The organism is Pseudorhodobacter turbinis (assembly GCF_005234135.1).
Classification (GTDB): Bacteria; Pseudomonadota; Alphaproteobacteria; order Rhodobacterales; family Rhodobacteraceae; genus Pseudorhodobacter; species Pseudorhodobacter turbinis.
The window spans coordinates 403,486-461,156 of record NZ_CP039964.1 but is presented as its reverse complement, the minus strand read 5'-3'; the positions used below and the strand labels follow the sequence as shown (position 1 = coordinate 461,156).

Sequence of the window (57,671 nt, the reverse complement as noted above, 5' to 3'; positions counted from 1 at the left end):
GCGTTTGATGAAGGTTTTGGCGCAGATCAAGGATCTGCCCGGCGCTGAGTTGCTAGGTTTGATCGACAGCGACGATCAGCCGCGCTGTATCAGTTCGGCCCGTTTGAATGCCTATCTTGCAGAGGCTGGCAAGATGGACGGGCTAACCGTCAAGACATTCCGCACTTGGGCCGGAACAGTTGCGGCGTTTGGCGTCGCGGTGGATGCTGACGCCCCGACCATCAAAGCCATGGCAGAGGCCGCAGCAGAGCGGTTGCACATTACCGCCACCGTTGCGCGCAACAGCTATATCCACCCAGATGTGCTTGCCCTTTCAACAAGTCCGACCGACCTGTGCACTCCGTGCAACCATCCCCGACTTAACGGTGTTGGAACAGCGCCTGGTTGCCTTGTTGCGGCGCTGATCCAAAGCAGATGTAATGACAGCAAAAGACCGGCGCCCCGCTGAAAGAGCGCCCGCTTTGGTCGGATCACGCCGCAAAACGCGTTACTTCGTCTTGTTGACTGACGCCACCGCAAGCGTGGTCAGCTTGGCATTTGCGGCCTTTTCCATATCAAGAATCTGGGTCAGCAGATCATGCCCCTCATCATGGCCCAGCAGCTTTGCCCCTTCGCGCAGGGTGCCATAGCGGGCAATTCAAATCGTCGGTCCGTCTATCACGTAATGTAATCATGCCTATATATAGCCAAAGTGGCACTCAAAATGAATCGACTTTATACCGCCCCGTCAACTTTCGGGCATAGCTCTTCCATGGCACGTTTGGTCGTATCATTGGATTTCTGAGTTTTGATGGAAGACTGGGATTGTGTACTATTTTTTGGCGTCTCTAACATTGAAGTCATCTCCAAAAGCGCTGTCCGCGCGGTGAGGGGTCCAAGCATGACCTACCCTGAAAGACAGGCGGTCGCGAGTTGGTCAACTTACATCCAGATTGAATTGGCAGGCTTTATGGGCATAGCCCGACTACAGTCCTACACGTACCTTTGACCACTTGGAGGGAACCTCTAACTCACTTGATGAGTTCCACATACGCGCGGCAATATCAGCCTGCTTATCTCTGGGAAAACTTATGGAACATGTTTCTATCGACCTCTGGGCTGCAAATCTTGAACCGGTTGTGCCTGATCTTGCGACGTGGCTCGCTGGTCTGGAGGCAAAAGCCGCGCAGGCTGCCCTTCGAGGCGCGCACATGCTGGTGCTCCCAGAATTTGCCTGCGCGCAGTGGCTAGGCTTTGCCCCAATCGATCTTCCCATTGAAAATACCTTGGGCTGGCTATTTGAATGCGGTGAAATTGCTTTGGATGCAATCGCTGCAATCTCAGCCCGGCACGGAGTGTCTATCATTGCTGGAACAATCCCCTTTGCCGCGGGTTTTGTTGACGGCCTTCCAACATACTTCAATCGCGCATGGCTGCTGACCCCAGACGGTATGCGGCATCACCAGGATAAATTGAGCTTAACCCCACTGGAAATGCATGGTGCAGGCGGCATCACAGTTCATGGCCAAACGATAAACGTTTTTGAATGGAACGGTCTGCGCACCGCGATGATCATTTGCTTGGATAGCGAATTTACCGACCTTTGGTCAAAACTGGGCACGCTTAATCTTGATTTAATCATTATTCCTGCCAAGACGGACATGATCACCGGCTATAACAGGGTGTTTAGCTGCGCGCGGGCGCGCGCCATAGAGCTGCAAACTGTCGTCTGCGTGTTGGGTGCGGTCGGCGTGCCGTTCGGCCAGCCGTTGACGGACACAGGCGTCGGCGGTGCCAGTGTGTTCACTCCTTGCGATATCGGTGTGTCACACGACGGGATATACGCAGCGCTTGCACCTCAATCCGCCGCAATGATGACTGACCACGTTTTAATGGCTTTGGACATTCCAGTTGGAGCCTGTCGTCGTCTACGTAATGGGCATGCAGAAGCAGAGGTGTGCCCGGCACTCTGGGATGCAAGTCATTTGGTCGTTAATGACCCTTTGCACCCACAATAGATTGGATAATTGCTGCCAAATCCCTATTTGGATGATGGCATGGAGCGCCGCTTCTTTGTGGTGCGATGGCGGAGAAAAAAACGGATCATCTCTTGAGATGCATTTGGCCCGGTCTGATCGGTATAGGTCCCTGTAGGATTTCCACCCGACCAAGCGTGACCGGCGTCATGGACTAGCCAATGTTCGATATAAGGCCGACCCTCACCGACGCGGTGCCTAGTGCGGGTATAGTCTTGACCGGCTCTAACTCGCCCCTTGGTCTCGCTTTTGACCAGATTGTCATACGGCTCTAACGCGCGCATTGCGACAAAGCGGCCATTACGCGCGTTTACGACCTTATCGGCGGCGCCGTGAAAAATAATTGTCGGCAATTGATCATGATGGCACTGGCCTGGATTGCCCGCTTGCATAGCTGCCATCACAGACACCGCGTCATGGGCGGCACCCACCGCCAAGCCGGAATGCACGCCCACGGCCGCGAAAACATCGGGATAGGCTGTGCCAAGGATCAAGGCCATAGACGCGCCAGCGGATAGCCCGGCAACATACACCTTTGCCTCGTCAGCATTTTGCTCAGCAACAATCTGTAGTGTCAGGCTCGCAATCAAAGCCGGCTCACCGGTATCACGACACTGATGTTCGGGCTTGAACCAATTCCAACATCCGCCAATGTTCGCCCTGCGTGATTGATCGGGGTAAAGCACTAGAAACCCAAGCTGTTCTGCGAGCGCATTCATGCCGGTCCCACGCGCAAAATCGTCGGCGGTTTGCCCACACCCATGCAACATGACCACTAAAGGCAGCTCAATCACATCCCGCTGCGCGACGGAGGGCACATAGAGTTTGTATTGGAGATATCCATGGACAGATTTGTGCGTGCCCGTTTTGAAAGAGGCGCCGCGCGCAGGTGCCGTTTTGGCGGGTGTTTGGCTATTCGCCTTAGTCGCAGTGGTTTTTCCGATGGTTTTGGCAGAGCGCGTGGAAGTCCTCACCCGCTTGGCGGGGGGCTTAGTTGTCGTTGCTGGTTGTTGTTTGGGCGGTTTTACCGGTTCCAGCAATGCCTTCCATGCACGGCTGACCGCGGAGGCTGTTGCACGACGGACCTTCGCATTGGCGCGGGTACGCATTTTTTTAAACGTATCCATCATCGGAATTCGCTCACTGAAGCCGTGTTGACCAATGGACCATGGATAACATATGGCCTGGCGAAGCTCCCCAGCTGTGAGCAGGGAATTTTACTTTGCCCAAAGTGAATATCCAAAATCATCACTCCCTCTGACGAGAAATCTTATGAAGGATCTTTATGAGGTGGCTGGTGGCCTAGGGCTTCGGCAGGCACAATACACCTGAGAGAAAAACGATATCGTCGAGGCCTGACGTGACGACAGTGCGGAACCCCGCATCTTCGATCATAAAAACGGCGTCCATGCGGATTAACGTTTCATCTTCGACCACAAGAACGGTTGGCAGTGTTTTTACTTTCATGACGTTAACTACCCCCTTGGGCTGAATTAAGTTTGATCGATGTTATTGCGATTTGCGCCAAGCGACTCTGGTGGTTACTCTTGGGGCGTCACATCCGCGCCACCTAGAACTTTAGTTTTATTAGGTTGTGTCGCTATATCGTGTTGGGAATGTTCGCGCTTCCTATTCAGGCTGCTGCGAGGATGCTCCGAAATGCGGCTTCGGGCTTGATCTTGGCGCGAAGAAGGAACCAGCGCAGATAGCGATGGAGATATTTCGTCGCTGGTCCGCAGAACGGCCGGATAAAAGCATCATATCGCGCGTGCAACGCATTGACGTTCTGGATGTGAAACGCACCGGCGACGACACGTTTCCCAGGTTTGTTCGAGACCTCGTAGTGTGTGAGGCTGTGCTTTTTGCAGAAAGCGCGATATGCCCTCATACCATCGCTACATAACACCGCATCATCTGGAACAATCGGCGCCAGAGCGATTTCGATTGTCCGGTTTCGACGGTTTGCGATCGGTGCGAAGAGACGCCTGCCGCCCCGATCCATCACCGTCAGCAAAGGAATCTGCCACTGCGAGAGGCCACGTGCCATCTTGATCCGTCCGCTGCGATAAACATACCACTGCGGCCGAGGCGGCGCGGGATGCTGGTTAGAGTTAGCCGCGTGATTTGCCCATTCACGAGAGCCCTTCCGGCTTTCTCGCTGATAGGTCTCATCGACCTCCACAACGCCAGAGAAATCCTTGTCACAAGCCTCTGCAAGTGACTCCAGAATGATCATCCGCCACCGCCATATCGTATCTTTCGTAAGCCCAAGACGCGCGGCGAGCTTGCGACACGAGAGGGGCGTGTCCGATAGCATATTCCGAATAACCTCCAAGAAAAGATCGTGCCGGTGCAGTCCGCAGATCTGGGTTCCGGTCAGCCCAGAGTAAGTTCGCAAACAGCAGTCGCAACGATATCGCTGCACACCGGTTCGTGTCTGCCCCCATTTCTGGCGACCATCTTCGCTGCAATACGGACACTTGCGTTCTTGTTCTGTTCGTGTCTCTATTTCAGCCAGTGCCGCCCGTCTCTGACGGACATCGTGCGTCCGTGAAAGGAGATCCTCGATCTGTCGTGGGGTAAGGTGGATGATCCGATTGAGGAACTCACGGAATGCGTGCTGACTGATGTTTCTGGTTTGCTTCAATGACACGGAGGCCTCCGGTTTATTGCGACCAGAGTGGGATATTGGCCATTTCTGGCAAAACGAAGGCCGACCAACACGATATCAAGACACAGCCTTTTATTATGATCATTAAATCCTCAAAGTTGCTGACAGGGTTTTAACAATCCATCGCATGGAAAAGTTCCAGCTAGCCTTCTTATACAGACAAAATTTTTGCAGGCCAGTCAGGAAACGAGCATCTACGGACAGCGTTGTGGCTGCATGGTTTAGGAGACGTTCCAATCTCTGATTGTCAGTGTTTCGGTAATTTTATGCCGTCCGAAACTGCATTGTTCACAATGTGACCCCAGCCCTATCGAGTAATCTCCTTGGAGATAAATTATGGCGGCCTCGTCGTAAGCGATGGGGTGGACGCCCCCCGGCGGCATTTAATGTGCCAAGGTAGTGGGTGTTGAAACACCGCTACGAAGGAGAGCGTCCATGAACGAGGTTAGCATCATCGGCCTGGACTTGGCCAAAAACGTATTTCAGGCGCACGGTGCCGGAGCTGATGGCTCGGTTATTTTCCGTCGAAAGCTATCACGCATGCAGCTGTTGAAGTTTCTAACGCAGCAGCCGTCTTGTGTGGTCGCGATGGAGGCCTGCGCGAGCGCCCATCACTGGGGCCGGGTAATCGGCGATCTTGGCCATGAAGTCCGGCTGATCCCACCGGCCTACGTGAAGCCGTTTGTGAAGCGCCAGAAGAACGACATGGCCGATGCGGAGGCGATTGCCGAGGCCGCGTCTCGGCCAACTATGCGGTTCGTTGCAGTGAAAAGCGAAGAACAGCAGGGGGCGGCTATGGTTTATCGCACCCGCGACCTACTGGTTCGACAACGCACCCAGACGATCAACGCGCTGCGGGCTCATCTGGCTGAACAAGGCATCGTCGCGCCGACCGGTCCCGCCCATGTCGGACGTCTCGCCGCGGTCATCGACGGCGACGACGGCGCGCTGCCTGCGGCGGTGCGGGATCTGGCGCGACTGCTCTTGGACCAGATCGCAGGTTTGGGCGAGAAGGTCGCGGATTTGGATGCTGAACTGCGCCGACGTGCGAGCGTCGACGACACCGCGCGCCGGCTGGCCACGATCCCGGGAGTGGGCCCAATCACCGCGGCGGCGATCACCACATTTGCGCCCCCTATGGAGACCTTCTCGAAGGGGCGCGATTTTGCGGCATGGGTCGGCCTCACGCCGAGGCAGCATTCAAGCGGCGGCAAAGAGCGGCTCGGGCGGACGTCGAAGATGGGCCAGCGCGATATCCGAAGACTACTGATCATCGGGGCCGTTGCGGTGGTTCGGTGGGCTGCCCGGAAAGGTGCGGCCGAGGGGTCGTGGCTCGCACGGATGCTGGAGCGCAAGCCGAAGATGCTGGTCGCGGTGGCGCTGGCCAACCGCATGGCCCGAACTGTTTGGGCGCTGATGCGCAAAGGTGAAGATTACAGAGATCCGGCGATGGCGACCGCATAGGTCAAAATCGCCGGTGTGTTGCCGCGGATGTGAGCAGGACGGAGGAACGTAAGGGCAAACGATCAAGAGACCGGATCGGGAGAACCATTATTCCGGACGACGCGCCATCGAGCGCGGGTAAGCGAACTGGATCCGATCTGCATATCTCCATACAGGCCCGCGGCGCTTGAAAGGCCGCAACTTCGAGGCCGGACACACGACCGCACCTGATCACATGCCCGATCGTGCCAAAAAAGTGCTTGCATTCATGGGGGCGTCCACACACGTCCGGTCTGCCTGCCCCTACCCATGTGGCCACAAACCTGCCCCTACCCATGTGGCCACAAAGACGATCCGCGACACGGTCAGCCCCTACGAGATGCTGGCCAAGTTGCAGGACCAGACGGTGAAGCGAAGTCTGGAGTGACCGGACGCCGGGGTGTCCCGGCCCAAGCTGGAGATCGCTGACATCTTTCGACGATACGGTCCTGCGTGGCGGCAGGCCAATGCGGGGCACGTCAGCCTCTCCCAGCTCAAGGTGATGTCAGCGATTGAAGCCTGCCGAACCGAGGAACTCGGCGGGCATATAGCCGGTTGCACCAAGTGCGGGCACCATCACATCGCCTACAATTCCTGCAAGATACCATTGCCCGGCAGGCGATTGCGAAGCAATCTGCCGAGAGGGGGCACTGCCCCAAATGCCAGGGGCCAGCGGCGCGCGACTGGATGGAGGCCCGCGCCGAGGACCTGTTGCCGGTGGAATACTTCCACGTAGTCTTCACGTTACCGGCTGAGATCGCGCAGATCGCTTATTGGAACAAGAAAGCGGTCTATGGCCTGCTGTTCAAAGCCTCGGCAGAAACGGTGATGACCATCGCCGCCGATCCCAAACGTATGGGCGCGCGGGTGGGCATGACCAGCGTGTTGCACACTTGGGGCTCGGCACTGACCCATCATCCGCACATCCATATGATCGTCCCCGGTGGCGGCCTGTCGCCCGATGGCACAAAGTGGGTCGCCTGCCGCCCCGGGTTCTTTTTGCATGTGCGGGTTCTGTCGCGGCTGTTCCGACGCCTGTTTCTGGACGGGCTGATGGATTTGCACCGGGCCGGGCAACTGGTCTTCTTCGGTGATCTGGCCGGATTGTCGGCGGCAAAGGCTTTCACCACCTGGCTCGCCCCATTTCGCAAATCCGAATGGGTGATCTATGCCAAACCGCCCTTCGGCGGGCCGGAGGCGGTTCTGGCCTACCTGAGCCGCTATACGCACAGGGTAGCGATCTCGAACGCCCGACGGGTCAGCGCGGAGGCCGATACCGTGGCTTTCCGCTGGAAGGACTATCGCGTCAAATCCGGCGATCGCCAAAAGGTCATGCGGCTGACCACGCCCGAGTTCATCCGCCGCTTCCTGATCCATGTCCTGCCCCCTCTCGGGTCATTGCCACGCAATGCCCTGCCGGGCAACGGACGGCTTCCACCGCATCCGGCATTACGGTCTGCTGGCCAGTTCGACCCGCAAGGCCAACATCACAAAAGTCCGTGCCTTGCTCTGCGTTCAGCGCCCAGAACGGGCCACTGCGTCAGGGCCCGACGCAGAGATCATACCACTCACCCTGCGCGAACCGTGCCCCTGCTGCGGCGGACCCATGCGCATCATCGAGGTCTTCCGTCGCGGGCAAAAACCAATGTCGCGCGCGCCACCACGGGAGTGGGCGGCATGACACACCGTCTATCAAATGCCAGACAACACCGGCTGCACCCCGCAGACCCGGCTCAGCCCGTATGCGCTTATCGCTCCTCAGCGCGAAAACTGACCGCAGGCACGGCAATATGCACAGCAATACCAGCATATTCGACTAATTTAGTGACAGTCTCAGCCGTCATGCGCACCTTCAGCCGAACCCCTGACAAAGCCGTCGCCCCGACCGTCGGCATACTTTCCCCATAGGTCTATCCAAGACCCCCGCGGCTTCCTCCTTGGGAGGTTTTCCAACGCGGGTCGTGGTCGCGCCTGTCCCCAACGTTCCGCCGCGACCCGCATCAGAAAACCTTCACCTGAGCGGGCACTGGCCCTACTTATGTGATGCTGCGGTTGCAGCCCGCATAGCGGACCAAGTTACTGCTGGCATAAATTGAATGAATGGCAGCTTAGTGCTGATCTGACGACCCTGATCTTTCTCTATCGCCGACACTCGTAGGCATTGTGCTTGGCCGCAATCTCTTGCGCCGTCTTGTCTCCGCGAAGCGCCTCAAGCGCAACGGTGGCCTTGAACTTGTCCGAAAACCTGCGTCTTGTCGTCATTTCTGTATCCTATCGTCAATGCGGGATACATCTTAGCACGCTGTCTGAATTTGCCGGACCACTTAGCGTAATCGCGGAGGGCACCTCTTTTCGACCAAGGGCCCTTGCTTCAAACTGATCAAATGGAAACCGATTGGCCAAGGCTCAGATGAAAAGGAGAACTGTCATGCCATGCTTTGCCGCCCTGGATGTCTCACAGGAGACGACTGCCATCTGTGTTGTCGATGATAATGGCACCATAATTGCGGAGACGACGGTCGCGACCTGCCCGGACGTGATCACAAGTTATCTGAGAGACAGAGCACCCAATCTATCGCGTGTTGGGCTTGAGACAGGTCCGCTTGCTGTTTGGCTCTGGAATGAGTTGGCTGCACGTCAACTACCAGTTCTGTGTATCGACGCCCGTCACGCCAATGCAGCCTTGAAGATGCGGCCAGTTAAAACGGATCGAAATGACGCCGCCGGTTTGGCTCAAATCATGCGTGTCGGTTGGTTCAAGCAGGTGCGGATCAAGAGCCATGACCGCTATCAGGTTCGTTCGTTGCTGACAGCGCGTGAAACGTTGGTGCGCATTCGGGTCAAGATAGAAAACGAGCTCCGTGGGCTTCTGCGGACTTTTGGAGTTCTGTTTGGCAAGCGCGTGGGTGGCTTCACAGGGCGCGCTCATGAGATCATTTGTGGTGAATTGGAAGCATCGCCAGAAATGCGTATTATTGCGGAAACTTTGATCAAAGCACGAGCGTCCGTCTGCGATCAGATCAAGGTTCTGGACACACGGCTTGCAGCGATCGCCAGAGCAAACCCGACCGTCAAGCTGTTTATGACCGCGCCTGGCGTGGGAATCATCACCGCACTGTCAGTTGTGTCAGCATTCGATGACGCATCACGCTTCAAAAGGTCATCAAGTGCGGGCGCATATCTGGGGCTGGCGCCAAGACGATACGAGTCCGGCGAAACCAGTAGAAATGGACGCATCTCGAAGCAGGGCGACAAGATGGTGCGAAAGCACCTCTATGAGGCGGCAACGACCTTGCTGACGCGCAACTTGCGATCTTCGTCCCTAAAGACCTGGGGCATGAAATTGGCGAAAGTGTCTGGCTTAAAAAAGGCGCGTATTGCGGTCGCCCGGAAACTTGCCGTGGCTCTGCACGCCATGTGGAAAACCAACACGCCATTCCGTTGGACCCAGTCGGCAGCATAAGTAGGGATAAGTTGCGCGACTAAGCCAGCGGACGCGTCCCCGCCGGGACGTATGGCGCGGATCAGGCCGTCCCTCTGAATGCACTGCACACCGAAGCAAGTGCGAGGACCACTTAGGCCGATCCGACCATCCGACGCCAACATGCGGCGATCCGTCGAGATCGACCGCGGAGAGAACTATGAACCCGGCGCGTGCTAAGGCATCAATCAAAGAACTTGACCAATGCGATTAGAGAACTTCAGAACAATGAGTTAGCAATACCCGCGAGATGATGGTGTATAAGTCTGCCGCCAAAACCAAGACACTCCGCCGAATGTCCCGGGCGTAAAAGCACCGCGCTGAGATCGCAATTCCAACGCATTGCATCAATATAAGTCATAGCCCCCACCAACGTAGCGTCTGCGATAGATGGACATCGATTGCAGCAACCGCAGCCGCCTCATTGCCTGCTTCAATCGCTTCGATTATCTTGAGGTGCTCTTCCATAGCGGGCACAATCCTGTCCTGAAGAAACGGGCGTGAGTTCTGTATCACGGCAATTCTATTACGATTCTCTTCGTAGCATTGTTCCAGCAACGGGTTTTTGAGTTCTCCTGCCAATGCGTCGTGCAAGCTGAGATCCACAGCAATTGCCTCGTCAGGCAACAGCGGTGTCAAATTTTGCTTTGCTCGCCTTAGCATTTTGAAATGCTCATCAAGAAGCGCACCAAACTTAGGACGTCCTTCTCGGGACAGCATTCTCCGGGCACCTTCTTTGTCGAGAGCCGCACGCATATCCATGCACTGATGTGTGATCTCTGGTCCGGCATCCATTACAGCAACTCCCCGCTTCGGGAGGATCTCGAGCAGGGATTGTGCCTCAGCCCTTTTGGTTGCCTCACGTATCGCGGCAATCGGAAAGCCGAGTATTGCTACAAGATCTGGCATCGACATATATGTGCCAGCACGCAACTTTCCGTCCTTAAGGGCAAGTAGCAAGGCTTCGAATGCCATGCTGCCAAGTGGTTTCGATCTGTCATTCATGTTCGCGCACCTTTACTTAACATCGCCGCTTTCAAAATTCCCCTAAAAGTCCTTCCCGATTTCCATTATTGTCACACGGTAAGAATACCACGTAAAATTTTACGTGCAATTCTTGAGTTGCCAATACCATTCCACGGGAGGAGTCGAGATGAATATGCAAGAGACCGAACGAGACCAAGAGGTGGATGAAGTAGGGACCAGAATGCCTCATATTTATGTTATTCTGTTCATATTTACCGCCATAGCAGCGCTGGCGACACACTTCATTCCTGCGGGGCTTTATGATCGTGTTACGCTAGCGAATGGTCGTAGCGCCATCGATCCTGACAGTTACAGGCAAGTGGCCGCTAGCCCTGTCGGACTTGAAGACTTCATGATGGCGGTGCCGCGAGGCCTTGCCGATGCTTCGGTTGTTGTGTTCTTTACATTCATCATCGGCGGTATGTTCATGGTGATCCGCCGAACAGGAATTATTGACGTCGCTGTTGACAAGCTCACGCGGCGATTTGCTACACGTTCGATCCTGATTTTGCCAGTTCTAATGGTGACATTTGCGGTGGTGGCAACGCTTATCGGCACACAAGAACTGGCGCTTGTCTATGTTCCGGTTATTTTGCCGCTTATGATCGCCTTGCGCTTTGACAGCATTACTGCGGCGGGTGTGGCCCTTCTGGCAACGACCGCAGGCTTCACGTCAGGCGTGCTAAATCCTATCAATACCGGGCTCGGCCAGACGATAGCCGAACTGCCCCTCTACTCTGGTGCTGGCTTGCGCTCGCTTCTTTTCATCGCGTTGCTGGCAGCGGCAATTCTTTACATCACGCGCTATGCTATTCGCGTTCGTAACAACCCTGAACTTAGTCTGATGGTGGGCGATTCGAAAGAAATCGAAAAACGTGCGGTCTACCAGCACGACTTAAGCAGTGCAGCAATGCGGTTCAATCAACGTCAAATCTTGGCCGGCCTTACCGCCCTTGGTTTCTTCGCGGTGATGGTCTGGGGTGTCCTGACCCGCGGCTGGTTTATGATGGAAATGGCGGGACTGTTCGTTCTCATGGGGATTTCAGTCGGAATTATTTCAGGTCTCTCGACAGCCAAAATTTGCGACGCCTTCAACGAAGGGTTTCGCGACGTTCTCGTGGGCGCAATGATTGTCGGTTTGGCGAGAGCCGTGGCCGTCATGCTTGAACAGGGCCAGATCATGGACACGTTGGTCAACGGGCTCGGAGGTTTGGTTGGCTCGTTCCCCGATACACTCTCGGCCGTTGGCATGTTCATCACGCAACTGGGGTTCAATTTTGTAATCCCGTCGGGCAGCGGACAGGCACTGGTAACGATGCCTATCATGGCACCGCTTTCGGACATTATCGGTGTGACCCGGCAGAATGCGGTTCTTGCCTATCAATTGGGCGACGGGCTTTCTAACATTCTTTACCCAACGTCCGGTTACTTTATGGCGACCCTCGCGCTTGCAGGCGTCGGATGGGATCGCTGGATACGCTTCTTTTTGCCGCTGTTCGGTATCTGGGTTGGAATTGCGATAGCATTTCTTGTCTTCGCCCAAGTCACGAACTGGATTGGCTGAGAATTAGACATTAATAAGAATGGACCAGAGCTTTGTGGCTCTGGTCCTGATTGAACTTTTCATCGAGCCAGTCCGCAAAGATTGTTTCCAAACTGTACCCAAAACAACCAACCATCATGCCTGATTTGTCCAATTCGTAAGACAATTCATGACTTCAGCCGCGCCGCATACAGCATCGGAAGCGAACGTCCGGGTGGGCGGCTGGTGATGCTGCATTCGCGGCGAATGCCCGCAATCCGCCCGACTAACAGTTCTAGCCGAACCGGCGATGAAGGTCCGGCTTCACCCTCAAGCGAGTCCTTTTCGCTCCCGCAGCGAATGTCTGCAATCCTGAAGGTTTTTCGATGCGGGCCGCAGCATGACGTTGGCTGCCATGAGGTGGCGGCCCGCGTTGACAAACCTCGGAAGGAGGAAGCCGCGGGGGTCTGGGATCAGCCTATGGGGAAAGACCTCTGACGGTCGGGGCTGTGTCCGCAGCTGGCGTGAGGCTGGAAGGAGCCTGGACCCATTTTGCAACTGGGTCCAGGCGCATGGCCTGCGGATTTATCGACACTTGAAGGTTCGCAGGGCGTATCGGTCTACAGACCGGCGCGCTTTGCAAATGGCTTCCTGGCCGGAACTGCGGGGAGATCCGAGGTTTCATCAATGCGGTGATCGGGCGTTTCGTCATGCTGCCTGCTCCCTCGGTGGCGCGCGGGAACAGGGTTTCTGGCCGCGCCGGAAGATCTCAATGATGCGCATGGGGCCGCCGCAGCATGGGCAGGGTTCGCGCAGGGTGAGTGGCACGGTCTCGGTCTCCTGCTGCACGGCCTCGTGTTCAGGGCGCGGTGCCCCGAGCAGGGTGCGGATCTTCGCAATATTGGCCTTGCGGGTCGCGTTGGCCAGAAACCCATAGTGCCGGATGCGGTGGAAGCCATCGGGCAGGACATGGATCAGGAAGCGGCGTATGAACTCGGGGGTGGTCAACCGCATTACCTTTTGTCTGTCACCAGACTTGATGCGGTAATCGTTCCATCGGAAGGCGACCGTCTCTGCATCGGCGCTGACCAGACGGGTGTTGGAGATCGCCACCCTGTGGGTGTATCGGCTCAAATAGGCCAGCACCGCGTCAGGCCCGCCGAAGGGCGGTTTGGCATAGACGACCCATTCGGATTTGCGGAACGGCGCGAGCCAACGGGCAAAAGCATCGGCACCCGCCAGCCCGGTGAGATCGCCGAAGAAGGCCAACTCACCTGCGTGATGCAGAGCCATCAGTCCCTCCAGAAACAGGCGCCGGAACAGCCGGGAGAGCACCCGCACATGGAGAAAGAACCCCGGCCTGCAGGAGACCCACCGGGTACCGTCCGGCGACAGGCCACCGCCGGGAACGATCATGTGGACATGAGGGTGATGGGTCAGTGCTGAACCCCAAGTATGCAGCACACTGGTCATGCCAACCCGCGCGCCCAAGCGCTTCGGATCTGCGGCGATGGTTATCACCGTTTCGGCCGACGCCCTCAACAGCAAGCCATAGACCGCCTTCTTGTTCCAGTAGGCGATCTGCGCGATCTCGGTTGGCAGAGTGAAGACGACGTGGAAGTATTCGACCGGCAGCAGATCCTCGGCCCGTGCGGCCATCCAGTCCCGCGCCGCCGGACCCTGGCATTTGGGGCAGTGTCGGTTCTTGCAGGAATTGTAGGCGATATGGTGGTGGCCGCATTTGGCGCAGCCAGCCACATGCCCGCCGAGCGCCTCGGTCCGGCAGGCTTCAATCGCCGACATCACCTTGAGCTGGCTGAGGCTGATATGCCCGGCATTGGCCTGTCGCCACGCAGGGCCATGGGCACGGAAGATGTCAGCGATTTCCAGCTTTGGCCGGTTCACCGGCCACGATCACTACTCCAACCCTCGTCGAAGGGTTTCATCCTGCAATAGTTTCATATGCTCAAAGGGGCTCACGGTGCTTTGGATCGTCTTTGTCGCCACATGGGTGTAGCGCGCCGTGGTGGTCAGCTTGGCATGCCCGAGCAACACCTGGATCACCCGCACGTCCGTGTTCGCCTCCAGCAGATGCGTGGCGAAGCTGTGTCGCAATGTGTGCAGGGTCGCCAGTTTATTAATCCCTGCCATGTGTTTGGCTGAGGTGAAGGCCCGATTCAACTGGCGTGGCGAGAGCGGACTGATCTTCGGTTTGCCCGGAAATAGCCACCCCTCAGGGCGGGACTCGCGCCAATACTCCCGCAGCAGGTCCAGCAGGCTGGGCGACAGCATGGCCTTGCGATCGCGCCCGCCCTTGCCGTCATCGACATGGATCAGCATCCGATCGCTATCGATATCCTTGACCTTGAGGTTGCAGACCTCGGCGGCCCGTAATCCTGCACCATAGCTGATCCCAAGCGCTGCGCGATACTTGAGCCCCGGGCCAGGCACAGCGGCCATCAGGTCAGCCACCTCCTCGACGCTCAGGACAATTGGCAGTTTCCGGGGTTTGCGGTGGAACTGCATGAACCGCTTCATCTCTTCGCGACCGCAGGTGAAGCCGAAGAAGAACCGGAGCGAGATGATCCTGACGTTGTAGGTGCTTGCAGATACTCCGTCGTTGGTCATCTGTAACTGATACGCGCGCAGGTCTTTAGGGGTGGCTGTGTCAGGTGGCCGTCCGAGAAAGGCGGCAAAGTGCTTCACGTTCCGGATGTGGGCCTTCTGGGCCTTCTCGCCGAGGCCACGAATTTGCATGTCCTCAATCATGCGCTGACGCAGCGCGGTGGTCTTTTCCTCCTTCATGGGAACCTCCTGTCTGACGGTGGGAAAGACCCAGATCGTCAGCCCAGAAAGGCCAATCACAAAGTAAAATGCTGAAATGATCCTGAACGCCGCGACTGGGCGCCAATGCCGCGGAGCGGCTTAGTCCATCCGCCCTTCGTGTCAAGCCACCGGCAAATCAACGCGCAGGTAGATGAACTCCTTTCCATCTGCGCTGCTGAATACAGGCACGACACCCCTTGCATCGAGTTCACGCTTAACCACCACAGCGTTCGCCCCACTCTTGCTCAGATATCGCCGGGATACATACTGTGCATGGAACAAAGAAACCTCTTCGTCAGGAATCCGGATGCCGGGTTGGTGGGTGCGGCCATCCGTCACCTCAACCGGGTGAAAGTGGCCAGCTTGCGCAAGCTGAAGCAAAAAGCTCCTGCCGATGCGCAAATCAGACGAGACTGTCGAAATAGGCTTCGATGTTTGCTTATCAGGCATCCCGCGCAAGCAGCTTTGGGCACAGTCCTTTCGAATGAGAAGCGCCGCTAACCCGACTTTGCCTTTAACCCGCTCTATTTCTGTCAGATGGCCATCCAGAATCAGGCGAAGAATGTCTTCCGTCGATACGCCGAGGCTGCTGACCGTATCGGCAACCGAGGAAAGGCCGTTATGATAGGCCGATGCTTCGGGGTATTTATTAATTAAATCAGTCCACTGCCGGATTGTCGCCTCGGTGAAACGAGGTCGGGCCTTGTCGCCTCCCTCCCCCGGTTTCAAAAGCCCGGCACCAATCAGTTTCTCCATTTGCGTACGGGTCATGCCCAAGCGTCGTTGGGCGGAGGCAAAATTCACGGCCCCCGAGGCTTCCTCAAGAACCTTTTGCGCCTTCAAGGCGTCAAAAGTTACGTCAAAGTCGGGGCGATCCGTTTCAGGGATTATTCCCGCATCGACCAGAAGCCGACGCAGCCGTTTGGCGTGCAAATCATGCGCAATAGAGGCGGTTCGAATGGAATGCAGGCGCCGCTCTGGCAGGCGATAGTTCAGAACGGAATCACCCTCGGCCAAGGGCCAAGTGGCAAAAACGTGCTGTCTGAACACGTCCCGCAACGGCGCGAACGCCGCATCTTTTCCAACCCCGCTGGTAAACCAGCGATAGAGCGGCCCGTATCGGGCCTGAAGTTTGTCCTGCGGCGCAGCAGGCATATTACGTATGGCTTCAAAGAGCAAAAGCAGCGCAGGCGGGCCCGCATTCAGACTTGCAAAGCCGGTACTGCTGGCCGTGGCAAGATCGATTTCGGTGAGATCCGCCAGCACAACATCCTTGCCGAACAGTTCTAGGGCCCCCAGCACCTCACATGCCGACCCCAAGATATCGACAGGAAAGCGCGTGGCCCAAGCCAGCGTTTCTCATCGTCGGTCAAGAGAGCGTAAATTCCACTGCTTTCCATGAGAGTCATCACATCGACAGGCCATTCGTCAATTTCGATGCGTTCCAGCGCGCGTGACACATCAATGCCGTGAAGGGCTGGTCGAAACTTTTTGCGAGCAGCCGCTTCGCCGTTGCGGGCACATTCGACCGCAAAGGGTTCAAGCGCGCGGATTGCCCTGCGAACAGCCTCACAGCTTGGAATATTCAAGGCGTCCAGGCCACGTTTCGCCCGATCTTCATTGCGCTCCTCAAAGGCCAAGTAGATTTTTTCATAGACCATTTTGATCGTCGGCCGATCTTTTGAAAGATAGCCGCGCACCCCTGCCATCAGGAGACCCAATGCTTCAGGTGACATCCGCATGTTGCGGTTGCCACGCTTGGTCATATTGTCCACAAGCCCAAGCAAACCAAAGTCATTGCGTTCTTTCAGCCAACGGCGAAGGCTGCGCGGGCTGGGAGGGGCACTGAAATTCTCGGAGCTAGGAACACTTTTATCGCCCCCGGGATTAAGGTTTCCTGCAAACTGAATCGCGCGCCCCATGATCCGGTCCATGTTGTCGCAGAGCGACGCATCCGTGAGCTTGAGTTTGTTTTCCCGATGCAATTCGGAGACCGCTTCACAATAAGCTTCCTTCCTGGAAACGCGGTGCTTTTCCTTGCCCATAAGCGCACTCAGCGAAACATGAGGTTTCATCTGCCGCTTTCTTGCGGCGCTGGGGTCATAGTAGTCGCGTTCTGAGCGGATGCGCCCGAGAGCGCCGAGGCGGCCCAATTCGACATGGGGAAATTGCTTTGCGCAACCCGACGCGTCGTCTTGCGTCAAGATATAACCGACCTCGGTGCGCATGTGGACTTGATAAGAAATACCTTCAATCGAGACACGATCAAATTTTCCGAAGGCATAGTGGGCGTTTACGGACGAGAACGAGAGATCCATCTGGAATCCTTTCTGAGAGACTGATGCGGCACCAACCGCGATATCGTGAAAAAACGCGGTTAAACGCGTTTGCGTTACTGGGTGTCGTGGATGGGCACTGCTGCTTCGCAGACGAAAGAGCCGACCATAGAAAAGGCGAAGAGTGGTTCGGTGCTGTATGAGCCCAAAATCGGGCCTGCCGGGTTACACTTCCCCATGATTAAAACGCCTTCGCTTTGAAAACTTGCGATTGGTGGTCGATGCGTTCGTGGCGGACCATTTCGAGCTGGCCGGTGCGGATCAGACGCACGACAGCCCTGAACCCCATCCCAGCGAGGCGCGTGGCATCGACAAGTTCGTCGATGGTGATGACGCCTGAAAACTGCCGAACCACATCTGCGGCAACTGGATCCCCAAAAGGATCCGGGCGACGCACAGAGTGAAACAGCCGGGCATTAAACCATTCGACCGGACAAACATCTTTCTCAGTGAACAGACGAAAATCATCCAAAAAGCCGCTTGCGATTGCTTGCTCTTTGATGCGGGCCAGCTTCATAAGGTAAGTGTTGCTGACACGGGCCGTCGGACGCACTGCAAAGCCAATGGTTTTCCCGTCTACCCTGCTCTGCACGAGATCCATGTAGTGGTTAAAGACCTCGCCAAACTCATCTGACCATTCAAACCGGACCTGCTCTACAAGCTCAGACGTTTCTTGACGGGTCGACATGATCATGGCGGCTTGAGCCTCAAGGTGGCTTTCGACACCCAAGCGACGGCCGGCGCCCGTTCCGATCACAAGACCACCTGTGAAGTGACGGGATGAGCCGACTTGGGTAGCACGATCGCCAGCGCTAAGTTCTGGAAGGCGGATGCCGCCTGCGACGGAAAGGTAAGACATGGGTAAACCCTCTTCAGATTTGACAAATCGACGCCCGGTCGGTCGGGGTTCGAGAGGGATCCGCGTCGGCTTTTTCGGCAATGGGGGGCCGGTCACCTCCCGACGCTAATCGGGACGTTGCAACGCATGGATCCATACTGGAGGCGGTGTGATCCTTGAAACTTCGCGACTATTCTGCTACTGTTTCAGGTGATACTGGTGGACCAAATCCGCCTATGTGAACGCTCAGCCTGTTGACGCAGGGTGGGCGTTTTCAGTTTCAGGTCTTCGTCATCGCAGTCTCCTCTGTAACGGTTTTCGTGTTTGCGGCTTGTTTGATGATAAATCACCTAACCGCTGATATTGCGTCTTGAAAAGCGATAAGTTTTCTTTCCAAACGCATGAAATTATAAGATAAAAATCATGGGCTTACAAAGCTTGCGAAAAACGTTACGACGGATTTTTTTCGCAACATGATATCGATCCGCTCTGAGCTGGGATTTGCAGATATTCGTCATCATCTCCGCACTCGGCCGCACTGACACACAACATAGGCGGCACCCCAAAATGCTTTTTCGCATTCTGAATTGCGCGGATAGCTGATTCCTTTCGATACTGAAAAGTCTCCCTCCACAGCCCCATATCGCAGCTTAGGGGCCCGCTCAGGTACCGCCCCAAATCAAAGAGAGACATAAATAACCACATTTCGAAGCAGATTGTGCCGCCGCGATTCGTGAAAGACGTCAGTACAAAGCTCAGATGGATGGAAAAAACGAAACTCATATCAAGTCCTCAGACATGCACGTGCCGATAGGCACCGTGCTTTTAAACCTTTGAGGATGGATACGATGCCCATAGCTGGACCGCATATCCCCGCATCTGGTTGAAAACCGAAATTTCTAACTGACGCCGAGCAAACTCTTGGATGAGGTTCTGAACTCACATCAGAACGGCATTATCCAGAGCCTTATCGGCAGTCAGTCGACCTCGATCCGGTCAACCTATTCGCTGTATCAGCGATGCGAGGGGGATATGTGTATGTGTCATCATGGGGCAGATCATAGTCAAAGGCTCCAATCATAGACAAGCTGTGACCGAGCCAAACAAAGTGAGTGGCGCCAGCATAGTTGCAGATTAAAAACACTTTGAGAAATAATTCACATCACCAATTGCCAAGACTTGCGCAGTTGTGGCAACTTCTTCCCTATCAGGGCGAGCGAAGCGAATATACGTTCCCCTCTGATAGGGAAGGTCGACTGTTCCCACAAGAATGTAAGATTTTGAGCCAATTTTCCCGAGAATTTATTTTACAGCGCTACTTGACTGATCTTTGAGGTCAAAGCGGACAGATGTGGCCCAAAATGCCAGTTCGCCTATAAAATGGCCTCCCCGCTCCCTTAAGGCGAGCCTCACAAAACTGAAATCCGGCGCTAAACGCAGTACGCCATTCAATGCCAAGTGCTGGCGGGGATCACTATGATTGTTCTGAAAAATTCCGCCGCGCATGGGCATCATTTGCTCATGATGAAAATCCGCCCCTAGTCTTAGCACGCTGCCCGAATTCGCCGGACCACTTCAGCACACAGATGTCGTCGGGGGGCGGTTACATCATCAAAGCCCGTCCCCGCTACCGAAGTCCTGACCCTAATAAACTGCCTGATGGCCAGACGGCTTAATGATAATGCAACAGTGTCCTTGATTTTGAAATTTTTTGAGTGTCTTCTTTTTTTGTAATTTGTGACTCCATTAAAGTGGGTGATCCCAAAAACATAGAAGGATGTCCGGTGTTTAAATTTACGGAAATGCGCCCTCATAGGGGCGTTCAGATTCACGCAGCGCGCCTTCGCCATATACCGCTCTATCCTGAAGACTCAGACAGTGCCCTGCTGGCTGCCGCGCGCAATACCGGCCTGCCCAATGCACTGTCCCTTATGGCGTATCATCTGGACAGTGACGGGTTTCAAAGCCGGCTGGCAGGTTACGAGGCCGCGATCAATGGTGGCATTTCAAACATCGCACCCGACTACCTGTTAGGTATTCTAATGGATCAGTCGCTTGCCTATGCCGCCACTTTGCCCGCATTGTCAGACCCCTACCTCGCCAATGTCGTGCAATATACCCGCGGCGTTGCCAAAACCTACGGTGTGCCCCGAAATATTGCTGTTTTGGGCCTTGTCGAAGCCGAATTTCCTGAACTGTCTGATGATCTTTATGCCCTGATGCTGACGTCGACCCGCTATCCTGAATACCGACGGTTTTGCGCCGCCAGACATCGCGTCGCCACAATTGCCGCACGCTACGGCACGTCGGCGTTTGCCGAAACAATTGCGCCACATGACATCGACGTTGGCCCCCAAGCTTTCGATATGTTGCGCGTGTTTTATGGCGGTCGAATTCTTTTGCCTCAAGGCGTTGATGTGATGCGCCCCACCAACGGGCCGCGGCCGGGCACCGGCCCGCTTACCCCCCGCGATGCGGTGCGCGGCGGGATGCTGTCCCACGTCGAGGCCCAAAAGGTCACCCCCGATCGCACCCTCAAAAACGTCTCCCGTAAATCGATCAAGCAATCCAAAGGGGTAGGATCATGAGCGCTAACAAAGCTGGCCTTCCCGACTTCTACCCTAACCGCGACGTTCAGTTCTCCTTCGGCGATCTTTACGTTACCAAAAGCAAACTCCTGACCCACGAGCTCAGCAACATTTCCCGTATCGTCAATGTTCTGGGTGGTCAGTTTAGCGAAATCCTGCATGAACATGAAGAAATCAGCGAAGAAGACAGCTATTCCGAGGTAGAAAACGAAACGACCGAAGAAAACTCGCTGACGACCTCCAGCACTGAAGCGCTGGAAACCGCCGCCAATACCCATCAGGATAAAAGCAACGCGTTTTCTGTGTCAGCTCAGGTCAAAGCCAGCTACGGCGTAATCAAAGCGCAGGTCGATAGCAGCTATGACAACCAAAACGCAACAGGCTCCAGCCAATCCAACGCGCAAAGCTATGCCCGTACCGTAGTTGAGACCAGTCGCAAAACCGTGCGCAGCCGCGTATTGAACCAGTACCGCAAAAACACCCGCGTACGCGACCTCGAAGCCCGCAAAATGGGGATAGACAATCGCGGCGGATCAACCGCAGTGGCCGTCTATCGCCATGTGTCCGAAGTCCATGAAGCGGTGCTATATAAACATCAAAAACATCTGTTCGCGCGCATTTTCATCCCCACACCTGCGGAAAATTACGCCAAAAACATTGCAGGCGTGTTGACTGCAGCGAGCACGTCTCCGGCGGGGCTCAAATTTACCAAAGACGGCGAAAAGATCGACCTGTCTTTTGCCAATCTGACCCTAGCGGGGTCAACAGCCGGCACCCTGTGGATCGACGAAAACTGGCTCGCGCTGGCGGCCGAATTCGGCATCACCGACCCCACACCCTTCCCGACACTGAAATTCGAAAATAAAGCGTCGACTAAAGAACTGAACGCCCAGGCCAACGTCACAGAAACTTACGATTCCAAGGTGGTGACGTTCACCGTGCCGGAGGGCTATCTGCCCGACCAAATGGATGTTACGCCAACATGGGGTAGCAACAAAAGTTCGGATTCCCTGCATACATACGTGCAAATTACCATTCCAAAACACGACATTTGGAACATCGGGATCAGCAGCCACGCGCGCGTCACCGAACCCCTACCCAACTTCACAAGCCAAGACGTGGCCGATTTTGTGGATGGCCAGTTGCAGGTCAACGTCCTGACCGCGTGGACAGCGCTCATCCACATTTCGATGCTGATGACCTACCGCCCCAACGATGACACCAAGGCGCTATGGCGGTTGGCATTCTACAATCAGATCCTTGACGCCGCAGACGGTGCGCCCACCATCGAGGACCAGCTCGGCGTGTCGCGCCGCGTCAACGTGCTGGCCAATGCTGACGCCGCCGCGCAAATGATCCGCGAAGAACTTGAACGCGAAACCATCCAATACGTGCTGGGCACGGACCTCAACGGGCTTGACGCCTATCATCGCCCCCCGTCCACCGACGCCACCCAGTACCCCGCGCTCAACACTGAAAAGACCAACGACTTGCAGTATGTCGTCGGGTTCCTCGCCTCGGCGTTCGACTTTGATAAAATGTCCTACCGGTTTTTGCCTGGCTATCTGGGCGCAGAAAGCAATCGCTCTAAACTGTTTGACGGCAAGACCAGCGGTGAAGTGCGCAAATTCCTGCAAGCGGGCTGGGCCGAAGTCATACTCCCGATCCGGCGCGGCGAAGAATTCAAACTGTTCTACATGCTGGAAACAGGCCAGATCTGGAGCAGTTCGGACGACGAGGCGCCCCTGCCCAACGAGCGCCGCTACCTCGCGCTCTCCGAGGAAATCGAGGCCGACCGACTGACGTCTGACACAGACGCAGATCCTGTTGAAATCGACCGCTGGACATTCAACCTGCCCACCCCGTTCGAGATCATCCAGGACGGGGCTGATATTTCGATTACCAACCCCACCCCCGCATCCGGAACCGACATCACCGGCGGGTCGGGTGATCTGGGCGGATAGCGGGCGCAGCGGGTCAGACGATGGAACAGACACACATCAAATACATCGCGATCCAAGGGGCCGCAGGCAAAGGCGCGGCTTATATCGGCGCGCTTCAAGCCCTGGAAACCCTCGGGATATTGGCGTTTGATACAAACGAAAAAGCGAGCCGCAATTTCAGCCAACTCAAAGGCATCGCAGGCACGTCGGCAGGGTCGATCACGGCGGTCATGCTCAGCCTTGGGTACACTGCCGCAGAAACCAACGAGATGGTTATCGAAGATCCGCTGTTCGCACTGGCGTTTGGTGAAAAACCACAGGCCGAACGCTACCGCGCGGTGCATGGCGCAGGCGATGACGCGTCCCTCGAGGTCGGTTTTCTAAGCGGTCGCAAATTGCGCAAATCATTTAATGATCGCACGGTGTCGCGTCAGGATCTCCTGCAAGATCCCTACACAATCTCCTCCAGAATTCTCAAATCATTCTCGACAAAATCGCCCGAACTCAAAGACTTGCGAAGCCTGGTCCACAAACACCAAAAAGATATTATCGGTAACGCCTGGGGTATCTTGGGCGGCGCGATCGGCTCGGGCGTGCTCAAAAGCCTGCCGGATCCAGTGGTTTTGGGCAACATCGCCGACGCGCTCTATGATGACCTGTATAGCGAATACAACGAATACCGCAGTCTCGTGAAAACGCTCGAAAGCTGGGGCAAAAAACAGGATGGCTCTACCCACGCGTTGGGGGAATTCGCAGGCTTTCTTGTGATGCTCCCGATCCTGAGCCAGTTCACCGATTTCATTGATGGCCTGTTCAAGTCCTGGAAAGACGCGCGAGATACGGGTGATCTGTCGGGTGGCAAAACCCTCGGCGTTGCGGCGGTCACAATGGCCTGCCTGCTGGTGGTGTCCTATTTGCTCACACAGTTCTTCAACCACATGGAAGACGACGACAACGACCGCTGTTCACCGGAAAACCAGATCAAACGCCAGATGCGCGCCAGTTGGGAGCTCAAGAAAACCCTGATCCGCGTGATCTGGCAATCCAACGTGCCCAACGTCCCAATCATCACGCCGCTGTTTCGCAACATCATGAAACTGGACGAGCTGTCGCCGACAAAACCCGTCAAAACCTTCAATAAAAGCCGTGAACTGGTCACAGCACAAGGCAAGCTTCTCAAAGAACTAGCGGGAATCATTGACGAAATCTTGACGTGGTCACCGGACGCACTTGCCGCGCGGGTTGGCAAGGAAATCCCGATGTTCGTCGGGGCCTTGGTGAAACCTGTGCAAATCATGATGTCCGAAGGCGGCCTATTTGACGGGGCGCGCGTGCGCTACATTATTGCGCGGCTGATCTATGAAAAAGTCCGCGTTCATCCGCATTATCATGGCACCAATAAGCATAAGTTCTCGCGGCGTGGTGAACCTCTGACATCGGCGCTGCAAAACGAAACCGTTCAGGCATTCGGCCCTGATGAAAACGTCAAACGGCTCACCCCAAAGAACCGCAAAAACATTCAGGACAAGGTGAACACCGCCGAGAAAGAACTCATCCGCCTCGAAGCCCTGCCCGAGGCCGACCCCCAAGCCCTTGCTGAATTGAACGCAGAACTCGCCGCTCTATTGGGTGAGATGACCCGCGAACCGAAAAGCACCCCCTATCCGGCGTCCGCACGCGGTCGCCTTGATGCGCTGCACACCTTGTTGGACATCGAAAGCATCCGCGACCATTTCGACATCATCCAGACCGAATACTCGTTCGAAAGACACAAAGCCCTGTTCCCCCACCACCTTGTGCTGTCCGCTGCCAATATCAGCATCGGTGAAGGTTGCTATTTCAACGCCTCCCTGACCCCCGACTTCCCGATTGTGGATGCTTTGGGCATGTCTATGTCGATCCCCGGCATCTGGCGCCCCGTCGCCGTTAAATACCGCCCCGCGAACGGCGCTGGCCGCCAATTGCCTAACGAACAAGGGCAGGATAAAAACTTCTATGACCGCAACTATTTCGGTTGGTTCGTCGATGGTGGCGTTTTCGAAAACCTGCCGCTGTTTGCATTCAACGGCTATCAGACCCCCAAGGGTCGTGAAATCGATCCGCATCTCCAAACCCCTCTCGAAGCCACAATCCAGAACCTTGACGGATTTCCCGAAGGTCAGATTCTGGGCATCTCGAACAGCGGCAGTAAATGCGTGGTCGTTGACGACGGCGACGGGCCGAAACCCGCTCTAAAGTCGGGCAAAGTCCGCCAGCAAGACGCAATGCGCCTGCCCAATCCGCAAGGGCATTTCAAAACCAACAAGATCAGCTTTGGCGCGGTGCTGGGCAGCACGTTTGAGGGCATTTTCGGGGACGCGTTCAAACTGCGCGGCTACGAGGCCGAACCCTACCAATCCCACATCCTACCCGTGGATTACGGATTTATGGGCGCGCTGGAATTCGCCGCCAATATCCAAGAACTCTATGCGGTCGAAACCCTGAACTACAAAATGACCATGGCCCATTTCGGCGCCCCGTCCAGCGACCTGCCCAAAGTTTTCCACGCGCTGTTCGACAAAGACCAAATCCACATTGACCGCCAGCGCTTACGCCAAGAAATGAAGTTCAAAGGCTTCCGTCAGAACTTCAAACAAAAAGACAAGGGCCGAATTGGGAAGTTTTACTTGTAACGGGGTTCTCAATTAGCCAGATATCGCAAAACCATGATACATCTCCAATACTTTAATCTTTGGTCGGAGACCAAGAATTTTGTCATCTAGGTGTTTGCTCCCACGGTTTGAACCGCCCGCAGTTTGCCGGAGGGTGATTACATCATATCATGCGACCATATCTAATTTGTCGAACTGGGCATAGTTACCTCTCTTCTGATTCTGCTGGCGGGATGTATCCGATAGGCTCCAGGAGGCGGCGATTGTTAAACCACTCGACCCATTTGAGCGTTTCCCACTCGACCGAGGCCATGGTTTTCCATGGGCCAAGTCGGTGAATGACCTCAGCTTTGTAGAGGCCATTTATGGTTTCAGCCAAGGCATTATCGTAGGAATCGCCGACGCTGCCAACCGAGGGTTCGATCCCTGCTAGGCTCTAGGTAACGTCCCCGGGTAATCGCCCCCTTTTTAACGGGGTGCATCTGTAGAACTTACGCGGCCATTTTCAGTTTCATAGCGGGTGTGATGCCGCCGATGCCCATGTTCGGGCGGTCGTTGTTATATGTCCAGAGCCATTGTGTGGCCTGATCCTGAGCCTCCTCGATGCTTTCGATGATGTATTGATCCAGCCATTCATGCCGAACCGTCCGGTTGTAGCGCTCGACATAGGCGTTCTGCTGGGGCTGTCCGGGTTGGATGTGCTGGATCGTAACACTATGTTTCTCAGCCCATTTTCTCAGTGTTTCGCTGATATATTCCGGCCCATTGTCGACCCTGATCGTGCCCGGTTTTCCGCGCCATTCGATAATGCGATCAAGGCTGCGGATGACCCGTTCGGCAGGGAGCGAGAAATCAACCTCGATCCCCAGCCCTTCGCGGTTGAAGTCGTCCAACACATTCAAAAGCCGAAAAGCCCTGCCGTCGCCGAGGCGATCCGCCATGAAGTCCATGGACCAGGTCACATTCGGTCTGTTCGGGACCGCCAGAACGTCAGGCTTCTCCCGTTTCAGCCGCTTGCGCGGCTTGATGCGCAGGTTCAGTTCCAGCTCACAGTAGATCCGGTAGACCCGCTTGTGGTTCCACGGATGCCCCTTCACGTTGCGCAAATGCAGGAAACACAGGCCAAATCCCCAAGTCTTGCGCGCATCCGTCAGCCCTGTCAGCAGATCGGCGATCACCTCGTTCTCGTCTTTCAGCTTCGGGCTGTAACGATAGCAGGTCTCGCTGACCTCGAAGGCCCGGCACGCCAGCGCGATGCTGACGCCCCGTCGCTCTACCGCCGTTTCGGCCATCTCGCGGCGCTGAGATGGCCCCGTTACTTTTTTCCGAGGGCTTCCTTCAATAAGTCCGCCTGCATGCTCAGATCTGCATACATCCGCTTCAGCCTGCGGTTCTCTTCCTCCATGGCTTTCATCTGGCTGACCATGGATGCATCCATGCCACCATACTTCGCACGCCATTTGTAAAACGACGCATTGCTCATGCCATGTTCACGGCAAAGCTCGGCCACCGGCACACCACCTTCGGCTTGGCGCAGGATCGCAAGGATCTGGGGTTCGCTATATCTGGTCATTTTCATTCAAAATCTCCTCGTTCATCTTGCCGAGAAAATTCTACTTCCGCAGCCCCTTACTTTCGGGGGGGATTACCCCCGCAGCTATTTCATAGCTGCACCCTCTAATTGACGAAGATCAATGTGTGCTGATCGAGACGCGCGGATAGTTATGGCATTAGGAACACAGCTGTGAATAGGAAATACTATGGCAAACGAAACTGTTGAACACGGCCAAGGCGTAACGGTCATCAAGGTGCCAGAGGCCGTAGGTGTGTTTGAGACTTTTGAAAGCTTTCAAAAGGCATTTTATGACCTTCGAATGGTGGGCTTCAGTCGCTATGACCTGAGCATTTTGGGCAGTGACAAAGCCTTGGAAGAAAAATTTGGCGACGCTTACTTGTCCGGCAAAGATATGGAAGACGATGCGCGCGTGCCCCGTGCAGCGTTTGTTTCGGAAGAAGCAATTGGCGAGATGGACGGTATGATCATTGGTGGGGCATTTTTTATTCCATCCTACATAGCAATGGCGGCAATGGCCGCAGCAGGGGCAGCGGCGGCGGCAACTGCTGCGGTCGTTGCAGTTGTAGGGCTGCCAGCCACTGCCATCGGTTTGCTCTTTGCCCGCAGAATTCAACAGCACCACAAAGACTATTACGCCGAACAAATTGAACGAGGCGGTATCCTGTTATGGGTGCGTGTTGCGGACAAAGACAAGGAAAAGCTGGCTGTTGATATTCTTACGGGACATTCGGGAAAGGACGTTCACGTCCATGACTGGAGCGTTTGAGGCTGTGCTTCAACCTTAAACAGATGCCACGTGGATGGTGGGCCTATAGCGGACCATAACTGCGTCCGCACTGCGCACCTAAAACCACACAGCCGGCACCTTCTGTTGGAAGGTGTCTCCAAAAGCCGACGTTGGCGCAGCCGCAGCGAAAGCTCAGTTTGTCCGCTTAACGGTCATAGGCAGTGTTTTTTTATGTGCCGATCTGGATGCGGATGCCGCGAATGGCAGTTCAGAGCCCACACTGTAAATTCAAATTTCGTGCTGCGTGCGCTCGCAGCACGAAAACCAACGGTGCCGCCGCTCCCCCCGCGGTCGTCTCGCAAAGGAGGAAGCTGTCATTTAGGCAGTGGAGCTAAGAACCCATACTGCCTCAGGACTAACAGGGCATTAGTCAGCGCGATGTCAGTGACCGCTTCCGGCTATTCGCGACCTTTCTTCTGTTGCCCTAGGCCATCACGATCAAGCAATAGAACCGGTTCACACTTTAGAAGAGGTGTTTTCCGCGAACAGAGAACACCTGGCGCGTACATTACGGCCGGGTCGCCTTTGAGTCAGCCTCCCCAGTGAAAAGTAGTGCGACACTTTCTTCGGTTTCCAACAGCATCTACTTCCGTTCGTGCAAAATACGTCCAATCAGGTTCATCAACAATTGCGCAGCAAGGGTCGATGACGGATCAGCCTTACACTGATCGCATGGTGGCATGTGCCGCCCTTTTGCGATGGAGAGAGGCATGACAAACGGACAAACGACGATTTATGTTGGTATTGATGTATCGAAGGACAAGCTTGCGGTCGCGATTGCCGATGGTGGCCAAACGCCAACCGGTAAAAGTGCGACGGATGGCTTTAGCCACCCAAGCAGCGTAGCTTCGCGGCTATGCGTTCTTTGCAACGGGCGTTGAACAGCGATGAGGCAGAGGTTTTAACACCTGTGCTTGATTAACAAGCCATATTTTAGCTCAGGCATTTTGGGCTTCAAGATTCCGAACTTATCTACTCTTTAATGTTGGAGGCAGGGCCAATTAGCTCGGCCCGAAGAATTGGAGAGACGAAAATGACAAATGGAGACAGAGCAAAGAACATCGCAAACTTGCCGGTGGTGGAACAAGTGAACTTGTTGCGGATTGCCGCTCGAGACACGGCTTCCCGGGAGGTCAAGGGTAACACGAAAAACCGCTTCTACGCGTATGAATGCGGCCTGTCGCCGCGCGTGGTCGACGCAATGCGAAAGGAAGGGCACGGCGAGAAAATCTTGTCTGGGCCTGGGCGCAATTCTGGCCGCTGGTATTTTCCTACGGAAATCTTGGGGTAATCCCCCCCGAAAGTAAGGGGCTGCGGAAGTAGAATTTTCTCGGCAAGATGAACGAGGAGATTTTGAATGAAAATGACCAGATATAGCGAACCCCAGATCCTTGCGATCCTGCGCCAAGCCGAAGGTGGTGTGCCGGTGGCCGAGCTTTGCCGTGAACATGGCATGAGCAATGCGTCGTTTTACAAATGGCGTGCGAAGTATGGTGGCATGGATGCATCCATGGTCAGCCAGATGAAAGCCATGGAGGAAGAGAACCGCAGGCTGAAGCGGATGTATGCAGATCTGAGCATGCAGGCGGACTTATTGAAGGAAGCCCTCGGAAAAAAGTAACGGGGCCATCTCAGCGCCGCGAGATGGCCGAAACGGCGGTAGAGCGACGGGGCGTCAGCATCGCGCTGGCGTGCCGGGCCTTCGAGGTCAGCGAGACCTGCTATCGTTACAGCCCGAAGCTGAAAGACGAGAACGAGGTGATCGCCGATCTGCTGACAGGGCTGACGGATGCGCGCAAGACTTGGGGATTTGGCCTGTGTTTCCTGCATTTGCGCAACGTGAAGGGGCATCCGTGGAACCACAAGCGGGTCTACCGGATCTACTGTGAGCTGGAACTGAACCTGCGCATCAAGCCGCGCAAGCGGCTGAAACGGGAGAAGCCTGACGTTCTGGCGGTCCCGAACAGACCGAATGTGACCTGGTCCATGGACTTCATGGCGGATCGCCTCGGCGACGGCAGGGCTTTTCGGCTTTTGAATGTGTTGGACGACTTCAACCGCGAAGGGCTGGGGATCGAGGTTGATTTCTCGCTCCCTGCCGAACGGGTCATCCGCAGCCTTGATCGCATTATCGAATGGCGCGGAAAACCGGGCACGATCAGGGTCGACAATGGGCCGGAATATATCAGCGAAACACTGAGAAAATGGGCTGAGAAACATAGTGTTACGATCCAGCACATCCAACCCGGACAGCCCCAGCAGAACGCCTATGTCGAGCGCTACAACCGGACGGTTCGGCATGAATGGCTGGATCAATACATCATCGAAAGCATCGAGGAGGCTCAGGATCAGGCCACACAATGGCTCTGGACATATAACAACGACCGCCCGAACATGGGCATCGGCGGCATCACACCCGCTATGAAACTGAAAATGGCCGCGTAAGTTCTACAGATGCACCCCGTTAAAAAGGGGGCGATTACCATCCACCTGCGTCTTCGTAACACCCGACATAACCTCCATAGCGCGCTGAATTTGCGCATTATAGTCCTTGACCGCCTCGGTGTAGAATTCAGCTTGGACTTTTGCGCTTCAACATCCCGCTGAATCCGGGACGTCGCGAACTTCATCATTTCGTCACCCAGATCGGACCATGCTTTCAACTGCGGGTCGCTCATCGGATTGAACGGCATGTTGCCGAGCATGCCGGCGAAGTCGGTAGCCGACTTATCGGTTGCTTTCTTAGTCATAGCGTTTTCCTTTCGTCACTGGTGGATCTTAACATCGGGTTTGAAACGTTCGTGAGGCGTAAGCAGCTGACTGTCGAAGCGTCCGGCTCAGCCCTGGATGCTCTCAAGATAGGCGAGCAGACCCGCAAGCGCTCTTGGCGTCGGCGTGTAAACGCCATCGAGCTTAACCGGTACTAAATCATCAGCCATCGCGCCGCCGAACTGCGGCATCACGCGTGCGAGGTGACTCTGCGTTGGATCACCCCAGATGTAGGCAAGAGCACGCGTGGCAGGAAACGTACCACCATTGGTACGGCTGAGCGTGGTCAAGTCGGTTGGCGCAACAGGCAAGTCTTTGGATATTATACCATCGCCACGCCCACTCGGTCCATGACACGAGGTGCAGCTCTCAGCAAAAAACGCCCTGCCGTCGGACCTGTTTGGCATTGAGGGTCCGACACACGCGACCACACCTATCAAAGCCAAGCCTATCGCTGTAACAAAACCGACGTTGATGCGCATGTATGGCCCCAAAGTTGCTCAAGATGAGATCATCTTAAGCATCCGGCGCTCAGGCGATATGATAGAGATCAAAAAGAGACATTTCCTTGCGGTTGAGGAAATCGCTCAACAGCTTCCCGTCCTTCATAAAGGGCGGATTGCGGACCTTCGCTGCAGCCGCGCAGGCTAGTTGCCAGACGGGCAGAAGCGGCTATTCAAGTCCTAGCTACCGAAACCCACAAGCTGCGCCGCGCGCCAAGGTCGGCTGTGCGCAGACACCTGCCGTTCGCTGCGGGTGCAAACACAAGCTTCACCCTTAAAGGGCGAGAGCGTCTAATCGAGGTGACCCTTGATAAATTGCCCTAGCGCCAGACGGCTTAATGATAATGCAACATGTATAACCGCCCCTTGCGCAAGAGATATTTTCAGAGCTGATTTTGGCGCGTCATCGGGTGCTGACATGTATCCGGCCTCACGATGCGGCGTCACACATGCCGCGGGCCCGTATGGTGTTCGAGGGTCGGGTCCAGATCAAAGCCGCGTGCTCGAAGGCACTCTGTTGCACACTGGTTCTCCCGATCCCGTCTCACGACGATTGCGCCAAACTGCTCCTTGCCCTCTTTCGCTCCGACGTCCTCGCGACCTACAGCGGGCTTACGCCGCCGTGGCCGGAGCCTTGTAGACGCCACCTCGGGCCATTAGGGCCCAGACGATCCGCGCCATTTTGTTTGCGAGCGCCACCCGCACCAGCATCGGTGGCTTGCGCGTCAGCATCCCGCCCAGCCAAGTGCCGGGCTTGGCCGTAGCATGGACATGTCGTTTGATGATGACGCTGTTGGCGCCAACCCTACCAATCCCACACCCATGCACCCGTCAGCAACGCTGCTGGGTTCACAAGTCCGCCAATGTGCTGAACTACCTGCCCAAGCGGACCCAGCCCAAGGCCCGAAAGATGCTACATGACATTTGGCAGGCGGAAACCCGTGAGGATGCGCATGCATCATTCGATTTATTCATTGAAACTTTCGACGCAAAATACCCAAAGGCCACCGAATGCCTGATGCGGGATCGTGACGAGCTGTTGGCTTTTTATGACTTCCCCGCCCAACATTGGCAGAGCATCCGCACATCGAACCCGATCGAAAGCGCCTTCGCCACAATCCGGCACCGAACAAAACGTGCCAAGGGCTGCCTCAGCAGAGACGGCATGTTGCATATGATGTTCAAGCTCGGTCAAAGCGCCGAGAAAAGCTGGCGCAAGCTGCGCGGCTTTGCCTATCTCGCCGACGTCATACAAGGCGTCGATTTCGTAAACGGCATCAAGCCATCAAACCAGGATCAGGCCGCCGCATGAAAAATCCGTGGACACCAGATTTGACAATAGCTCCGCGCGACGTCAGCACAAACCGCGATCGCGGTAGACGGTGGGCTGCCCCGCCCCGCCGAAGTTAGTGCCGACGATAGCCGTTCATAAACCTTCAAAAAGCGCATCGGTTTTGAACGGGGTTTGTGGTGGCGGGAAACGAGCTAAGAAGCGAAATCACCAAAAAGGAGCGTTTACGAAACTATTTTCAAGTTTATCGTGCGGCCAAAACAAACATGGGCTGACTTATCGGGCTAAGTAGAACACCTAGCGTTAGAAGCGCATGTATAGGAAATGACCACCATGCAAAAAATCAAGACATCCAATCCTGACTTTATACTCCGACATGCTTCCCCGAATGACGCGGAGCTTGTTGTTAAATATATGAAAAAACTTGGAACCTATCAAAAGATGGCGGACAAGATCACCGCAACAGAGCCCCAGATCAAACGGCTACTGGATGAAAATTTGGGCGAGGCATTATTTGGATATTACAAAGAAGAAATCGTAGGCTTTGCCTATTTTTGCCAAAAGTCATCAGCATTTACCGGGCGCTCAGGCCTCTACATTGATGGGTTCCTTGTCGATTCTCAGGTTCGCCATCAGGGTTTTGGAAAGATCATTATGGGGTATCTTTGTTCGCTAGCGTTGCAACGAAACTGTCAGATGTTGGAATGGGGAGTGCTGGATTGGAATATACCCACCATTCAGTTCTACAAAAAACTTGGGGCTTATAGTGTGGACGAGATGACAATATTCAGGTTTACGCCGGACGATCTAAAATCCAATGCCCTAGCATTTGAGGGCCAAACATAGCCCTTTGTGATAGGCTGGTTTGAACTGACATTCACACCCTCTTGAAAACGACCGTTTCTGGAACGGATAGGCAAACCTAAATTTCGTTCTAAAACGGTCCTTTTTGAAAGGCGTGCATTTATGGTGATCGTCAGCGCTGTGTTCGAACCACCCCTTTTTTAAACAACGGCCTGTTCCAGTGAGCCGGTTCAGGTTAGATCGTGATTATGTCTGATTTATCTATAAAACCTGCAGCTATTGCTGACGTCCTCGCAGAAGAAATCATTAGGGGCGACATTGCTCAGGGTGCTCGACTTGCGCAGGATCATATCGCCGAACGATTCAAGTGCAGTCACGTCCCTGCACGCGAGGCGCTTCAGCGCCTTGTTCAGATGGAACTTGCCACCTTTATCCCCAAGCGCGGTGTCCGAGCGTTTTCTTTGACTGACGCAGATCAAGACGACATTCAGGAGATGAGACTTGCTCTGGAGCCGCTGGCTTTGACGAAAGCGGTTGCCAAGATTACGCCAGCGGCTCTGCAGGAAATGGAGCTTTTTCGGCTTGCTTGCGACCATGCCAAAGACCCTATTTCTTGGGAAAAAGCCAACCGGCAGTTTCACTTGGAAATTCTGAAACCCTGCGAACGGCCTCTTTTGCTGGAGCGCATCAAGCAACTTCAGCGTCTTTCCGCACAGAGGTTTCACGCCAGATGGCGCGAAACGTGGCAGAGCACCTCGGACAAAGACCATGTGGCGATCCTTCAGGCCATGGAGCGGCGTGAAGGAAATACAGCATCTACGATCTTAAGGCGGCACCTCTCCCGTGGATGATTTCAAGACATCCTTGCAAACTATCTATAGTTCAAGTATTTTTTGATTCTCGTGCTATATTTAATAGATATTTGTAGGAAGCGCCTAAATGACCTCATCTACAACTGCAGTCGCCTGCAACAATCCCAGAGCATTGGATGTGCAGAACTTTACACTACCGTGGAAAATAGCGGCCGTCTTTTTCGGCACCCTTTTCCTCACATTGTCGTCCTATATCGAAGTTCCGATGATCCCAGTTCCGATCACCATGCAAACCTTTGCGGTCATGCTTGTCGGTGCCCTATACGGATGGCGTTTGGGTGGAATCACAATCGTGGCTTGGTTGATGGAGGGAGCCCTTGGACTGCCGGTTCTGGCGGGGGGCGCTGCTGGAGCACAACATTTCTTAGGCGCAACCGGCGGCTATCTTTTTGCCTTCCCAGTCGCGGGCATGGCTGTCGGGTGGTTAACGGAACGTGGCTGGAACGGGCAGCGCGTTTGGCTTTCGTTTCTTGCTATGCTGATCGGTAACGCGATCTGTCTGGTTCTGGGGGCCGCATGGCTTGCAGTTCTGATCGGTGCGGAACAAGCAATTATGGCGGGTGTCGTTCCCTTTGTCATTGGTGGGATCCTCAAATCTGGTCTCGGCGCGATGACGCTTAAACTGTTGACGCGCGACACCAAAAACAACGCCGAATGACAGTACGCCTGCGTGCTCACCATCTTCTTTGTTTGCTTACTTACATTGGCAAAGGATACAGCCTCGCCTTCACAGACAACATGACTGTGATTGCGGGGCGAATTTCAGCAGGTGAGACTATCGAAATTATAGAGGGACCGGATGATATCTGTGCCCCGCGTCTGGCGGAAACTAGTGCGCATTGTTGCGACGAAAGTGTTTACAATCGAGACCTTCATGCGGCGAAGGATGTGGGCAAGATATTGCAAGTGCCGGTGCATACCGGCGCAAAACTTTCTTTGGACAAAGGGTCTTTGAGGCTACTTCGGTCGGCGTTCTCACGAAATCAGGTTCGATCCGCCTGTAACGATTGCCAGTGGGGAGAACTTTGCACTCATATTTCTTTAAACGGCTATGAAAATACAATCGTTTAATCCTACTTGCGATTGCAGTGCTTGAGTGGTGGCCAAACGTGCCTGTTCCAAAAACGCTCCTTTTTGGCACAGGCAAAAACCACGCCGATCTACGCTGCCAAAAACCCCGTTCAAAATCCATGTGGTTGTTGGAGGTTTTTGGAAACTTTCATGATGACGGACATTCGTGCAATGCGCAGCATCGGACACAATGGGCTCCTTAGTGACCGTGTCGAGTGTGAAGCTATTCGCAGTCGCAGCATCGCATTCTTTGCAGAGGGCGGCCCCACCCGGACCTCTGCCTGACCTGCCGTTGCCGCACCACGGCTTTCCTAAAGCTGCCGTTCGACCCGCGCGTTCGTTAAGATAAAAATTCGCCCGAGACACTATCCCTAAACACCAAGAAGCGCATCAAACCGCGCTTCAACTAATTTCAGAAACTGGTCCGCTATGCGCGACGGTTGGCGCGTGGCTGGTAGAAGCAGGTCATATCGAAATGGCTGAGCAGGCGACAAAGGGCGCACCAGAATCTTACCGAGATTACCAAAATGCGTTGCTGTCACAGGCTCTACAATTGAAATGCCAGCCCCAGCGGCCACCAATTCACAGATCGACGCAGACAATTGCGCCTCGGCAACGATCCGAGGACGAGCACCGCCCGCGAGTAAAAATGCATCTGTTTCGGAGCGGGTTCCAATTTCTGCGCCAAGCGCGATGAATGGGCGCTGATCGAAATCTCCCGGCAAGAGCATTGTTTTCCGCCCAAGCTCGTGAGACAGGGGTAACACGGCCAACATTGGCGCCTTGAACAACTCACGGCGCAGGACAGCGGGATGGTCGTTGTCCAAGGCAGCAAAGCCGAGATCGAACTGCTGCGAACTTAGATGACGTAGCACCGCCTGAGAGCTTCGGATGCGCAAGGATACAGTGATTCCGGGTTCGTCTGCGATGAATTCGGCGATCACATCCGGCAGTAGTTTCAGAGCCAGTGCTGGCATCCCCGCAATCAGCAAGCTGCCGGTCCGAAAGTCTCTAATGTCCTCAATGACGCGGGAAATTTCCGTCATCCCGACGAAAGCCCGCTCAACCTCTTCATAAAGCGCGCGCGCTTCAGGAGTGGGCACGACCTGCCTGCCTTGCCGCTCGAACATCTCGAAGCCAGCCGCGCGTTCTAAATCCGCAATTAGTTTGCTGACCGAGGGCTGCGTTGTTCCCAAGACGACAGCTGCGGAGGTGACCTTGCCGGTCTCCATCACAGCGCGGAAGGCTTCGATCTGACGATGTGTGAGCCGAGCGAGCATAGCGATTCATAACCTTAGAGAATGATTTACGCAAATATTACGATTATTCTTATGAAGGCAATGCTGCGATCTAAATGGTGGAGGAATCGCATGCATCAACTCACACCTGAAATAACAATCGTCGGCGGCGGCCTTGTCGGCCTTTCTGTAGCGCTCGGCCTGCTATTTTCCGGACGGCGTGTCCGGGTGTTGGATGGGGCAGACTGTGATGCACGTGCGTCGCAGGGGAACTTTGGTCTTATCTGGGGCCAAGGCAAAGGCGCTGATTTCGCGCCTTACGCTCATTGGACGATGGATGCGCTGGCGGCTTGGCCCGGCTTTGCGCAGCAGTTGCAGGAGCTATCGGGCATTGACGTGGCACTCGACCAATCCGGGGGCTACGAGTTTTTTACCGATTTGTCAGAGATGGACGCCTTCAAGGCCGAGTTGGACCAGCAAGCAGCGCATCTGGGCGGACGCGCCAGCTATGAAATGCTCTACGGGGATGACCTGCGCAGTCAGTTAAAAGGCATTGGACCCGATGTTGTCGGCGCGAGTTTCTCGCCCGGCGACGGCCATGTAAACCCGCTCCGCTTTCTTCGCGCCCTGCGCTGTTCGGTTCAGGCGATGGGCGGGCGTGTGACACTGGGAGCCACCGTTGCCGCGATCAGGCCACAACTTGGGGGTGGCTTTGCGCTTGCTTTGGCGGATGGGGAGGTCGCTTACACGGAGCAGGTCATACTCTGTGCCGGGCTGGGCGCTGCCACTCTGGCCCGCGATCTTGGGTTCATCACACAGGTCCGGCCACAGCTTGGCGAGTTGCTGATCACCGAAAAGCTGGGCGACCGCCTGCCGTTCCTGTCCAGCACCATCCGGCAGGTCGACGAGGGCGGCGTGCAGATTGGCGGCACCAAGGCGAATGCAGGACTGGATGATCGTGAGACTTTGCCCATCATGTCCAAACTCGCTCACCATGCGGTCACGGTCTTCCCTGCGCTTGCCGATGTGCGGGTTGTCCGGGCGTGGGGTGCGCTGCGGGTCATGTCGCCCGACGGCTACCCAGTCTATGCCAAATCGGGCCCGAATCCCGGCGCCTTTCTGGTGACCTGCCACAGCGGTGTCACGCTTGCCCCACTACACGCCAGCGTGCTCGCTAAGTGGATCCTGAATACATCCGCCACCCCTGATCTGGAGGCTTTCGATGAATGTCGCTTCGCGCTTTCGCACGCTGCCTGAGACCGGGGATCGTGTGCAGTTTACGCTGGATGGCGCGCTTGCCACTGCGCCCGCCGGGGGCACTGTCGCAGCGGCGTTGCTGGCCCATTCGGGTGCGTGGACGCGGCGGACTGCACAGGGCGCACCGCGCACGGCCTATTGTATGATGGGTGTGTGTTTTGACTGTCTGGTCGAGGTCGATGGCACGCCCAACACCCAAGCCTGCATGACCCTTCTGCGCGAGGGTATGTCCGTCCGTCGCCAAACGGGCCTGCGTGATTTGAACGGAGGTCACTGTGGCCGAGGTTGATCTGATTATCATCGGTGCCGGACCTGCTGGCATGTCAGCCGCAGCCGTCGCGGCGCGGGACGGTTTGCAGGTGTTGATGTTGGACGAACAGCCCCAACCCGGCGGCCAGATCTATCGCAATGTGGCTCAGAACCGGAGCAAGCGCGGCTTTCTTGGCCAAGCCTACGCCGCAGGGGCGGATTTGGTTGATGCGCTCGACCATCCCGGCATCACCCGTCACTCTGGTGCGATGGTTTGGCGGCTCGACAAAGGGCCGCAGGTGACATGGTCGCGGGGCGGCAAAAGTCGGACTACCTCGGCTGCGCATGTGCTGATCGCAACCGGTGCTCAGGAACGCCCTGTGCCTTTTCCGGGCTGGACGCTCCCCGGTGCGATGCCAGCAGGGGCTGCGCAGATTTTGATGAAAACTGCTGGGATGCTGCCCGAGGATGCCGTGCTCGCAGGGTCTGGTCCGCTGCTCTATCTGATTGCGGCACAGATGATTGACGCCGGAAGCCCCCCACAGGCGCTGATCGAGACACAGACGTATCGGCAGATGCTGGGTGCATCACCCCATTTGCCCCGCGCCCTGTTTGGCTTGCCAACCTTGCTGAAAGGGCTGAGCCTGATTGCCAAAATCCGCAAAGCGGCTGTGCCGCGCTACACCGCTGCGTCGGGCTTCCACGCCACCACGACCGAGAGCGGCAATATCCTCTTTTCCTTCCGGGCTAATGGGCGGGATCAAAGCCTTACCTGTGGTCTGCTGCTGACCCACCAAGGGGTTATCCCCGGCACCCATATCACAAGGGCTGCGGGGATCGCGCATCATTGGAATGCCGCGCAGGGTGTCTTTCAGCCCCAACATGATCTTTGGGGTGCGACCGACCAGACGGGTCTGCATGTGGCCGGGGACGGTGCCGGGATCGGCGGGGCGGAGGCGGCTGCGGCGGCCGGTGAATTGGCCGCGTTAAATATCCTGTGCCAATCAGGCCGCCTAAGCAGCGACACCCGCAACCAGCGTGCCGCCCGCGCCCGCGCCGCGTTGTTTCGTGCCCGCGCCATTCGGCCCTTCCTTGATGCCGCATACCCTCCGCCGACCGATATACTTGCGCCATCAGACAACACCATCGTCTGCCGCTGTGAGGAAGTCTCTGCCGGGGCCATCCGACAGGCCATACGCGAAGGTGCCCAAGGCCACCGCCAGATCAAAACATCCCTGCGCTGTGGCATGGGCCCCTGTCAGGGGCGCATGTGCGACGCCACGCTGCGCAGCCTGCTCAGCGCCGACGCCCCGCCCGACCACCCTATCGACCCGCCCCGCGCCCGCTCGCCGATCAAGCCGATTGCCTTGGGCGAGCTGGCCGCACTCTCACACCCTCAGGAGGAACCCGCATGAGCGCCCCCGCAGCCTTGAAAGTTAAAGATCTGCACAAGAGCTTCGGCTCGCATGACGTCATCAAAGGCGTGTCGCTTGAGGCGCAAAAAGGCGAGGTAATCGCCATTCTTGGAGCCTCCGGCTCTGGCAAGAGCACCTTTTTACGCTGCATCAACCTGCTGGAGACGCCGAATTCCGGCGAGGTCTGGCTGGCAGGCGAGCAAATGCGGATGAAGCAGAACCGCCGCGGCGAGATCGTGCCGCAAGACCTGCGACAGGTCGAAGGGATGCGCGCCCGTCTGGCGATGGTTTTTCAGGGGTTTAACCTCTGGTCACATATGACCGTGATGGAAAACGTCATGGAAGGCCCGCTCTACGTTCAGGGAACCCCCAAGGCGCAAGCCCGCGAAAAGGCCGAAGCACTGCTCGTGAAGGTCGGCTTGTCGGACCGGGCGGACTACTACCCCGCGCATCTGTCGGGCGGTCAGCAGCAGCGCGTAGCAATAGCCCGGGCGCTGGCGATGGACCCTGACGTGATGCTGTTTGACGAGCCAACGTCGGCGCTGGACCCTGAATTGGTGGGCGAAGTGTTGGGCGTTATGCGTGATCTGGCAGAAGAGGGCCGCACCATGCTCGTCGTGACACACGAGATGGCCTTTGCCCGCGATGTATCCACCCGAACCGTATTTCTGCACCAGGGCGAGGTCTGTGAAGAAGGCCCGCCCGCAGAGCTGTTTTCCAACCCGCAAACCCCAGAGTTTCAAGCGTTTCTATCGCGCATGAACTGACCAACCACAAAGAGGATCAACCTATGTTTCGTAAAGCCATCCTAAGCAGCGTTGCTGCCATTGCACTGAGCGCCGTCGCCATGCCGCTGGCGGCCCAAGACACGCTGCGCATCGGCGTCGAAGGCGCCTACCCTCCGTTCTCCTCCAAGGAATCCGACGGCACGCTTGTCGGCTTTGACATCGACATCGCCAAGGCGCTTTGCGCCCAGATGCAGCGCGAATGCGAGCTGGTCGAGCAGGCATGGGACGGCATGATCCCGGCGCTGAAGGCCCGCAAGTTCGATGCCATCGTCGCTTCCATGTCGATCACCGAAGAGCGCAAGCGCCAGATCGATTTCTCCGACAAATATTACAAGACCCCGGCCCGTCTGGTGGCTCCTAAGGACGCCGACTTCGAAGGCACGCCCGAAAGTCTGGCAGGTAAGCGCATCGGTGTGCAGCGCGGCGCGACACATCAGTGCTACGCGGAAAAGATGTTCCCCGATGCCGAGATCGTTCTTTACGGCTCGCAGGACGAGGTGTTCCGCGATCTGGCCCTTGGCCGCGTGGACGCGCAGCTTTCTGACAGCCTGATCGCTCAGGAAAGCTTCCTGAGCGCAGAGGCAGGTGCTGACTATGCCTTTCTTGGCGGCGATCATACAGACGTCGAATGCTACGGCGAAGGCGTGGGCATTGCCGTGCGCAAGGGTGAGGACGAATTGCGCGAAGATCTGAGCAAAGCGATTGCCGCGATCCGCGAGAATGGCACCTATGCCGAGATCAACGACACATACTTCCCCTTCGACATCTACGGCCGTCCCGAGGGCGAGTGAGTTTCCGCCTTACACCATTCATCAGGGCGGTCCTGCGGTGCCCTGATGATCCTTTAAGGAACACGCGATGAACCTGCTTTTGGAATACCAATCACAATTGATCGACGGCACGATCATGACGATCAATCTGGCGCTCACATCGCTGGTCATAGCTTTGATCTTTGGCCTGCTCGGTGCTTGGGCGAAACTTTCCGCCAACCGTCTGGCCCAGCGGCTGGCGGGAGCCTACACTACCATCGTGCGCGGGGTGCCGGATCTGGTTTTGATCCTGCTGGTGTTCTTTGGCGGTCAGGTGACGCTCAACAATATCGGCGCGATTACGGGCCTCTGGGGCTATGTCGAGGTCAGCCAGTTCGCCGCAGGCGCAGGCACGATCGGTGTAATCTTTGGTGCCTATTTCACCGAAACATTTCGCGGTGCGATCATGGCGATCCCGCGCGGGCAAATTGAGGCTGGCATCAGCTGTGGAATGCGCAAATCGCTGATCTTTCGTCATATCATCTGGCCGCAGATGGTCCGCTTTGCCTTGCCGGGCTTTACAAACAACTGGCTGGTGCAACTTAAGACTACGGCGCTGGTCTCGGTCATCGGGCTTCAAGACTTGGTCTATAACGCTTTCACCGCCGGTCGTTCGACGGGACAGCTCTTTACCTTCATGGCGGCAGCATTTGTCATCTACCTTCTGCTGACTGGCGTGTCCGACCTGCTGTTGCGCTCGGTGGAGCGTCATTACAACCGTGGCGTAGTGAGGGCGTGATGATGGAAAACCTGCTGACCTATATCCCGCTCGACATCGCCCTGATCGCTGAGAATTTTGACCGTTTCCTCTATGGCGTCTGGGTGACGCTTAACCTGACCTTCCTGTCGCTGCTGTTGGGCGGCTTGCTGTCAATCCCCATGGCCATTGCCCGCGCGTCGAAACACCGGGTCTTTAACCCCTTGGTGCAGGGCTACACCTATGTCTTTCGCGGCACGCCGCTTTTGGTGCAAACCTATCTGATCTATTACGGTGTCGGCCAGTTTGAGGTGATCCGCGAAAGCTTCCTGTGGGACCCGATCCTGTCCTCGGCTTGGTGGTGCGCGCTCATTGCCTTCACGCTCAACACTGCCGCCTATACGACCGAGCTGCTGCGGGGTGCCATTGCGGATACGCCAACCGGCGAGGTCGAGGCGGCCATCGCCACCGGCCATTCCTACCGCAGCCGCCTGCGCCGGATCATTTTGCCCTCGGCCTTCCGCCGCGCGATCCCGGCCTATTCCAACGAAGTCATCTTCATGCTGCATGGCTCGGTCATTGCCAGCACGATCACTTTACAAGACATCCTCGGCGTTGGGCGCTGGCTGAACGGGCGCTATTACCTCGCTTATGAAGGGTTCATCACCGCAGCCCTGCTCTATTTCCTCATTGTGCTGTGCATCACATGGGCCTTCTGGGGGTTCGAGCGCCGCTACCTGCGCCATCTCACCCGCCGCGACACCGCTGCCCAGCCCGCGACTTCTCCCCTTCCAACCCCTGAAAGAGTATGATCATGATCGAACGCATCCACACCAATCAACGTATGAGCAAAATCGTCAAACACGGGGGCATTGTCTACCTCTGTGGCCAAGTTGGCAGCGGAACCACAGTGGTCGAACAGACCGAGGACTGCCTTGGTCGCGTCGACAGATTGTTGCACGAAGCGGGTTCGTCGCGCGAGCATATGTTGCAGGCGACGATTTGGCTCGCAGATATGGCGGATTTCGATGCGATGAATGGGGTCTGGGACGCATGGGTTCCCCAAGGCGCAGCCCCAGCACGCGCCTGCGGAGAAGCCAAACTGGCGGATGCCGACCTGCGTGTCGAAATTATCGTGACCGCCGCCGTAGCTGGTTGACGACTGGTTAAGAGCTCATCCTTTTGTCGATGACTTCCTTATAATCAACTCATGCTGAATGGCTGCTTAATCCCCGACAAAAAGGCCAAATCGCCACAGCAGCGAACGTCCTCTCGCCGCCCTTCCTTCAAGAGGTATTCCCAACTGCCACGGAAACCGTGCGTCAGCAGCAAAGTCCCGCTCAGCCGCCCTCTGGCCAACCAAAATGCTGCACGATGTGTCCAACGGCTGCTTCAGGGAAGCTGCAATGCAGCGTTTGGATCACCGGTCGACGGCGGCTGATCATGATCCCCGGATAAAGTTTGCGAAACGCCGCGATTTTTGCAGGCAGCCAATACCCCGCAATCGTTTGGCTCGCGATCAGCCGGATATGGCCTTGGATCAAATCACGTGTCTCAAGCAACATCGCCTCGGCTTGGGCTAGCCGCGCAAGAACCGCGCGGGCCTCGGGAAGAAAAGCGCGCCCTTCTTCTGTGAGCGCAATCCCCCTTCCGATCCGGTCGAACAAGATGACCTGATGGCGTGACTCTAAGGCTGAAATCGCCGCCGAGGCGGTAGATTGAGTCATGTTAAGTGTTTGAGCCGCCCGCGTCATATGTTCCATCTCGGCAACGGCGACGAACACACGGAGTTGTTCAGGAGTCATCTGAGCCTCATTGATCGGAAAATACGATTATTATCACAAAAACAATTCGTTTGAACAATTGATTGCAAAAGATGATTTCAGGCTTTTAAGATATTCAAAGGATGCCGCTATGAAGCACGCGTATACTCTCCCCGGATCAGTTCGAGGCATGAGCAACAGAGCATGCAAAATCTTTCCAGGCCTCGCCCTGTGTGCGGGAGTTGGGGGCGTTGCGGTACTGGTAGCTGAAGCCGAAACCGCGTTCTTTGGTGCGCCGTGGTTGGAACCACTGGTATTGGCAATCCTGATCGGCGCGGTCCTACGTACGCTGTGGCGACCGCATGAGTATTTTCATGCGGGGATCGGGTTTTCGGCCAAAACGCTACTTGAAATAGCGATTGTTCTGCTAGGCGCTGCGGTCAGCGCACAGACACTGTTGTCCGTAGGGCCTGGGATGCTTGCGGGCATTGTGGCAGTTGTGGCGCTGGTGGTTCCGGGATCATATTACCTTGGACGACTGATGCGGCTTCCTGCGCGAATGGCATTGCTAATTGCCTGCGGGAACGGGATTTGCGGCAATTCTGCCATTGCAGCTGTCGCACCGGTCATCGATGCAGATAGCGATGATGTGAGCGCATCCATTGCGTTTACGGCGGTTCTGGGCGTATTCGTAGTGCTCAGTCTTCCGATGATAGGGCATCTTGCTGGGCTGCAGGCGCTGCAATACGGAGTACTTTCGGGGTTAACCGTCTACGCTGTTCCGCAAGTTCTTGCTGCAGCGGCCCCGATGGGAACCGCCGCGATTCAGATCGGGACACTGGTCAAACTGGTCCGCGTTCTGATGCTTGGGCCGATCACCGTAGTATTGTCAATGTTGGCTTCGCGCTTGCCTGATGAGGGTCAATCCAATGTGGCCCCACGCGCAATGAAGAAAGGCTTCATGCCGCCTCTCTTCATCTTCGGCTTTCTCGGAATGATCGGCTTGCGCTCCGTTGGGGCTATTCCACAAGAGATACTGTCTCCAATCAATATAGGCGCAAATGTGATGACGGTTATAGCCATGGCGGCTCTGGGTCTCAGCGTGGATGCCCGGGCAGTGATGAATGCCGGACCGCGAGTAATCGCCACGGTTGTGCTGTCTCTGGTGCTACTGATCGCACTTGGACTGGGGCTAATAACACTTCTCGCAACTTAATCCGCCATAGGTCAGCGGAGGGCACCCATGCACCCGTCACGGATATGCATGTCCTCAATCATCCGCTGGCGCAGCGGGGTGGTCTTTTCCTCGTTCATGGGAACCTCCTGTCTAACGGTGGGAAAGACCCAAATCGTCAGCCCAGAAAAGCCAATCACAAAGTGAAAATGTTAAACTGAAAGCCTAACGCCCGCCAAGGGCGCCATTGCCGCGGAGCGGCTTAGTCCTTCCGCCCGTTGTGTCGATCGACGCGAGCGGCCCTCAGCGTTACTTTCCGCGTCAAAGACTACCGTCTTACAGGCGCGGGCCGCCACACCACCATGACCTTGGCCACAAGTGAGTTCATCCGCCACTATGGCTTCTTCGGAAACGGTGACCGCGCAGCCAACATCTCGAGGATCAGGCGCTTGTTCGGGGCCAAAGCACCGCACCAAGAACACGGGGATGACGACAGTTCCGGAGATATGACAGGTGAGAGAAACGGCGATTGCCCCCATGTGTTGTCCACTCCCTGAGACGTTCTTTGATGCCAACTGATATCAATGCGATGCCCAAGGAGTTTGCATCGAAGCCGAGCTTCATTCGGCTTGCAACCTGCCGAAAAGATAGGTGGCACTATCCGGCTCAAAGCCGACAATTTGCAAGCCTTGCGCGAACAGTTCCTGCATCTCACGCCGGTTGTTTAATCTTGCGATGCGGGCCTCGTGTTCGGAGTGGCGCACCAGACGGTGAAAGTCCGGCACCATGGATAGGCGGTGCTCAACCTGAAACGGGGGGCGGCCGTTTACGTGCCATTCTGCCATAAGGCGGTCACTCTCGACGCCCCCCTGATAGCTGCCTTCGGACCCATAGTAGTTCACCAAATAGCGTGAGCCAATGGCGCCAAGCCGATTGACATTCAAATTGGCGTTGCGCGTCATCAACGGATCATAGGTCCAGCGGATTACCCGGATGCCACGCGTCCGGCACTGGTCTCGTTGATACTCCTTGAGGGCCTGCCCCAGACCTTGACCGCGATAATCTGACAAGACGGCGAGTCGATGGCTATGCTGCACTGCCGGATCGGACGTCGGAAAACCAAAGATATAACCTGCCAGCCTGTCACCCTCGAATGCACCCGCAACAATGCCACCCTCGGATTGCACCACCATCATCAAATCGGGTGGATCGGCCAGATCATCAGCGCCCCAGACGGCATGTTGTAGCGCATGGGCAGCACGGAATTCGGGCAGTCCTTTCAAATCGCGATAGGTGATCATGGGTGAAACACCTCAACCGAAGAGCTGATAGAATCTAGGAATCCCCAATCCATTGTGACGCCGATGCCGGCACCATTGCAGGGGACAGGCATCAATCCGTCTGCAGTTTCCAATTTTTCGGTGATAATGTCGCGCTCGAAATAGCGCGACGACGATGATGTGTCGCCGGGCCGGGAGAATTGCTCAAGCGTGCAAAGATGGATGTTGTGGGCACGTCCGATACCGGCTTCAAGCATGCCACCGCACCAGACAGGCACGTTATGTGACAGGCACAGATCATGCACCTGCCGCGCAACCGTATGCCCGCCCAGTCGACCCACCTTGATATTGATGACCCGTCCAGCATCACTGACCAAGGCCTTCCGGCAATCACTCAATGTGCGAATGCATTCATCCAGACAAATAGGTGTGTCGAGCGCAGCTTGCAGCTTTACATGGTCGTGCAGGTCATTCCAGGCCAGCGGTTGTTCAATGTAATCTAGATCGAAGTGGTCCATCTTGCGCAAGGTCATCAAATCGGCAAGCGAGTAGCAGCAATTGGCATCCACCGTCAGATGGATGTTGGGGAACTCTGCCCGCACGGCTTCCAACAGCTTCAGGTCATGCCCCGGCATCACTTTCAGTTTGATGCGCCGATAGCCCTGTTGCACATGGTGGCGTACGTCCTTCAATGTCTGCGGGATAGGTTTGATGCCCAGCGAAACGCCAACTTCGACCTCGGAACGAGTGCCGCCCAGCACATGCCACAGTGGCAACCCCTGCACTTTCGCCCAGAGATCCCAAAAGGCCATCTCGACCGCAGCTTTGGCCATCTGATGGTCGCGCCACGGGCGGAAAAGCTGTTCGATCTGTTGCGGATTGGCAAAGCTTTTGCCTACAACCTGCGGCAAGAAAACATCGCGCATCATCATCATCGAAGACACGATGGTTTCCGGCAAATAGTCAGGCAACACATCTGCGACACCTTCAGCATATCCCTCATGTCCACCTCCGCGCAGCACTACGATCGGCATTACCTTTTTGACCATGGTGCCGGTCGCAATGGTGAAGGGGTGCAGCAATGGCAGCTCGATCAACCGCAGTTCTGCGGAGTCAATGACCAGCGCATCACGGAGTGGAGAATGCAACATCGGTATTCCTTTTTGGCAGACCGGTCTTGCCGGGCTTTGGCGAATCCACTCCGCGTTGGCTTTGCCTTGCGGCCCAAGTCACTGAATCGTGAATATATATTATAGACATTATTGACTTGATGTTAGTTCGCTGTCAACAATTGAACTTGTCAGAAATGTATCGCCCGCCAAAACTAGTGGCAGGCAGGATCGGGGGGAGGCATATGGGACTTGGCAAAGGGCTCGGCTTGCAAAAACGGCTGGATGACATTCTTTGCTCGGGGACCCCAGTGGAGCGGGCGATCGCCTCGTACCTGGTCGAACATGTCCTTGATTTGCCGTTTGAGACCGCTGCCTCGCTTGCTCAGAAGATCCGAGTGTCCGAAATTTCTATCGGGCGGTTTGCACGCGCCTTGGGATATCGCAACCTCAAGGAAATCAAAGAGGCGGTGAAGGTCGCCGCCGACATTCAGGCGATTTCCTCCGTTGGCGATAGTCCTTGGTTGCTTGGCCCCGAGCTGGCGGAGCGCTTTGCCAAAGATAATGCCGGCTTGGCGTTGGAGCGCGAAATCCACGCCGTGATGCGCAATCACGATCTTGCCACGACCGAAGAGTTTGCCCGTTGCGCCAAGCGCCTTGCCCATTTCAAGAATATCAAGGTAGCGGGTTTTCAGACCGAGCGCGGCTTGGCGCAATATCTTGCACATAATTTGTCTTATCTGCGGCCGGGTGTCTCGATGCTGGAGATGGACAGCGGCCATTTTGCGGATGTCTTTCTGGATGATCCGCAAAACACGGCTTTGGTGGTGTTCGAGACCCGGCGCTATTCGCAACTGGCTGTAACATTAGTGAAAAAAGCGCAAGCTGAGGGTATCCCCGTCACTGTGCTGACTGATACTTATTGCGGCTGGGCGCGGGCAATCGGCAACGAGGTGCTGCAAGTCAATACGGATTTCAACCATTTTTGGGATGCCACAGGGCAGATCGCGGGGCTGGTTAACCTGCTGGTGAACAGGGTCTTTCAAGAACTCGGGCCGGGAGTCGAAGATCGGCTGAACGGCATTGCCAGAAACTACGGAACGCTGGTCGGCCACCAAAGATGACTGGCGCATAAACACAACAGGAAGGTTAAAGAACATGAAAACACTTAAAACTCTTTTGCTGGGCACCGCGCTGAGCGCGACGCTTACTTTTCCGGTGATGGCGCAAGATGTGGTTGCCGTCCTGTCGCAAAACGAAGTCGGCGCCACCTCATATAACCCGATTTCGGCGACGCTTTTGTCCGTCGGGGCATGGTTGCTTTATGACCGTTTGGTCTCGAAGGATGAGAAGCTGCAATATGTGCCGAGCCTTGCCGAAAGTTGGGAAGAGGACGCCGATGGTATGGCGTGGACCTTTAACCTCAAGCAGGGTGTTACCTTCCACAATGGAACAGCCTTCAATGCTCAGGTTATCGTTGACTGGCTGCCGCTTTATCAAGGCACTGAGAATGCCTATCTTTTTGACGCCATTGACCATGCCGAAGCCATTTCGGACAATACGGTCAGATTCTTGATGAAACGACCCGAACCGAACCTGCTTTACAACTTTTCGACGGTTTATGCTTCGATCCCTGATCCGGCAACGTTCACAGCACTGGGCGAAGATTTCGGCGTGACCGAAGTGGTCGGCACCGGCCCGTTCAAGCTGGAAAGCTTTGAAATCGGCAACGAAACCGTGCTGGTGCGCAATGATGACTACGCTTGGGGCCCCGGCGCATCCACTGGTCACGCCGCTAAAATCGAGCGTCTGACGTTGCGCGAAATCGCCGAAGCCTCGACTGCTTTCCTTGAACTCAAAACCGGCGGCGTTGATCTGTTAATGAATGTGCCAACAGATTTCGTGGAAGAGGTCGAAGGGGCGGGCAATCTGAAAATGCTCGAACTACCGGGCACGGACCTGATCTACATGCCAATCAATGTCACCAAAGCTCCCTTTGATAACATCAAGGTGCGCGAAGGCGTGGCCTTTGCCATCAACCAGAAAGAGATTATTGACTCTGTATTCGGGGGACGTGGCAAAGCGGCTGACGGGTTCCTGATCTCGTCGTTGCCGGAATCTAAGATCGCGGAGGAATTCCGCATCGCATATGATCCGGTACGTGCTGCCAAGGCACTGGAAGACGCTGGCTGGCTCATGGGCGGCGATGGCGTTCGTGAAAAGGGCGGTGAGAGACTGAAGGTTGCGCTGTGGACCCAGTCCGACAGCCTCTTCCGTCGCCTGTCCGTGGTGGTGCAAGCCCAACTTAAGGCTGTTGGTGTCGAGGCCACGATTCTGTCCTTCGACAGCGCTGCGATCCGTGATCAATACAAGACCGGCGAGCAACAACTGGCTGTGCGGACCTATCTTTGGGACAATGCTGATATTCTCGAATGGTTTTTTGGCGGCGACCGTCTTTACTATCCCAACATCTCGATGTTGAATGATCCCAAGGCTGAGGAGCTGAAGACGGCCGCCATGACCGGTGCCAAGAACCAAGTCGAGCGTGAGGCGAACTTCATTTCCTATCATCAGTATATCAATTCGCTTTATCCCTATGCGCCGATCTACGAACCGGTGCAGCTGATGGGCTATAATGCTGACCGTATCGCCGTGCCAGATTCGTTTCATGCGTCGCGGTTTAACACGCTGGGCTTCCTTGAACTTGAAGTAAAAGAGTAAAAAACCGATGCTGGGATTTGCCATCAGACGCATCCTTATGCTTGCTCCCGTGTTTCTCGCGGCATCAATGATCATCTTCTTGATGATCCATATGCTGCCCGGGGACCCGATCGACAATTTGCTTAGAATTGGGGCAAGCCCGGCACAGCGGGCAGAGCTGACCGCTAAATACGGTTTGGACCGCCCGCTCTACGAACAATATGCCTTTTGGATGGGCAATATCCTGCAAGGTGACTTCGGGACGGCCATCGTTCAGCGCCGTCCCGTTGCAAGCTTAATAGGACAGGCCTTGCCATATTCGCTGGCCCTTGGCGGACTGGCGCTCCTCATGTCGACGTTGTTGGGTGTGACCATGGGCGTCATTGCGGCCTCGACCAAGGGAAGCTGGCTCGATCAAGGCATCATGGGTGGGGTGTTGCTCGGGTCCATGCTGCCAAATTTTTGGATCGGCCTTTTACTGATCCTTGTGTTTTCAGTCGGTCTTGGCTGGACACCGGTTTCAGGAGCGCGCGGATGGGAAAGTCTGATCTTGCCTGTGGTGACTATCGGCCTCGGAGGCACCGCATTGGTGGCGCGGGTCACGAGAATAGCGATGATTGACGTGCAGGGCAAAGATTTCGTTATGCTGCTGCATGCCAAAGGAGTGCATCCGCTTGTGATCCAATTGCGCCATGTGTTGCGCCACGCGCTGATCCCTGTCGTCACCATTCTGGCACTGCGCATCGGGTGGATTTTAGGAGGCGCCGTGACGGTTGAAGTGGTCTTTGCCCGCCCCGGTCTCGGGTCGCTGCTGATCAAATCCCTTAACCAACATGATTATCCCGTGGTACAGGCCGCACTTCTCATTCTTGCCATGGCGGTCCTGCTCGGCACACTGCTGGGAGATCTTATACAAGCGGCGATGGACCCGCGTATCCGGGATAGCTTGAAATGATCGCATCGACCTCATTCTCTCGTGGCCTTTGGTCGCAACTTCGCAACACAGCCCCATTGCAGGCGCTGACCACCCTCAAAGGTGGATTGGCCGGAGGCTTTCTAATACTGGTCGTGCTGGGAGCGCTGTTTGCCCCTTGGCTCACACCATATAGCTATGACATTCAGAACCTGCCCGATGCATTCAGCGCGCCAACGTTGGCACATCCGATGGGTACTGACGAATTCGGTCGGGACGTGCTGACCCGCATCCTTTACGGCGCGCGCACCTCCCTTTCGGTTTCCTCGGTCGCCATTGCGATCTCGTTGTTTTGCGGCATGGTGCTGGGGGCAAGTGCTGGCTATTTCGGCGGCAAGTTCGACCGCTCGGTGATGGTCCTTGTTGACCTAACCTGGGCCTTTCCTGAAATTCTGGTTGCGCTGATGCTGGTCGCAATTATCGGCCCCGGCACCACTGGAACGCTGGTTGCGATCTGTGTGGCCTATCTGGCACAATTCACCCGCCTGAGCCGCGCACAGGTTATGGCGCTCAAGACAGAAACCTATATCGAGGCGGCACGCGGCATGGGGTCTAGCCATGCGGGGATCCTATTCCGCCACCTGTTGCCCAATTGTCTTGGCCCCGTTTTGGTGGCCGGAATGCTGGCCACAGGAGATGCGATCATTCTGGAAGCAACGCTTGGTTTCTTTGGCCTTGGAGCGCAGCCACCGACACCCTCTTGGGGCGGGATGATGTCCTCGGGATCGGGACTTTTGTTCAAGGGCCCCTGGATTATCCTTTTCCCGGGCCTTTGCATTGCGGTGACTGTGGTGGCAATTAATCTTTTTGGGGATGCCCTGCTGCACAAACTGGATATCCACGAACGTGTGAGGACTGCCTGATGCTGCTAGATGTAAAAGACCTCTCGCTGCGTATCGGTGCGGTTAATCTGCTGGATCGGATCAGCTTTGCCGTCGATCGGGGGCAGGTTCTGGGCCTTGTGGGCGAATCAGGCTCTGGCAAATCGTTGACAGCGATGGCGCTGACCGGGTTGGTGCGCCGCATCGGCGGTGTTGTTACGGGTGGCGGAATCACCTTCGACGGACAAGAGCTAATAGGCCTCAAGGAAGGCGCCTATCGCAAGCTGCGAGGCAAACGCATCGCCTTTATCACCCAGAATCCGATGTCGGCGTTGGACGCGCTGAAAACCATCGGAGATCAGGTGGATCAGGTCTCGCGACTGCATCTGGGACTGGGGCGAAAGGCGGCCCGTGCCCATACGGTTGATATCCTGACCCGCCTGCGTATTCCCGATGCCGCGACCGTTGCTCTTGCCTATCCGCATCAGCTATCGGGCGGAATGAAGCAACGCATGGTGATCGCCATGGCGCTTGCCGCTGACGCCGACTTGATCGTGGCCGATGAACCGACGACTGCCCTGGATGTTACCGTGCAGGCGCAAATTGTGATGATTTTGGCCGATCTGGTCAAGAAAAGGAACATCGGTTTGATCCTGATTACCCATGACATGGGCGTGGTCGCCCAGATATGTGATCAGGTTTGCGTACTCTATGCCGGACGGGTCGCAGAAACCGGGCCGGTCGGACAAATCATGGAAGCGCCGCGCCACCCTTATTCAGCGGCGTTGATCGGCTGTATCCCACGCGATGATATGGTCCCCGGCGCCCTGATGGGTATTGCGGGCAGTGTCCCCTCAGCGGTCAATTATGGCGAACAGTGCTGTCGCTTTGCCAGCCGTTGCGCGCGCGCCGACCACGCTTGCACCGCCCTTCGGCCAGAGATGACCCCACATGGTCAGGCTCTAGTCGCCTGTCATTATCCGCTCGGATCTGATCTGACCGGCCCCCGCAGTTCGTCCCTGCCGCAGGAGGGTGCGCATGCCCAATCCCGATGATCCGATTTTGTCCATCGAAGGGTTGACCTGCCGCTTCACCACGGGTGGTGGGTTTTTGCACGCCACCCGGACCATGACGGCGGTGCGGGCCGTTGATTTGGAGGTGGTGCGGGGGGATATCGTCGGCATCGTTGGCGAAAGCGGCTGCGGTAAATCCACTTTTGCCCGTCTTGCCATGTGCCTGATTGAGCCGAGCGAAGGCAAGATCCTGTTTGAAGGGCGTGACGTTACCAATGCGCGTGGCCGCAGCCTGCGTAATTTGCGCAAGAAACTGCAAATGGTGTTTCAAGATCCCTATTCGTCGCTGGATCCGCGCTACACGGTGCGGGACTGCCTCGAAGAGCCGTTCCGCGCTGTTGGCGAAAAAGTTCCCGCGGGTAGGATTGAAAACTTGCTGGACCTAGTCGGCTTGGATCGCAGCTTCGCCAATAATTATCCGCATCAAATGTCAGGCGGCCAGCGTCAGCGTGTCGGCATTGCGCGCGCTTTGGCGCATCAGCCTAATTTCATCGTGCTGGACGAACCAACCGCCTCGCTAGATGTGTCAATTCAGGCGCAAATTATAGCACTGTTGCAGGATCTTCATAAGCGGGCCGGACTTACCTACTTGTTCATCAGTCATGACCTAGGGTTGGTGCGCTATTTTTGTTCGCGCATCATGGTGATGTATCTGGGATCTGTAGTTGAGGTAATGGATAACCCGAAAGCTGCCCCGTGCCATCCCTATACGGCGGCACTGATGGCTTCGTCCTTTGCGCCAGACCCCAAGGCCCGCGCCCAAATCGTGCCTTTGGAGGGCGAGATCCCGTCGCCGTTCAACCTGCCGCCCGGTTGCCCGTTTGCCCCGCGCTGCCCGCGCGCCGTGCCGCGTTGTCAGCAGGAACTGCCGCAGCTTACAACCGCCACCGGCAATGGCCGTGTTGCGTGTTTCAACCCTATTGAACCTTGAGCCAGAGCGAGACCATTTTATGACCTTTCACATTCTGACTGCTGAGCTGATCCAAGAATGCAGTACCTTCAATAAGGGCCGTACCGGCCTAGAAGAATACCGCGTCGAGATCCTCGAAACCGGCGATGCGGCGATTGCGAAGCGTCGCTTGGGACGCTCGGAACTGAAGGGGTTTCTGGACATAGCCGACGCTGAGGGGTGGCGTGTGACACATGCGCTGTCGGCAACCGCGACTCCTGGCCCGATTGTCACTCGTGAGGCTTTCGAAGAATTGGCCCGTATTATCACCGATGCCGCCGAGGCCCATAAGCATGACATCAATGGCATCTTGCTAGCCATGCATGGCGCGATGGGGGCCGAGGGGTTCGAAGATCCGGAAGGCGAGCTTCTGACACGCCTGCGCAAGATCGTCGGTCCCGATCTGCCGATTGCAATTACATTGGATCTGCACTCCAACACCACGCCGGAAATGGCTGCAGCTGCCAATGTGGCGGTGTCTTACAAGACTTATCCGCATGTCGATCATGTCGAAACCGCTGCCCATGCCGCCAGTTTGTTGAAAGAGATGATGGCTGGCCGCGTCAAAGGGCGCACGCTACGCCTGAAACTGCCAATGTTGGATGAGGCCAATGGCGGCCGGTCGGATGTAGCGCCCACCATGGCATATTACTCTAGGGCTATCGCCTTTGAAACAGAGCCAGGCATTTTAGCCGTATCGGTCAATTCGGGTTTTGCCGATGCAGATATTCTGGAGGCAGGACCGTCTGTCCTTGTAAGCTATAACTGCCATGTGGCGGGCGCTGCAACCCGCGCCGCCGAAATCGCACAAAAACTTGGTCAGTCCATGTGGAATGACCGCGAATCCTGTGTGAACAACTTCTTATCGGTGCCGCAAACTGTCGCGTTCATCCGCGATTTCAAACCAGCCGGCCCCGGCCCTTTGGTGATTTCCGATTTTTCCGATAACCCAGGTGCGGGCGCCTATGGTGATGCGACGAATTTGTTGGCCGGAATGTTGGATATGGGGCTGAGCAATGCCGCCTTCGGCCCGATGATCGACGCCGATGCGGCCGCGGCGCTGAATGGTGCTGCGGTTGGTGAAACCGTGACGCTGGCGGTCGGCGGCAAGAATGATCCGCGTTATGGGGGTGGTCCGCTGATGCTGACCGGCGAGATCCGCCACCTGTCACAGGACGGGATTTTAGTAGGAGATGGGCCAGTGATCGGCGGTATCACCTTCCGTTTCGGACAGACCGCCGTGTTTCGGGTGAACGGCATCGACATTCTGATCGTGACAGAACGCGGGCAGGCCTATGATCTGCAACAGTTTAAGGCGTTTGGCATTACACCGGAAACACTTTCGGTCTTGGGTTTGAAATCGCAACAACATTTCCGCGCTGCTTTTGAGCCGATTTCGGCAGAAGTCATCGTCTGTGATTGCGGCGCATTGGCCTCACCCGATTACGTCAGCCGCGACTACGCCAAGGTGCGTCGTCCGATCTGGCCTTTGGATGAGATCGAGGGCATGCCTGAGTTATGCATGGGATAGGGGTCTGACTGTTAATTGTCACTGAGAACTGACCCGCCCAGTCATTATGTTTGCAGCGTTATGATGTGGTCAATTCTGTTGTCGGCTTTGTCAGGTTGTTATGTCGCGCCGTGACCAAGATCCGCGTCCCGAGCAGGCGGCAATTTCGGCCGCATAGTTGTTCTACAGGCTGAACGCGTCAGCCCGAAATTGGCGGTAGGATGCTGCGGAAAAGCGGTGGCGCTTTGGACGAAAGATGGTGGCAGTCTGATCGTGGACGGATAGAAAACACTGCGCCTGGTGTGGGGATTTGAAGCGACCCATGATCTTTTCTCTTCGTCGTGTGTGTCGATTCGACGCCTCAGATCGGTTGTTCAACCCCTTGTGGGAACGATGATCGACGCTTGGGCAAAGGTCACGGACGGCCACGCCATAACTGCGCAGTTTGTCTGTCACGAGGACGCGTGGCACAGTGATTGGGTGTAGCGGCTCAGGTAGGCCAGCACGGCCCCAGGACCACCAAAGGGCGGTTTGGCATAAACCACCCATTCGGATTTGCGGAACGGGGCGACCCCAGTCACAATCTCGCGTTCAGGCTGGTGACCGTGGCGCACGAGCCGAGCACGACCATCATCCGTCTTGTCGGAGGCATAGGCCTCCACCCGTCAGCAACGCTGCTGGGTTCACAAGTCCGCCAATGTGCTGAACTACCTGCCCAAGCGGACCCAGCCCAAGGCCCGAAAGATGCTACATGACATTTGGCAGGCGGAAACCCGTGAGGATGCGCATGCATCATTCGATTTATTCATTGAAGCTTTCGACGCAAAATACCCAAAGGCCACCGAATGCCTGATGCGGGATCGTGACGAGCTGTTGGCTTTTTATGACTTCCCCGCCCAACATTGGCAGAGCATCTCCTGGAAGGGATCGACTGGAGAAATCCACGCTGGACACAAAGGCCTAAAACGGCTGGATAATTTGCAGAGAAACACCTGTTTTTATTGGACTTTCGTCGTGTTTATGGTAGACATCTGCCATGTCAAATGCCGCATTGCAAATCGCCGAATTGAGCGCCGCGCTTGCCGCGCAGACCGCCCGTGCGCAAGCTGCGGAAGCCGAATTGGCCCAGGCCCGCGCCCTGGCATCCTGCACGGAGGCAATGATCCAGGAGTTAAAGCTGGAAGTCGCCAAGCTGCGCCGCGACAAATACGGCATCTCTTCCGAGCGGCGTGCGCGACTAATCGATCAGCTGGAATTGCAGCTTGAGGAATTGGAAGCCGCCGCCCCAGAGGATGCGCTGGTGGCTGACGCTGCTACAGACAAGACCAGCATCGTGCGCGCCTTCACGCGGCGCAAGTCTGTTCGCAAACCCTTTCCCGACCATCCATCGCCCGGCAGCGGTTTGCCTGCAAACCGTGGGAGGCTGCCTCGCGAACGTGTGGTGATTGAAGCTCCAACCAACTGCACCTGCTGTGGTTCGGACCGCATCGTGAAGATGGGCGAGGATGTCACCGAGACGCTGGAAGTGATCCCGCGTCAGTGGAAGGTGATCCAAACGGTCCGTGAGAAGTTCACCTGCCGGGCCTCCGAGAAGATCAGCCAGCCACCCGCCCCGTTCCATGCGATCCCGCGTGGATGGGCAGGACCGCAACTGATCGCCATGATCGCCTTTGATAAATACGGACAGCACCAGCCGCTGAACAGACAATCCGAGCGGATTGCACGAGAAGGTATCGACCTCAGCCTGTCCACTCTGGCTGATCTGATTGGTCATGCCTGTGTCGCGCTGGCGCTGATCGAACGTCATGTGCTGGACGGCGGCCGCCCGTCTGCCGGATATCCCGATCTCGCGCGTGCATGAATTGCTGCCTTGGCATTGGAAGGCCGCCACTGAATTGAAAAGGATTGCCGCATGACACTGGTCGCACGTCTCAAGGTGACATTACCTAAACATGCAGGATACCTAAAGCGCCAAACATATCTTTGTCCTCCAACATGGGCTATCCATGATGGTCTTGATCACGCGGAAGGGAGGCATCGCCACTACCAGACCTTGTCGGCCTCCTCGTGCTCAAACGCTGATGCCATCTCATTGATCTCTCGCTCTGGCGCGCCAAGACCGCGGGCAACTTCGCGCCAGCCTTTCGTGGCCTCGGCCATCGTTCGCATGAGCAATGCGTTGGCCGCAGCATAAAGAGTTGCACGAACATCTCGATCTCCTGCCTTTGATATTCGGCCAGGATCGGCCTTTTCGGACCTTGCGCCAAACAGGGCGCGTTTGAAGTCAGCGACCAGTTTCTCCAACTGATCAATACGATCCTGCTTGCGCAGATTGCGATCCTCTGATGCGACAAGAAGCGCCTTCAGGGTCTCAACATCATTGGGGAGATCTGCAGGTTTGGACATGGGGAATGGCTATCGTTTCCTGCACCTCAATACCTCTGCAAAAGATAGCCTGATTCACTCTGCCGCAGTGGGGGGACGCACTGATATCAAAGGAGCCGCATCACATCGCGACAGGTCCAACTTCTAAGCCCTTGCATCACCGTCTATGCATCCATCATGTGCAACAAGCTGGCGTCTAAATTCAACTGGATAAGAGCATCCGGGCCAACATCCATAGCTACGTCCAGAATGCCATTAGCTTCAGCGAAACCGAAGGCTTGAAAATACAGGGAATCTCCGCCCACGATATCGAGATCTACAATCAAATCCTCGCCCGGGCCATCCGCAAATACGAATTCATCAGCGTCAACCACACCGCTTAGAATATCACTGTCGGCCATCCCGATGAGTATGTCCGCCCCGCTTGAT

The 57,671-nt window shown here is 56.0% G+C and carries 51 protein-coding genes and 10 pseudogenes (2 of these 61 only partly in view); 38 read left to right on the top strand and 23 right to left on the bottom strand.

What is annotated here, in order from left to right:
- On the top strand, window positions 1–448 hold the 3' portion of the coding sequence (locus tag EOK75_RS02110; protein WP_240793994.1) for a DNA topoisomerase IB. 443 nt of this gene lie to the left of the window's left edge; 448 of the gene's 891 nt are visible here — the last part of the coding sequence; its start codon lies off the left edge, out of view; its stop codon occupies window positions 446–448.
- 39 nt (window positions 449–487) lie between these two features.
- Here EOK75_RS02110 and EOK75_RS21540 read toward each other — a convergent pair whose 3' ends face one another.
- A complete protein-coding gene (locus EOK75_RS21540; protein WP_137194246.1) occupies window positions 488–637 on the bottom strand; it encodes a DUF892 family protein in 150 nt (49 codons plus the stop codon).
- Window positions 638–1,070: 433 nt separating this feature from the next.
- On the opposite strand from EOK75_RS21540, the gene EOK75_RS02100 reads away from it, so the two are divergent.
- Entirely contained in the window at window positions 1,071–1,997 is a 927-nt protein-coding gene (locus EOK75_RS02100; protein ID WP_137192365.1) for a nitrilase-related carbon-nitrogen hydrolase, read from the top strand.
- Between the two features lie 23 nt (window positions 1,998–2,020).
- Here the strand turns inward: EOK75_RS02100 and EOK75_RS02095 are convergent, their stop codons facing one another.
- Complete coding sequence (locus EOK75_RS02095) at window positions 2,021–2,989, bottom strand: extracellular catalytic domain type 1 short-chain-length polyhydroxyalkanoate depolymerase (protein WP_276612529.1); 969 nt, start codon at window positions 2,987–2,989, stop codon at window positions 2,021–2,023.
- Between EOK75_RS02095 and EOK75_RS21190 the strand changes: the two genes are divergently transcribed.
- Window positions 2,874–3,173 carry a hypothetical protein gene (locus tag EOK75_RS21190; RefSeq protein WP_240794070.1) on the top strand — a complete coding sequence of 100 codons (300 nt, stop codon included), beginning with the start codon at window positions 2,874–2,876 and terminating at the stop codon, window positions 3,171–3,173. The two genes, EOK75_RS02095 and EOK75_RS21190, sit on opposite strands and share 116 nt — an antisense overlap.
- 144 nt (window positions 3,174–3,317) lie before the next feature.
- On the opposite strand, the gene EOK75_RS20670 is transcribed toward EOK75_RS21190, so the two are convergent.
- Both EOK75_RS20670 and EOK75_RS02090 read right to left on the bottom strand, forming a co-directional pair.
- Complete coding sequence (locus EOK75_RS20670) at window positions 3,318–3,482, bottom strand: response regulator (protein ID WP_168199116.1); 165 nt, start codon at window positions 3,480–3,482, stop codon at window positions 3,318–3,320.
- A gap of 166 nt (window positions 3,483–3,648) precedes the next feature.
- Window positions 3,649–4,668, bottom strand: a complete 1,020-nt coding sequence (locus tag EOK75_RS02090; RefSeq protein WP_137192363.1) for an IS1595 family transposase — start codon at window positions 4,666–4,668, stop codon at window positions 3,649–3,651.
- A 453-nt stretch (window positions 4,669–5,121) separates the two neighbouring features.
- On the opposite strand from EOK75_RS02090, the gene EOK75_RS02085 reads away from it, so the two are divergent.
- Both EOK75_RS02085 and EOK75_RS02075 read left to right on the top strand, forming a co-directional pair.
- Window positions 5,122–6,150, top strand: coding sequence for an IS110 family RNA-guided transposase (locus EOK75_RS02085; protein ID WP_137192362.1), 1,029 nt, complete (start codon window positions 5,122–5,124; stop codon window positions 6,148–6,150).
- A gap of 418 nt (window positions 6,151–6,568) precedes the next feature.
- Window positions 6,569–7,849: pseudogene (locus tag EOK75_RS02075) on the top strand (IS91 family transposase).
- Between the two features lie 458 nt (window positions 7,850–8,307).
- On the opposite strand, the gene EOK75_RS02070 reads toward EOK75_RS02075, so the two are convergent.
- Window positions 8,308–8,430 (bottom strand): transposase, encoded by a 123-nt coding sequence (locus tag EOK75_RS02070; protein WP_137192361.1) that lies wholly within the window; start codon window positions 8,428–8,430, stop codon window positions 8,308–8,310.
- Window positions 8,431–8,596: 166 nt separating this feature from the next.
- Between EOK75_RS02070 and EOK75_RS02065 the strand changes: the two genes are divergently transcribed.
- Window positions 8,597–9,631, top strand: coding sequence for an IS110 family RNA-guided transposase (locus EOK75_RS02065; RefSeq protein WP_137192360.1), 1,035 nt, complete (start codon window positions 8,597–8,599; stop codon window positions 9,629–9,631).
- Window positions 9,632–10,006: 375 nt separating this feature from the next.
- Here EOK75_RS02065 and EOK75_RS02060 read toward each other — a convergent pair whose 3' ends face one another.
- Window positions 10,007–10,654 (bottom strand): GntR family transcriptional regulator, encoded by a 648-nt coding sequence (locus EOK75_RS02060; protein WP_137192359.1) that lies wholly within the window; start codon window positions 10,652–10,654, stop codon window positions 10,007–10,009.
- 148 nt (window positions 10,655–10,802) lie between these two features.
- Here EOK75_RS02060 and EOK75_RS02055 point away from each other — a divergent pair, with 148 nt between their 5' ends.
- Window positions 10,803–12,239 carry a YfcC family protein gene (locus EOK75_RS02055; protein WP_205965468.1) on the top strand — a complete coding sequence of 479 codons (1,437 nt, stop codon included), beginning with the start codon at window positions 10,803–10,805 and terminating at the stop codon, window positions 12,237–12,239.
- Between the two features lie 666 nt (window positions 12,240–12,905).
- Here the strand turns inward: EOK75_RS02055 and EOK75_RS02050 are convergent.
- The 5 genes from EOK75_RS02050 to EOK75_RS02030 form a co-directional block, all read right to left on the bottom strand.
- On the bottom strand, window positions 12,906–14,102 hold the full coding sequence (locus EOK75_RS02050) for an IS91 family transposase (RefSeq protein WP_137192358.1): 1,197 nt from the start codon (window positions 14,100–14,102) through the stop codon (window positions 12,906–12,908).
- A gap of 12 nt (window positions 14,103–14,114) precedes the next feature.
- Window positions 14,115–15,002 carry a tyrosine-type recombinase/integrase gene (locus EOK75_RS02045; protein WP_137192357.1) on the bottom strand — a complete coding sequence of 296 codons (888 nt, stop codon included), beginning with the start codon at window positions 15,000–15,002 and terminating at the stop codon, window positions 14,115–14,117.
- A 141-nt stretch (window positions 15,003–15,143) separates the two neighbouring features.
- A complete protein-coding gene (locus EOK75_RS02040; protein ID WP_137192356.1) occupies window positions 15,144–16,202 on the bottom strand; it encodes a hypothetical protein in 1,059 nt (352 codons plus the stop codon).
- Window positions 16,203–16,309: 107 nt separating this feature from the next.
- Window positions 16,310–17,341 (bottom strand): hypothetical protein, encoded by a 1,032-nt coding sequence (locus EOK75_RS02035; RefSeq protein ID WP_137192355.1) that lies wholly within the window; start codon window positions 17,339–17,341, stop codon window positions 16,310–16,312.
- A gap of 199 nt (window positions 17,342–17,540) precedes the next feature.
- Window positions 17,541–18,218, bottom strand: coding sequence for a hypothetical protein (locus EOK75_RS02030; protein ID WP_137192354.1), 678 nt, complete (start codon window positions 18,216–18,218; stop codon window positions 17,541–17,543).
- A 1,763-nt stretch (window positions 18,219–19,981) separates the two neighbouring features.
- Here EOK75_RS02030 and EOK75_RS02025 point away from each other — a divergent pair.
- From EOK75_RS02025 to EOK75_RS02015, 3 genes are read left to right on the top strand one after another with little or no spacing between them, the layout of a single operon-like run.
- On the top strand, window positions 19,982–20,785 hold the full coding sequence (locus EOK75_RS02025) for a hypothetical protein (RefSeq protein ID WP_168199115.1): 804 nt from the start codon (window positions 19,982–19,984) through the stop codon (window positions 20,783–20,785).
- On the top strand, window positions 20,782–22,749 hold the full coding sequence (locus EOK75_RS02020) for a hypothetical protein (protein ID WP_137192352.1): 1,968 nt from the start codon (window positions 20,782–20,784) through the stop codon (window positions 22,747–22,749). The genes EOK75_RS02025 and EOK75_RS02020 overlap by 4 nt, the downstream gene beginning before the upstream one ends.
- 20 nt (window positions 22,750–22,769) lie before the next feature.
- Entirely contained in the window at window positions 22,770–25,400 is a 2,631-nt protein-coding gene (locus EOK75_RS02015; protein WP_137192351.1) for a patatin-like phospholipase family protein, read from the top strand.
- Between the two features lie 147 nt (window positions 25,401–25,547).
- On the opposite strand, the pseudogene EOK75_RS02010 reads toward EOK75_RS02015, so the two are convergent.
- Together EOK75_RS02010 and EOK75_RS02005 are read right to left on the bottom strand one after the other, a co-directional pair.
- Window positions 25,548–25,809 (bottom strand): annotated as a pseudogene (locus EOK75_RS02010) (integrase core domain-containing protein); the annotation flags it as partial.
- 61 nt (window positions 25,810–25,870) lie between these two features.
- A protein-coding gene (locus tag EOK75_RS02005; protein WP_137192138.1) for an IS3 family transposase occupies window positions 25,871–26,958 on the bottom strand; the annotation gives its coding sequence in 2 pieces (ribosomal slippage) (window positions 25,871–26,697 and window positions 26,697–26,958; 1,089 coding nt in all).
- Window positions 26,959–27,139: 181 nt separating this feature from the next.
- Between EOK75_RS02005 and EOK75_RS02000 the strand changes: the two genes are divergently transcribed.
- From EOK75_RS02000 to EOK75_RS01990, 4 genes are all read left to right on the top strand, one after another.
- The gene (locus EOK75_RS02000; protein ID WP_137192350.1) at window positions 27,140–27,721 is read left to right on the top strand and encodes a hypothetical protein; all 582 of its coding nucleotides are present in this window, start codon (window positions 27,140–27,142) and stop codon (window positions 27,719–27,721) included.
- Window positions 27,722–28,452: 731 nt separating this feature from the next.
- Window positions 28,453–28,623, top strand: coding sequence for a hypothetical protein (locus EOK75_RS20665; protein ID WP_168199091.1), 171 nt, complete (start codon window positions 28,453–28,455; stop codon window positions 28,621–28,623).
- Window positions 28,624–28,775: 152 nt separating this feature from the next.
- Window positions 28,776–29,033, top strand: a complete 258-nt coding sequence (locus EOK75_RS01995; protein WP_137192349.1) for a hypothetical protein — start codon at window positions 28,776–28,778, stop codon at window positions 29,031–29,033.
- A gap of 66 nt (window positions 29,034–29,099) precedes the next feature.
- Window positions 29,100–30,187 (top strand): IS3 family transposase gene (locus EOK75_RS01990; RefSeq protein WP_137192138.1). Its coding sequence is split into 2 segments (ribosomal slippage): window positions 29,100–29,361 and window positions 29,361–30,187, totalling 1,089 coding nucleotides; the frame shifts between segments, so codons are not numbered across the junction.
- A gap of 392 nt (window positions 30,188–30,579) precedes the next feature.
- Here the strand turns inward: EOK75_RS01990 and EOK75_RS01985 are convergent.
- A complete protein-coding gene (locus EOK75_RS01985; RefSeq protein WP_240793993.1) occupies window positions 30,580–30,993 on the bottom strand; it encodes a c-type cytochrome in 414 nt (137 codons plus the stop codon).
- Between the two features lie 633 nt (window positions 30,994–31,626).
- Window positions 31,627–31,818, bottom strand: a pseudogene (locus EOK75_RS01980) (IS110 family transposase); the annotation flags it as partial.
- Between the two features lie 13 nt (window positions 31,819–31,831).
- Between EOK75_RS01980 and EOK75_RS01975 the strand changes: the two are divergent.
- The 5 genes and pseudogenes from EOK75_RS01975 to EOK75_RS01955 all read left to right on the top strand — a co-directional run.
- A pseudogene (locus tag EOK75_RS01975) lies at window positions 31,832–32,326 on the top strand (transposase); the annotation flags it as partial.
- Window positions 32,327–32,638: 312 nt separating this feature from the next.
- Window positions 32,639–33,151, top strand: coding sequence for a GNAT family N-acetyltransferase (locus tag EOK75_RS01970; protein ID WP_137194243.1), 513 nt, complete (start codon window positions 32,639–32,641; stop codon window positions 33,149–33,151).
- Window positions 33,152–33,357: 206 nt separating this feature from the next.
- Window positions 33,358–33,960, top strand: coding sequence for a GntR family transcriptional regulator (locus EOK75_RS01965; RefSeq protein ID WP_137192348.1), 603 nt, complete (start codon window positions 33,358–33,360; stop codon window positions 33,958–33,960).
- A gap of 88 nt (window positions 33,961–34,048) precedes the next feature.
- Window positions 34,049–34,639, top strand: a complete 591-nt coding sequence (locus tag EOK75_RS01960) for a biotin transporter BioY (RefSeq protein WP_137192347.1) — start codon at window positions 34,049–34,051, stop codon at window positions 34,637–34,639.
- Window positions 34,636–35,052 carry a DUF1284 domain-containing protein gene (locus EOK75_RS01955; protein WP_137192346.1) on the top strand — a complete coding sequence of 139 codons (417 nt, stop codon included), beginning with the start codon at window positions 34,636–34,638 and terminating at the stop codon, window positions 35,050–35,052. Before EOK75_RS01960 ends, EOK75_RS01955 begins: the two co-directional genes overlap by 4 nt.
- Before the next feature lie 371 nt (window positions 35,053–35,423).
- Here EOK75_RS01955 and EOK75_RS01950 read toward each other — a convergent pair whose 3' ends face one another.
- Window positions 35,424–36,332 (bottom strand): LysR substrate-binding domain-containing protein, encoded by a 909-nt coding sequence (locus EOK75_RS01950; RefSeq protein ID WP_137192345.1) that lies wholly within the window; start codon window positions 36,330–36,332, stop codon window positions 35,424–35,426.
- Window positions 36,333–36,422: 90 nt separating this feature from the next.
- On the opposite strand from EOK75_RS01950, the gene EOK75_RS01945 reads away from it, so the two are divergent.
- From EOK75_RS01945 to EOK75_RS01910, 8 genes are all read left to right on the top strand, one after another.
- Window positions 36,423–37,547: an NAD(P)/FAD-dependent oxidoreductase gene (locus EOK75_RS01945; RefSeq protein ID WP_137192344.1), complete on the top strand. Its 1,125-nt coding sequence runs from the start codon at window positions 36,423–36,425 to the stop codon at window positions 37,545–37,547.
- Complete coding sequence (locus tag EOK75_RS01940; RefSeq protein ID WP_137192343.1) at window positions 37,513–37,836, top strand: (2Fe-2S)-binding protein; 324 nt, start codon at window positions 37,513–37,515, stop codon at window positions 37,834–37,836. Before EOK75_RS01945 ends, EOK75_RS01940 begins: the two co-directional genes overlap by 35 nt.
- Window positions 37,823–39,211: an NAD(P)/FAD-dependent oxidoreductase gene (locus EOK75_RS01935; protein WP_137192342.1), complete on the top strand. Its 1,389-nt coding sequence runs from the start codon at window positions 37,823–37,825 to the stop codon at window positions 39,209–39,211. Before EOK75_RS01940 ends, EOK75_RS01935 begins: the two co-directional genes overlap by 14 nt.
- A complete protein-coding gene (locus EOK75_RS01930) occupies window positions 39,208–39,978 on the top strand; it encodes an ABC transporter ATP-binding protein (protein WP_137192341.1) in 771 nt (256 codons plus the stop codon). The genes EOK75_RS01935 and EOK75_RS01930 overlap by 4 nt, the downstream gene beginning before the upstream one ends.
- A 23-nt stretch (window positions 39,979–40,001) precedes the next feature.
- Window positions 40,002–40,790, top strand: coding sequence for an ABC transporter substrate-binding protein (locus EOK75_RS01925; protein WP_137192340.1), 789 nt, complete (start codon window positions 40,002–40,004; stop codon window positions 40,788–40,790).
- A 67-nt stretch (window positions 40,791–40,857) separates the two neighbouring features.
- Window positions 40,858–41,547 (top strand): ABC transporter permease, encoded by a 690-nt coding sequence (locus EOK75_RS01920; protein WP_205965467.1) that lies wholly within the window; start codon window positions 40,858–40,860, stop codon window positions 41,545–41,547.
- A complete protein-coding gene (locus EOK75_RS01915; RefSeq protein ID WP_205965466.1) occupies window positions 41,547–42,317 on the top strand; it encodes an ABC transporter permease in 771 nt (256 codons plus the stop codon). Before EOK75_RS01920 ends, EOK75_RS01915 begins: the two co-directional genes overlap by 1 nt.
- Window positions 42,318–42,319: 2 nt before the next feature.
- Complete coding sequence (locus tag EOK75_RS01910; protein WP_137192339.1) at window positions 42,320–42,664, top strand: RidA family protein; 345 nt, start codon at window positions 42,320–42,322, stop codon at window positions 42,662–42,664.
- A 181-nt stretch (window positions 42,665–42,845) separates the two neighbouring features.
- Here EOK75_RS01910 and EOK75_RS01905 read toward each other — a convergent pair whose 3' ends face one another.
- Window positions 42,846–43,310, bottom strand: a complete 465-nt coding sequence (locus tag EOK75_RS01905) for a LysR family transcriptional regulator (protein ID WP_137192338.1) — start codon at window positions 43,308–43,310, stop codon at window positions 42,846–42,848.
- Between the two features lie 10 nt (window positions 43,311–43,320).
- On the opposite strand from EOK75_RS01905, the gene EOK75_RS01900 reads away from it, so the two are divergent.
- Entirely contained in the window at window positions 43,321–44,484 is a 1,164-nt protein-coding gene (locus EOK75_RS01900; RefSeq protein WP_205965465.1) for a YeiH family protein, read from the top strand.
- 266 nt (window positions 44,485–44,750) lie between these two features.
- Window positions 44,751–44,894, top strand: a pseudogene (locus EOK75_RS21755) (IS91 family transposase); the annotation flags it as partial.
- Between the two features lie 168 nt (window positions 44,895–45,062).
- Here EOK75_RS21755 and EOK75_RS01885 read toward each other — a convergent pair.
- Window positions 45,063–45,743 carry a GNAT family N-acetyltransferase gene (locus EOK75_RS01885; protein WP_137192337.1) on the bottom strand — a complete coding sequence of 227 codons (681 nt, stop codon included), beginning with the start codon at window positions 45,741–45,743 and terminating at the stop codon, window positions 45,063–45,065.
- On the bottom strand, window positions 45,740–46,873 hold the full coding sequence (gene menC, locus EOK75_RS01880) for an o-succinylbenzoate synthase (RefSeq protein ID WP_137192336.1): 1,134 nt from the start codon (window positions 46,871–46,873) through the stop codon (window positions 45,740–45,742). Before menC ends, EOK75_RS01885 begins: the two co-directional genes overlap by 4 nt.
- 203 nt (window positions 46,874–47,076) lie before the next feature.
- On the opposite strand from menC, the gene EOK75_RS01875 reads away from it, so the two are divergent.
- The 7 genes from EOK75_RS01875 to EOK75_RS01845 are packed head-to-tail and all read left to right on the top strand — an operon-like array spanning window position 47,077 to window position 54,878.
- The gene (locus EOK75_RS01875) at window positions 47,077–47,955 is read left to right on the top strand and encodes a MurR/RpiR family transcriptional regulator (RefSeq protein WP_137192335.1); all 879 of its coding nucleotides are present in this window, start codon (window positions 47,077–47,079) and stop codon (window positions 47,953–47,955) included.
- A gap of 34 nt (window positions 47,956–47,989) precedes the next feature.
- A complete protein-coding gene (locus EOK75_RS01870; RefSeq protein ID WP_137192334.1) occupies window positions 47,990–49,552 on the top strand; it encodes an ABC transporter substrate-binding protein in 1,563 nt (520 codons plus the stop codon).
- A 7-nt stretch (window positions 49,553–49,559) separates the two neighbouring features.
- On the top strand, window positions 49,560–50,486 hold the full coding sequence (locus EOK75_RS01865; RefSeq protein ID WP_137192333.1) for an ABC transporter permease: 927 nt from the start codon (window positions 49,560–49,562) through the stop codon (window positions 50,484–50,486).
- Window positions 50,483–51,367, top strand: coding sequence for an ABC transporter permease (locus EOK75_RS01860; RefSeq protein ID WP_137192332.1), 885 nt, complete (start codon window positions 50,483–50,485; stop codon window positions 51,365–51,367). The genes EOK75_RS01865 and EOK75_RS01860 overlap by 4 nt, the downstream gene beginning before the upstream one ends.
- Window positions 51,367–52,380, top strand: coding sequence for an ABC transporter ATP-binding protein (locus EOK75_RS01855; RefSeq protein WP_137192331.1), 1,014 nt, complete (start codon window positions 51,367–51,369; stop codon window positions 52,378–52,380). Before EOK75_RS01860 ends, EOK75_RS01855 begins: the two co-directional genes overlap by 1 nt.
- Entirely contained in the window at window positions 52,364–53,329 is a 966-nt protein-coding gene (locus tag EOK75_RS01850; RefSeq protein WP_137192330.1) for an ABC transporter ATP-binding protein, read from the top strand. Before EOK75_RS01855 ends, EOK75_RS01850 begins: the two co-directional genes overlap by 17 nt.
- 19 nt (window positions 53,330–53,348) lie before the next feature.
- The gene (locus EOK75_RS01845) at window positions 53,349–54,878 is read left to right on the top strand and encodes a M81 family metallopeptidase (protein ID WP_137192329.1); all 1,530 of its coding nucleotides are present in this window, start codon (window positions 53,349–53,351) and stop codon (window positions 54,876–54,878) included.
- 162 nt (window positions 54,879–55,040) lie between these two features.
- Here EOK75_RS01845 and EOK75_RS01840 read toward each other — a convergent pair.
- Window positions 55,041–55,328 (bottom strand): annotated as a pseudogene (locus tag EOK75_RS01840) (DDE-type integrase/transposase/recombinase); the annotation flags it as partial.
- 8 nt (window positions 55,329–55,336) lie between these two features.
- Window positions 55,337–55,429, bottom strand: a pseudogene (locus EOK75_RS01835) (transposase); the annotation flags it as partial.
- An 85-nt stretch (window positions 55,430–55,514) separates the two neighbouring features.
- Between EOK75_RS01835 and EOK75_RS21185 the strand changes: the two are divergent.
- Both EOK75_RS21185 and EOK75_RS01825 read left to right on the top strand, forming a co-directional pair.
- A pseudogene (locus EOK75_RS21185) lies at window positions 55,515–55,772 on the top strand (transposase); the annotation flags it as partial.
- 121 nt (window positions 55,773–55,893) lie between these two features.
- Window positions 55,894–56,682, top strand: a pseudogene (locus EOK75_RS01825) (IS66 family transposase); the annotation flags it as partial.
- Window positions 56,683–57,077: 395 nt separating this feature from the next.
- On the opposite strand, the pseudogene EOK75_RS21180 reads toward EOK75_RS01825, so the two are convergent.
- Window positions 57,078–57,263, bottom strand: a pseudogene (locus EOK75_RS21180) (IS66 family transposase); the annotation flags it as partial.
- Window positions 57,264–57,406: 143 nt separating this feature from the next.
- Window positions 57,407–57,671 carry the end of a hypothetical protein gene (locus EOK75_RS01815; RefSeq protein ID WP_137192327.1) on the bottom strand. Its footprint extends 1,763 nt past the window's final position, so the window shows 265 of its 2,028 coding nt (coding positions 1,764–2,028); its start codon lies off the right edge, out of view; its stop codon occupies window positions 57,407–57,409.

Coding starts and splice junctions, on each gene's coding strand:
- EOK75_RS02060 (WP_137192359.1), bottom strand. CDS start 10,654: ATGAATGACAGATCGAAACCACTTGGCAGCATGGCATTCGAAGCCTTG.
- EOK75_RS01920 (WP_205965467.1), top strand. CDS start 40,858: ATGAACCTGCTTTTGGAATACCAATCACAATTGATCGACGGCACGATC.
- EOK75_RS01865 (WP_137192333.1), top strand. CDS start 49,560: ATGCTGGGATTTGCCATCAGACGCATCCTTATGCTTGCTCCCGTGTTT.
- EOK75_RS02035 (WP_137192355.1), bottom strand. CDS start 17,341: ATGGATCTCTCGTTCTCGTCCGTAAACGCCCACTATGCCTTCGGAAAA.
- EOK75_RS01940 (WP_137192343.1), top strand. CDS start 37,513: ATGAATGTCGCTTCGCGCTTTCGCACGCTGCCTGAGACCGGGGATCGT.
- EOK75_RS02055 (WP_205965468.1), top strand. CDS start 10,803: ATGAATATGCAAGAGACCGAACGAGACCAAGAGGTGGATGAAGTAGGG.
- EOK75_RS01950 (WP_137192345.1), bottom strand. CDS start 36,332: ATGCTCGCTCGGCTCACACATCGTCAGATCGAAGCCTTCCGCGCTGTG.
- EOK75_RS01875 (WP_137192335.1), top strand. CDS start 47,077: ATGGGACTTGGCAAAGGGCTCGGCTTGCAAAAACGGCTGGATGACATT.
- EOK75_RS01930 (WP_137192341.1), top strand. CDS start 39,208: ATGAGCGCCCCCGCAGCCTTGAAAGTTAAAGATCTGCACAAGAGCTTC.
- EOK75_RS02030 (WP_137192354.1), bottom strand. CDS start 18,218: ATGTCTTACCTTTCCGTCGCAGGCGGCATCCGCCTTCCAGAACTTAGC.
- EOK75_RS02045 (WP_137192357.1), bottom strand. CDS start 15,002: ATGAAGGAGGAAAAGACCACCGCGCTGCGTCAGCGCATGATTGAGGAC.
- EOK75_RS01885 (WP_137192337.1), bottom strand. CDS start 45,743: ATGATCACCTATCGCGATTTGAAAGGACTGCCCGAATTCCGTGCTGCC.
- menC (WP_137192336.1), bottom strand. CDS start 46,873: ATGTTGCATTCTCCACTCCGTGATGCGCTGGTCATTGACTCCGCAGAA.
- EOK75_RS01860 (WP_137192332.1), top strand. CDS start 50,483: ATGATCGCATCGACCTCATTCTCTCGTGGCCTTTGGTCGCAACTTCGC.
- EOK75_RS01985 (WP_240793993.1), bottom strand. CDS start 30,993: ATGCGCATCAACGTCGGTTTTGTTACAGCGATAGGCTTGGCTTTGATA.
- EOK75_RS01870 (WP_137192334.1), top strand. CDS start 47,990: ATGAAAACACTTAAAACTCTTTTGCTGGGCACCGCGCTGAGCGCGACG.
- EOK75_RS01955 (WP_137192346.1), top strand. CDS start 34,636: ATGACAGTACGCCTGCGTGCTCACCATCTTCTTTGTTTGCTTACTTAC.
- EOK75_RS20665 (WP_168199091.1), top strand. CDS start 28,453: ATGACAAACGGACAAACGACGATTTATGTTGGTATTGATGTATCGAAG.
- EOK75_RS01910 (WP_137192339.1), top strand. CDS start 42,320: ATGATCGAACGCATCCACACCAATCAACGTATGAGCAAAATCGTCAAA.
- EOK75_RS01855 (WP_137192331.1), top strand. CDS start 51,367: ATGCTGCTAGATGTAAAAGACCTCTCGCTGCGTATCGGTGCGGTTAAT.
- EOK75_RS01945 (WP_137192344.1), top strand. CDS start 36,423: ATGCATCAACTCACACCTGAAATAACAATCGTCGGCGGCGGCCTTGTC.
- EOK75_RS01970 (WP_137194243.1), top strand. CDS start 32,639: ATGCAAAAAATCAAGACATCCAATCCTGACTTTATACTCCGACATGCT.
- EOK75_RS01915 (WP_205965466.1), top strand. CDS start 41,547: ATGATGGAAAACCTGCTGACCTATATCCCGCTCGACATCGCCCTGATC.
- EOK75_RS02015 (WP_137192351.1), top strand. CDS start 22,770: ATGGAACAGACACACATCAAATACATCGCGATCCAAGGGGCCGCAGGC.
- EOK75_RS01925 (WP_137192340.1), top strand. CDS start 40,002: ATGTTTCGTAAAGCCATCCTAAGCAGCGTTGCTGCCATTGCACTGAGC.
- EOK75_RS01965 (WP_137192348.1), top strand. CDS start 33,358: ATGTCTGATTTATCTATAAAACCTGCAGCTATTGCTGACGTCCTCGCA.
- EOK75_RS02100 (WP_137192365.1), top strand. CDS start 1,071: ATGGAACATGTTTCTATCGACCTCTGGGCTGCAAATCTTGAACCGGTT.
- EOK75_RS01845 (WP_137192329.1), top strand. CDS start 53,349: ATGACCTTTCACATTCTGACTGCTGAGCTGATCCAAGAATGCAGTACC.
- EOK75_RS02000 (WP_137192350.1), top strand. CDS start 27,140: ATGGCAAACGAAACTGTTGAACACGGCCAAGGCGTAACGGTCATCAAG.
- EOK75_RS01960 (WP_137192347.1), top strand. CDS start 34,049: ATGACCTCATCTACAACTGCAGTCGCCTGCAACAATCCCAGAGCATTG.
- EOK75_RS01995 (WP_137192349.1), top strand. CDS start 28,776: ATGACAAATGGAGACAGAGCAAAGAACATCGCAAACTTGCCGGTGGTG.
- EOK75_RS02070 (WP_137192361.1), bottom strand. CDS start 8,430: ATGACGACAAGACGCAGGTTTTCGGACAAGTTCAAGGCCACCGTTGCG.
- EOK75_RS20670 (WP_168199116.1), bottom strand. CDS start 3,482: ATGAAAGTAAAAACACTGCCAACCGTTCTTGTGGTCGAAGATGAAACG.
- EOK75_RS01850 (WP_137192330.1), top strand. CDS start 52,364: ATGCCCAATCCCGATGATCCGATTTTGTCCATCGAAGGGTTGACCTGC.
- EOK75_RS02085 (WP_137192362.1), top strand. CDS start 5,122: ATGAACGAGGTTAGCATCATCGGCCTGGACTTGGCCAAAAACGTATTT.
- EOK75_RS02020 (WP_137192352.1), top strand. CDS start 20,782: ATGAGCGCTAACAAAGCTGGCCTTCCCGACTTCTACCCTAACCGCGAC.
- EOK75_RS01905 (WP_137192338.1), bottom strand. CDS start 43,310: ATGACTCCTGAACAACTCCGTGTGTTCGTCGCCGTTGCCGAGATGGAA.
- EOK75_RS02065 (WP_137192360.1), top strand. CDS start 8,597: ATGCCATGCTTTGCCGCCCTGGATGTCTCACAGGAGACGACTGCCATC.